The sequence below is a fragment of the Klebsiella sp. K-Nf6 genome (assembly GCF_002806655.1).
Classification (GTDB): domain Bacteria; phylum Pseudomonadota; class Gammaproteobacteria; order Enterobacterales; family Enterobacteriaceae; genus Klebsiella; species Klebsiella variicola.
In genome coordinates, this window is record NZ_PIBN01000006.1 from 169,170 (window position 1) to 226,319 (window position 57,150).

The 57,150-nt window shown below is 60.4% G+C and carries 53 protein-coding genes and 3 tRNA genes (2 of these 56 running past the window's edge); 38 read left to right on the plus strand and 18 right to left on the minus strand.

The window, feature by feature from the left end:
* The 11 genes in view from CWM61_RS12550 to cobT are tightly spaced (at most 43 nt apart) and all read left to right on the plus strand, a layout consistent with a single transcriptional unit that may run on beyond the window.
* On the plus strand, positions 1-67 hold the end of the coding sequence (locus CWM61_RS12550) for a precorrin-3B C(17)-methyltransferase (protein WP_100631327.1). 659 nt of this gene lie to the left of the window's left edge; only the last 67 of its 726 coding nucleotides appear in the window; its start codon lies beyond the left edge, outside the window; the stop codon is at positions 65-67.
* The gene (locus tag CWM61_RS12555; RefSeq protein ID WP_100631328.1) at positions 64-849 is read left to right on the plus strand and encodes a cobalt-precorrin-6A reductase; all 786 of its coding nucleotides are present in this window, start codon (positions 64-66) and stop codon (positions 847-849) included. Before CWM61_RS12550 ends, CWM61_RS12555 begins: the two co-directional genes overlap by 4 nt.
* A 10-nt stretch (positions 850-859) precedes the next feature.
* Complete coding sequence (gene cbiK, locus CWM61_RS12560) at positions 860-1,654, plus strand: sirohydrochlorin cobaltochelatase (protein ID WP_074387691.1); 795 nt, start codon at positions 860-862, stop codon at positions 1,652-1,654.
* Positions 1,651-2,364 (plus strand): cobalt-factor II C(20)-methyltransferase, encoded by a 714-nt coding sequence (locus tag CWM61_RS12565; RefSeq protein ID WP_074387692.1) that lies wholly within the window; start codon positions 1,651-1,653, stop codon positions 2,362-2,364. The genes cbiK and CWM61_RS12565 overlap by 4 nt, the downstream gene beginning before the upstream one ends.
* Entirely contained in the window at positions 2,361-3,098 is a 738-nt protein-coding gene (cbiM, locus tag CWM61_RS12570; protein WP_074387693.1) for a cobalt ECF transporter S component CbiM, read from the plus strand. The genes CWM61_RS12565 and cbiM overlap by 4 nt, the downstream gene beginning before the upstream one ends.
* Position 3,099: 1 nt before the next feature.
* Positions 3,100-3,381: an energy-coupling factor ABC transporter substrate-binding protein gene (locus tag CWM61_RS12575; RefSeq protein ID WP_012967312.1), complete on the plus strand. Its 282-nt coding sequence runs from the start codon at positions 3,100-3,102 to the stop codon at positions 3,379-3,381.
* Positions 3,368-4,045 (plus strand): energy-coupling factor ABC transporter transmembrane protein, encoded by a 678-nt coding sequence (locus CWM61_RS12580; RefSeq protein WP_100631329.1) that lies wholly within the window; start codon positions 3,368-3,370, stop codon positions 4,043-4,045. The genes CWM61_RS12575 and CWM61_RS12580 overlap by 14 nt, the downstream gene beginning before the upstream one ends.
* An 8-nt stretch (positions 4,046-4,053) precedes the next feature.
* Complete coding sequence (locus CWM61_RS12585; protein WP_100631330.1) at positions 4,054-4,878, plus strand: energy-coupling factor ABC transporter ATP-binding protein; 825 nt, start codon at positions 4,054-4,056, stop codon at positions 4,876-4,878.
* Positions 4,875-6,398: a cobyric acid synthase gene (locus CWM61_RS12590; protein WP_100631331.1), complete on the plus strand. Its 1,524-nt coding sequence runs from the start codon at positions 4,875-4,877 to the stop codon at positions 6,396-6,398. Before CWM61_RS12585 ends, CWM61_RS12590 begins: the two co-directional genes overlap by 4 nt.
* Positions 6,392-6,937: a bifunctional adenosylcobinamide kinase/adenosylcobinamide-phosphate guanylyltransferase gene (gene cobU, locus CWM61_RS12595; protein WP_016161746.1), complete on the plus strand. Its 546-nt coding sequence runs from the start codon at positions 6,392-6,394 to the stop codon at positions 6,935-6,937. The genes CWM61_RS12590 and cobU overlap by 7 nt, the downstream gene beginning before the upstream one ends.
* Positions 6,938-6,980: 43 nt before the next feature.
* Positions 6,981-8,036, plus strand: a complete 1,056-nt coding sequence (cobT, locus tag CWM61_RS12600; protein ID WP_100631332.1) for a nicotinate-nucleotide--dimethylbenzimidazole phosphoribosyltransferase — start codon at positions 6,981-6,983, stop codon at positions 8,034-8,036.
* A gap of 94 nt (positions 8,037-8,130) precedes the next feature.
* Here cobT and CWM61_RS12605 read toward each other — a convergent pair.
* The 3 genes from CWM61_RS12605 to CWM61_RS12615 all read right to left on the minus strand — a co-directional run bounded on the left by CWM61_RS12605 (position 8,131) and on the right by CWM61_RS12615 (position 8,426).
* Positions 8,131-8,207: transfer RNA gene (locus CWM61_RS12605), tRNA-Met, on the minus strand.
* 32 nt (positions 8,208-8,239) lie between these two features.
* Positions 8,240-8,316: transfer RNA gene (locus CWM61_RS12610), tRNA-Met, on the minus strand.
* A 33-nt stretch (positions 8,317-8,349) separates the two neighbouring features.
* A tRNA-Met gene (locus CWM61_RS12615) sits at positions 8,350-8,426 on the minus strand.
* 210 nt (positions 8,427-8,636) lie between these two features.
* Between CWM61_RS12615 and mltA the strand changes: the two genes are divergently transcribed.
* Together mltA and tcdA are read left to right on the plus strand one after the other, a co-directional pair.
* Positions 8,637-9,734, plus strand: a complete 1,098-nt coding sequence (gene mltA, locus CWM61_RS12620; protein ID WP_071839043.1) for a murein transglycosylase A — start codon at positions 8,637-8,639, stop codon at positions 9,732-9,734.
* Between the two features lie 88 nt (positions 9,735-9,822).
* Positions 9,823-10,632 carry a tRNA cyclic N6-threonylcarbamoyladenosine(37) synthase TcdA gene (tcdA, locus tag CWM61_RS12625; protein WP_074387715.1) on the plus strand — a complete coding sequence of 270 codons (810 nt, stop codon included), beginning with the start codon at positions 9,823-9,825 and terminating at the stop codon, positions 10,630-10,632.
* 141 nt (positions 10,633-10,773) lie between these two features.
* Here tcdA and csdE read toward each other — a convergent pair whose 3' ends face one another.
* Positions 10,774-11,211: a cysteine desulfurase sulfur acceptor subunit CsdE gene (gene csdE / locus CWM61_RS12630; RefSeq protein ID WP_074387716.1), complete on the minus strand. Its 438-nt coding sequence runs from the start codon at positions 11,209-11,211 to the stop codon at positions 10,774-10,776.
* Positions 11,211-12,416 (minus strand): cysteine desulfurase CsdA, encoded by a 1,206-nt coding sequence (gene csdA / locus CWM61_RS12635; protein ID WP_008806276.1) that lies wholly within the window; start codon positions 12,414-12,416, stop codon positions 11,211-11,213. Before csdA ends, csdE begins: the two co-directional genes overlap by 1 nt.
* 197 nt (positions 12,417-12,613) lie before the next feature.
* Between csdA and CWM61_RS12640 the strand changes: the two genes are divergently transcribed.
* The 4 genes from CWM61_RS12640 to rlmM all read left to right on the plus strand — a co-directional run bounded on the left by CWM61_RS12640 (position 12,614) and on the right by rlmM (position 15,616).
* Complete coding sequence (locus CWM61_RS12640; protein WP_002915549.1) at positions 12,614-12,838, plus strand: YgdI/YgdR family lipoprotein; 225 nt, start codon at positions 12,614-12,616, stop codon at positions 12,836-12,838.
* 352 nt (positions 12,839-13,190) lie between these two features.
* The gene (gene gcvA / locus CWM61_RS12645) at positions 13,191-14,108 is read left to right on the plus strand and encodes a glycine cleavage system transcriptional regulator GcvA (RefSeq protein WP_002915545.1); all 918 of its coding nucleotides are present in this window, start codon (positions 13,191-13,193) and stop codon (positions 14,106-14,108) included.
* Between the two features lie 19 nt (positions 14,109-14,127).
* Positions 14,128-14,523 carry a DUF423 domain-containing protein gene (locus CWM61_RS12650; RefSeq protein WP_002915543.1) on the plus strand — a complete coding sequence of 132 codons (396 nt, stop codon included), beginning with the start codon at positions 14,128-14,130 and terminating at the stop codon, positions 14,521-14,523.
* On the plus strand, positions 14,516-15,616 hold the full coding sequence (rlmM, locus tag CWM61_RS12655; RefSeq protein ID WP_100631333.1) for a 23S rRNA (cytidine(2498)-2'-O)-methyltransferase RlmM: 1,101 nt from the start codon (positions 14,516-14,518) through the stop codon (positions 15,614-15,616). Before CWM61_RS12650 ends, rlmM begins: the two co-directional genes overlap by 8 nt.
* Positions 15,617-15,664: 48 nt before the next feature.
* On the opposite strand, the gene fucR is transcribed toward rlmM, so the two are convergent.
* The 5 genes from fucR to fucP form a co-directional block, all read right to left on the minus strand.
* On the minus strand, positions 15,665-16,375 hold the full coding sequence (gene fucR, locus CWM61_RS12660; protein WP_004142883.1) for an L-fucose operon activator: 711 nt from the start codon (positions 16,373-16,375) through the stop codon (positions 15,665-15,667).
* Between the two features lie 58 nt (positions 16,376-16,433).
* Positions 16,434-16,856 (minus strand): L-fucose mutarotase, encoded by a 423-nt coding sequence (gene fucU, locus CWM61_RS12665; RefSeq protein ID WP_017899197.1) that lies wholly within the window; start codon positions 16,854-16,856, stop codon positions 16,434-16,436.
* Position 16,857: 1 nt separating this feature from the next.
* A complete protein-coding gene (fucK, locus tag CWM61_RS12670; protein ID WP_100631334.1) occupies positions 16,858-18,276 on the minus strand; it encodes an L-fuculokinase in 1,419 nt (472 codons plus the stop codon).
* Between the two features lie 107 nt (positions 18,277-18,383).
* Positions 18,384-20,159: an L-fucose isomerase gene (fucI, locus tag CWM61_RS12675; protein WP_100631335.1), complete on the minus strand. Its 1,776-nt coding sequence runs from the start codon at positions 20,157-20,159 to the stop codon at positions 18,384-18,386.
* A gap of 32 nt (positions 20,160-20,191) precedes the next feature.
* Positions 20,192-21,502 (minus strand): L-fucose:H+ symporter permease, encoded by a 1,311-nt coding sequence (gene fucP, locus CWM61_RS12680; RefSeq protein ID WP_074387721.1) that lies wholly within the window; start codon positions 21,500-21,502, stop codon positions 20,192-20,194.
* Positions 21,503-22,068: 566 nt separating this feature from the next.
* On the opposite strand from fucP, the gene fucA reads away from it, so the two are divergent.
* Both fucA and fucO read left to right on the plus strand, forming a co-directional pair.
* Positions 22,069-22,716 carry an L-fuculose-phosphate aldolase gene (gene fucA / locus CWM61_RS12685; RefSeq protein ID WP_002915470.1) on the plus strand — a complete coding sequence of 216 codons (648 nt, stop codon included), beginning with the start codon at positions 22,069-22,071 and terminating at the stop codon, positions 22,714-22,716.
* Between the two features lie 27 nt (positions 22,717-22,743).
* Entirely contained in the window at positions 22,744-23,892 is a 1,149-nt protein-coding gene (gene fucO, locus CWM61_RS12690) for a lactaldehyde reductase (RefSeq protein WP_100631336.1), read from the plus strand.
* A gap of 72 nt (positions 23,893-23,964) precedes the next feature.
* Here fucO and xni read toward each other — a convergent pair whose 3' ends face one another.
* Positions 23,965-24,720: a flap endonuclease Xni gene (gene xni / locus CWM61_RS12695; protein ID WP_004142871.1), complete on the minus strand. Its 756-nt coding sequence runs from the start codon at positions 24,718-24,720 to the stop codon at positions 23,965-23,967.
* A gap of 96 nt (positions 24,721-24,816) precedes the next feature.
* Positions 24,817-26,760, minus strand: a complete 1,944-nt coding sequence (locus CWM61_RS12700; RefSeq protein WP_074387722.1) for a sigma-54-dependent Fis family transcriptional regulator — start codon at positions 26,758-26,760, stop codon at positions 24,817-24,819.
* A gap of 77 nt (positions 26,761-26,837) precedes the next feature.
* On the opposite strand from CWM61_RS12700, the gene CWM61_RS29215 reads away from it, so the two are divergent.
* The 9 genes from CWM61_RS29215 to CWM61_RS12745 all read left to right on the plus strand — a co-directional run bounded on the left by CWM61_RS29215 (position 26,838) and on the right by CWM61_RS12745 (position 36,566).
* On the plus strand, positions 26,838-26,954 hold the full coding sequence (locus tag CWM61_RS29215; protein WP_165785268.1) for a hypothetical protein: 117 nt from the start codon (positions 26,838-26,840) through the stop codon (positions 26,952-26,954).
* A 77-nt stretch (positions 26,955-27,031) separates the two neighbouring features.
* Positions 27,032-28,204, plus strand: a complete 1,173-nt coding sequence (gene ssuD / locus CWM61_RS12705; protein ID WP_100631337.1) for an FMNH2-dependent alkanesulfonate monooxygenase — start codon at positions 27,032-27,034, stop codon at positions 28,202-28,204.
* Between the two features lie 46 nt (positions 28,205-28,250).
* Positions 28,251-29,648 carry an FAD/NAD(P)-binding protein gene (locus CWM61_RS12710; protein ID WP_100631338.1) on the plus strand — a complete coding sequence of 466 codons (1,398 nt, stop codon included), beginning with the start codon at positions 28,251-28,253 and terminating at the stop codon, positions 29,646-29,648.
* Between the two features lie 73 nt (positions 29,649-29,721).
* The gene (locus CWM61_RS12715) at positions 29,722-31,128 is read left to right on the plus strand and encodes an LLM class flavin-dependent oxidoreductase (RefSeq protein ID WP_070612707.1); all 1,407 of its coding nucleotides are present in this window, start codon (positions 29,722-29,724) and stop codon (positions 31,126-31,128) included.
* Positions 31,125-32,147, plus strand: a complete 1,023-nt coding sequence (locus CWM61_RS12720; protein WP_032733728.1) for a methionine ABC transporter ATP-binding protein — start codon at positions 31,125-31,127, stop codon at positions 32,145-32,147. Before CWM61_RS12715 ends, CWM61_RS12720 begins: the two co-directional genes overlap by 4 nt.
* Positions 32,144-32,842 (plus strand): methionine ABC transporter permease, encoded by a 699-nt coding sequence (locus CWM61_RS12725; RefSeq protein WP_008806263.1) that lies wholly within the window; start codon positions 32,144-32,146, stop codon positions 32,840-32,842. Before CWM61_RS12720 ends, CWM61_RS12725 begins: the two co-directional genes overlap by 4 nt.
* Positions 32,839-33,717 (plus strand): MetQ/NlpA family ABC transporter substrate-binding protein, encoded by an 879-nt coding sequence (locus CWM61_RS12730; protein ID WP_074387725.1) that lies wholly within the window; start codon positions 32,839-32,841, stop codon positions 33,715-33,717. The genes CWM61_RS12725 and CWM61_RS12730 overlap by 4 nt, the downstream gene beginning before the upstream one ends.
* Positions 33,718-33,910: 193 nt before the next feature.
* Positions 33,911-35,332: an MFS transporter gene (locus tag CWM61_RS12740; protein WP_074387726.1), complete on the plus strand. Its 1,422-nt coding sequence runs from the start codon at positions 33,911-33,913 to the stop codon at positions 35,330-35,332.
* Positions 35,333-35,342: 10 nt separating this feature from the next.
* Positions 35,343-36,566, plus strand: a complete 1,224-nt coding sequence (locus CWM61_RS12745; protein WP_100631339.1) for an acyl-CoA dehydrogenase family protein — start codon at positions 35,343-35,345, stop codon at positions 36,564-36,566.
* Positions 36,567-36,611: 45 nt separating this feature from the next.
* On the opposite strand, the gene CWM61_RS12750 is transcribed toward CWM61_RS12745, so the two are convergent.
* The 5 genes from CWM61_RS12750 to queF all read right to left on the minus strand — a co-directional run bounded on the left by CWM61_RS12750 (position 36,612) and on the right by queF (position 43,247).
* Entirely contained in the window at positions 36,612-37,553 is a 942-nt protein-coding gene (locus CWM61_RS12750; protein WP_002915261.1) for an aliphatic sulfonate ABC transporter substrate-binding protein, read from the minus strand.
* 138 nt (positions 37,554-37,691) lie between these two features.
* Positions 37,692-39,059, minus strand: coding sequence for an L-serine ammonia-lyase (locus CWM61_RS12755; protein WP_074387728.1), 1,368 nt, complete (start codon positions 39,057-39,059; stop codon positions 37,692-37,694).
* 65 nt (positions 39,060-39,124) lie between these two features.
* Complete coding sequence (locus CWM61_RS12760; RefSeq protein WP_008806259.1) at positions 39,125-40,414, minus strand: HAAAP family serine/threonine permease; 1,290 nt, start codon at positions 40,412-40,414, stop codon at positions 39,125-39,127.
* Positions 40,415-40,922: 508 nt separating this feature from the next.
* A complete protein-coding gene (gene ppnN, locus CWM61_RS12765) occupies positions 40,923-42,290 on the minus strand; it encodes a nucleotide 5'-monophosphate nucleosidase PpnN (RefSeq protein WP_074387729.1) in 1,368 nt (455 codons plus the stop codon).
* 111 nt (positions 42,291-42,401) lie between these two features.
* Positions 42,402-43,247, minus strand: coding sequence for an NADPH-dependent 7-cyano-7-deazaguanine reductase QueF (gene queF / locus CWM61_RS12770; RefSeq protein ID WP_061153490.1), 846 nt, complete (start codon positions 43,245-43,247; stop codon positions 42,402-42,404).
* 68 nt (positions 43,248-43,315) lie between these two features.
* Between queF and syd the strand changes: the two genes are divergently transcribed.
* The 8 genes from syd to CWM61_RS12810 all read left to right on the plus strand — a co-directional run bounded on the left by syd (position 43,316) and on the right by CWM61_RS12810 (position 51,801).
* Positions 43,316-43,861 carry a SecY-interacting protein gene (gene syd, locus CWM61_RS12775; protein ID WP_061153491.1) on the plus strand — a complete coding sequence of 182 codons (546 nt, stop codon included), beginning with the start codon at positions 43,316-43,318 and terminating at the stop codon, positions 43,859-43,861.
* Positions 43,862-44,492: 631 nt separating this feature from the next.
* Positions 44,493-44,822 (plus strand): YqcC family protein, encoded by a 330-nt coding sequence (locus CWM61_RS12780; RefSeq protein ID WP_008806255.1) that lies wholly within the window; start codon positions 44,493-44,495, stop codon positions 44,820-44,822.
* Positions 44,822-45,616, plus strand: a complete 795-nt coding sequence (truC, locus tag CWM61_RS12785) for a tRNA pseudouridine(65) synthase TruC (RefSeq protein ID WP_008806254.1) — start codon at positions 44,822-44,824, stop codon at positions 45,614-45,616. The genes CWM61_RS12780 and truC overlap by 1 nt, the downstream gene beginning before the upstream one ends.
* Positions 45,617-45,620: 4 nt before the next feature.
* Complete coding sequence (locus CWM61_RS12790) at positions 45,621-46,064, plus strand: flavodoxin (RefSeq protein ID WP_008806253.1); 444 nt, start codon at positions 45,621-45,623, stop codon at positions 46,062-46,064.
* Positions 46,065-46,535: 471 nt separating this feature from the next.
* Positions 46,536-47,894, plus strand: a complete 1,359-nt coding sequence (locus tag CWM61_RS12795) for an MFS transporter (RefSeq protein WP_061153492.1) — start codon at positions 46,536-46,538, stop codon at positions 47,892-47,894.
* The gene (locus CWM61_RS12800; protein ID WP_100631340.1) at positions 47,891-49,231 is read left to right on the plus strand and encodes an enolase C-terminal domain-like protein; all 1,341 of its coding nucleotides are present in this window, start codon (positions 47,891-47,893) and stop codon (positions 49,229-49,231) included. Before CWM61_RS12795 ends, CWM61_RS12800 begins: the two co-directional genes overlap by 4 nt.
* A 17-nt stretch (positions 49,232-49,248) precedes the next feature.
* Entirely contained in the window at positions 49,249-50,589 is a 1,341-nt protein-coding gene (gene gudD / locus CWM61_RS12805; RefSeq protein WP_074387731.1) for a glucarate dehydratase, read from the plus strand.
* 72 nt (positions 50,590-50,661) lie between these two features.
* Complete coding sequence (locus CWM61_RS12810) at positions 50,662-51,801, plus strand: glycerate kinase (RefSeq protein WP_032731169.1); 1,140 nt, start codon at positions 50,662-50,664, stop codon at positions 51,799-51,801.
* Between the two features lie 157 nt (positions 51,802-51,958).
* On the opposite strand, the gene barA is transcribed toward CWM61_RS12810, so the two are convergent.
* Complete coding sequence (gene barA / locus CWM61_RS12815) at positions 51,959-54,709, minus strand: two-component sensor histidine kinase BarA (protein WP_100631341.1); 2,751 nt, start codon at positions 54,707-54,709, stop codon at positions 51,959-51,961.
* 112 nt (positions 54,710-54,821) lie between these two features.
* Here barA and rlmD point away from each other — a divergent pair, with 112 nt between their 5' ends.
* Positions 54,822-56,126 carry a 23S rRNA (uracil(1939)-C(5))-methyltransferase RlmD gene (gene rlmD, locus CWM61_RS12820; protein WP_100631342.1) on the plus strand — a complete coding sequence of 435 codons (1,305 nt, stop codon included), beginning with the start codon at positions 54,822-54,824 and terminating at the stop codon, positions 56,124-56,126.
* 121 nt (positions 56,127-56,247) lie between these two features.
* Positions 56,248-57,150 carry the 5' portion of a GTP diphosphokinase gene (relA, locus tag CWM61_RS12825; RefSeq protein WP_061153497.1) on the plus strand. 1,335 nt of this gene lie beyond the right edge of the window, so only the first 903 of its 2,238 coding nucleotides appear in the window; it begins with the start codon at positions 56,248-56,250; its stop codon lies off the right edge, out of view.

The following is a 57,150-nucleotide window of genomic DNA, read 5'->3' on the forward strand; positions in this document are numbered from 1 at the left end:
CGTCGGCAACAAAGCGACTTACATCGACAACGGTCTGATGATCACCCCGCGAGGCTACACGCTGTGAACCACGGCGACGTGCTGGTTATCGGGGGCACCAGCGATGCGCGGGCGATCTGCCAGCAGCTGGACGCCGCTGGCGTGCGCTACACCCTGTCGGTGGCGACCCCCACCGGCGAGCGGCTGGCCGGCGATATCCGCGGGCGGATACGCTGCGGGCGCATGGAGTGGCAGCAGATGGCGGAGTGGCTGAGGGCGCAGCGCACCCGCTGGGTGATCGACGCCTCTCACCCCTACGCCGAGGTGGTCAGCCAGAATATTGTGCGCGCCTGCGCCAGCACCGGGGTCCTGCTCAGCCGTTATCAAAGACCGGAGCAACTGAGCGATCTGCACCATCCGTTACTTCACGTGGTCGGCGACCTGAATGAGGCCTGCGCGGTGGCTCGTCGCCTCGGTGAGCGGATCCTGCTGACCACCGGCAGCAAAGATCTGGCGGCCTGGCGGGCGGGACTGGCGGAGAAAACGCTGCTCGCCCGGGTGCTGCCGGTGCCAGAGGTGGTTCAGCACTGTAGCGATCTGGGGTTTGGCGTCGGGGAAATCTTTGCCCTCTGCGGGCCGTTCAGCGCCGAATTTAACGCCGCCTTTTATCGCCAGTGCCGGGCTGATGTTGTGGTCACGAAAGCCTCGGGCGCGGAAGGGGGCTATCAGGAAAAAGTACAACCCTGTCTTGATGCGGGGATCCCCTGCATCGTCATTACCCGCCCGGCGCCGCTGGTGAAGGGCGATGAATTACTGGAAAGCCAGGCCGATTTCGCTGCGCGGCTGACGCGCTGGCTGTCGGCGACTTGAGGAACAGGATATGAAAAAAGCACTTCTGGTGGTGAGCTTCGGCACCAGCTATCACGACACCCGTGAGAAGAACATTACCGCCTGCGAGCGCGATCTGGCCGCCAGCTGCCCGGACCGCACGCTGTTCCGCGCCTTCACCTCGGGGATGATTATTCGCAAACTGCGGCAGCGCGACGGTATCCATATCGATACCCCCCTGCAGGCCCTGCAAAAGCTGGCCGAGCAGGGGTATCAGGATGTGGCGATCCAGTCCCTGCACATTATCAACGGCGACGAGTACGAGAAGATCGTTCGCGAAGTGCAGAGCATGCGCCCGCGCTTTCAGCGTCTGACGCTGGGCGTGCCGCTGCTGAGCGGACATAGCGATTATGTTCAGCTGATGCAGGCCCTGCGCCAGCAGATGCCGCCGCTGGCGGCGACGGAGCGAGTGGTGTTTATGGGGCACGGCGCCAGCCACCACGCTTTCGCGGCCTACGCCTGTCTGGATCATATGATGGCGGTGCAGGGTTTTCCGGCGCGGGTGGGGGCGGTGGAAAGCTATCCCGAAGTGGACATCGTCATTAACGAACTCTCCCGCCAGGGCGTGACCGGCGTACATCTGATGCCCCTGATGCTGGTGGCCGGCGATCATGCCATTAATGATATGGCCTCCGACGAAGACGATTCGTGGAAAACCCGCTTCAATGCCGCCGGCATCCCCGCCACGCCGTGGCTGAACGGGTTAGGGGAGAATCCGGCGGTGCGGGCGATGTTTGTTGCCCATCTGCAGCAGGCGCTGAACGACGCGATGGAGAAAGCAGCATGAGCGGCAAACTCTACGCCCTGAGCACCGGGCCGGGGGCGGCCGATCTGATCACCGTGCGTGCGGCGCGGATCCTCGGCCAGCTGGATGTGCTGTATGCGCCAGCCGGCCGCAAAGGCGGCGACAGCCTGGCCCTCTCCATCGTGCGCGAGTACCTTGGCGCACACACGGAGGTCCGCTGCTGCCATTTTCCGATGAGCGCCGACAGCGCGGAAAAAGAGGCGGTGTGGAATGACGTCGCCGCGGCGCTGGCCCAGGAGGTGGCGGCGGGCAGGCAGGTCGGGTTTATCACCCTCGGCGACGCCATGTTGTTCAGCACCTGGGTCTTTCTGCTGCAGCGGATTGGCTGCCCCGACTGGCTGGAGATTGTCCCTGGCGTTACCTCCTTCGCCGCCATTGCCGCGCGGGCGAAAACCCCGCTGGCCATGGAACAGCAGTCGCTGGCGGTGATCTCCTGCACTGCACCGGAAGCGGACATTGCCGCGGCGCTGCGCCAGCATGACAGTCTGGTGCTGATGAAAGTCTACGGCCGCTTCGCCCGCATTAAGGCGCTGCTGGCGCAGGCGGGGCTGCTGGATGCGGCGCTGATGATGTCAGAGGCGACCCTGCCGGGCGAGCAGTGCTGGCGCCGTCTGCGCGAGGTCAGTGATGACCAGCCGCTGCCCTATTTCTCGACCATCCTGGTTAACAAACAGTGGGAGGACGCGCAATGAATCAGGTGAAATCGCTGAAGCAGCTTTCGTACGGGGGGTTGGCGGCCGCTATTCTGCTGATCATCGTCCCGCAGGAGGCGTTCGCCATGCATATCATGGAGGGATTTTTGCCGCCGATGTGGGCGCTGGCGTGGTGGCTGCTATTTTTACCCTGCCTGTGGTACGGCCTGGTGCGCCTGCGGCGTATCGTCCAGGAGGAGAGCAATCAGAAGGTGCTGCTGGCCCTCTGCGGGGCGTTTATTTTTGTTCTTTCGGCGCTGAAGATCCCGTCGGTGACCGGCAGCTGTTCGCACCCGACCGGCGTCGGTCTGGCGGTGATCCTCTTCGGGCCGGGCGTGGTGGCGGTGCTGGGGGCGATCGTTCTGCTGTTCCAGGCGCTGCTGCTGGCGCATGGCGGCCTGACTACCCTTGGCGCTAACGGGATGTCGATGGCGGTGATCGGCCCGATGGTCGGCTATCTGGTGTGGAAGCTGGCCTGCCGGGCGGGGATCCGTCGCGATGTCGGGGTCTTTCTCTGCGCGATGCTGGCGGATCTGATGACCTATTTTGTCACCTCCGTCCAGCTCGGGGTGGCTTTCCCCGATCCGGCCACCGGGGCAGGCGGATCGATCGTCAAGTTTATGGGGATCTTCTGCCTGACGCAGATCCCGATCGCCATCGCGGAAGGATTGCTCACCGTGATGATCTACGATCAACTGACCAAACGGCGGCTGATCGCCGCGGAGGGACATTAATATGAAAAAGACGCTGATCCTGTTAGCGATGGTAGTTGCCCTGATGATCCTGCCATTTTTTATTAACCACGGCGGCGAGTTTGGCGGCTCGGACGGTGAAGCGGAGAGCCAGATCCAGGTGGTGGCGCCAGATTATCAACCCTGGTTCCAGCCGCTGTACGAACCGGCGAGTGGCGAGATTGAGAGCCTGCTGTTTACCCTGCAGGGCTCGCTGGGCGCGGCGGTGATTTTCTACATTCTCGGGTATGCGAGGGGCAGGCAGCGCCGTGATGACCGGGTTTGACCGACTCAGCTACCAGAGCCGCTGGTTGCAGGTGGCGCCAGAGCGGAAGTTTCTGCTCTGGCTGCTGCTGATGGTGCTGGCCTTTACGCTGCCGGCGTGGGGCCAGGCGCTGACGCTGGCGCTGACCGCCGCGCTGACCTGCTGGCTGCTGCGGGTCTCATTCTGGCGCTGGTGCCGGTGGATGGCGCTGCCCTTTGGCTTTTTGCTGGTCGGCGTGCTGACCATTCTGTTTAGCATCAGCCGCGACCCGCAGATGCTGTTAGCGAGCTTTCGGCTGGGCGCTTTCTCGATAGGGATTTCCGCCCAGGGGCTGGCCGTGGCCGAGGAGACCTTCTGGCGCAGCCTGGCGGCGATGGCGGCCACGCTCTGGCTGGTGCTTAATCTGCCTTTCCCGCAGCTGATTATCTTACTCAAGCGCGGTCGCGTACCGCGACTGTTGACGGAGCAGATCCTGCTGACCTGGCGCTTCATTTTTATTCTGTTAGACGAGGCGATGGCGATTCACCGCGCGCAAACCCTGCGTTTTGGCTATGGTAGCGTGCCGCAGGGCTATCGCTCGCTGGCGATGCTGGTGGGACTGCTGTTCACCCGCGTCCTCCTGCGCTATCAGCAGATGAGCACGGCGCTGGATATCAAATTGTACCAGGGTGATTTTCACCTCTAAGGATAAGTATGCTTGCCACAACCGATCTCTGGTTTCGCTATCAGGATGAGCCGGTACTCAAAGGGCTGACGCTGGATTTTTCCCGCCACGCGGTGACCGGCCTGGTGGGGGCCAACGGCTGCGGAAAGTCGACGTTGTTTATGAACCTGAGCGGCCTGCTGCGCCCGCAGCAGGGGGCGGTGCTGTGGCAAGGAGAGGCGCTGAATTACAGCAAGCGCGGTCTGCTGGCGTTGCGCCAGCAGGTGGCGACGGTGTTTCAGGATCCGGACCAGCAAATTTTCTATACCGATATCGACAGCGATATCGCTTTTAGTCTGCGTAACCTCGGGGTGGCGGAAGAGGAGATCGCCCGCCGGGTGGATGAAGTGTTGACCCTCGTCGATGCCCAGGGGTTTCGCCAGCAGCCGATCCAGTGCCTCAGCCATGGGCAGAAAAAACGGGTGGCGATCGCCGGGGCGCTGGTGCTGCAGGCGCGCTACCTGCTGCTTGACGAGCCCACCGCGGGCCTCGATCCCCGGGGGCGGGCGCAGATGATCGCCATCATCCAGCGCATTGTCGGGCAGGGGCGGCGCGTGGTGATCTCCAGCCATGATATCGATTTGATCTATGAGGTGAGCGATGCTGTTTACGTTCTGCGTCACGGCGAAGTGCTGGCCGAGGGGGATCCCGGCGAGGTATTTGCCTGCGCGGAGACGATGGACCGGGCGGGATTGACGCAGCCGTGGCTGGTGAAACTTCATAGCGAACTGGGATTGCCGCTGTGTAAAACCGAAGCGGAGTTTTTTCAGCGGATGCACAACAACGCGATAGGCGCGATAAAGGAGGCGTCATGACGCTGGCAGTGATGTTACAGGGCACGGCTTCCGACGTCGGGAAAAGCGTGCTGGTGGCGGGACTGTGCCGCATTTTTCATCAGGATGGGCTGCGCACCGCGCCGTTTAAATCACAGAATATGGCGCTGAACTCCGGCATTACGCCGGATGGCAAAGAGATGGGCCGGGCGCAGATTTTCCAGGCCGAAGCGGCAGGGATCGCGCCGGATGTCCGCATGAACCCGATTTTGCTGAAGCCCACCAGCGACCGTCAGGCGCAGGTGGTGCTGATGGGGCAGGTGGCGACCAGCATGGACGCGGTGAGCTATCACCAGTACAAGCCGCGCCTGCGCGAGCAGATCCTCGCGGTCTACCAGAGCCTGGCCGGGGAGTATGAGGCGCTGGTGCTGGAAGGCGCCGGCAGTCCGGCGGAGATTAACCTGCGCGACCGCGATATCGTCAATATGGGCATGGCCGAGATGGCGCAATGTCCGGTGATCCTGGTGGCCGATATCGATCGCGGCGGGGTATTTGCCGCGATTTACGGCACGCTGGCGCTGCTCCAGCCCGAGGAGCGGGCGCGGGTCAAAGGGGTGATCATCAATAAATTCCGCGGCGATGTGGCGCTCCTGCGCTCCGGGATAGAGCAGATCGAGGCGTTGACCGGGGTGCCGGTGCTGGGCGTTATGCCGTGGCTTGACGTGGATCTTGAGGATGAAGACGGCGTCGCGCTGCAGGCCGGGAAATACCATCGCACCGACCGGCGCGACATCGACATCGCCGTGGTTCACCTGCCACATATCGCCAATTTTACCGACTTTAACGCCCTGGCGGCGCAGCCTGACGTCCGGGTGCGCTATGTCCGCGATCCGCAGGCGCTGGCCGATGCCGACCTGGTCATTCTCCCGGGCAGTAAAAATACCCTCGGCGATCTGTGCTGGCTGCGCGAGAGCGGCATGGCGCACGCGGTCGAGCAGGCCCGGCAGCGCAAGGTGCCGCTGCTGGGGATCTGCGGCGGCTATCAGATGCTGGGCGAAACCATTATTGATGAGGTGGAGTCTGGCCTTGGCACCCAGCCCGGACTGGGGGTGCTGAAGACCGTGACCCACTTCGCTCAGCACAAAACCACCACCCAGGTACAGGCGACCCTGGGGTCTGCGCTCCCGGATTGGCTAGCCGACGCGGCGGGTCTGCGCGTCAGTGGCTATGAAATTCATATGGGCGAGACGCGCCGCGAGGCCGGCAGCCCGCCGCTGCTGCAACTGCATAAAGCGGGACAGTCAGTGGACGACGGGGCGATAAGCGACGACGGCCTGGCATTCGGCACCTATCTCCATGGCCTGTTCGACAGCGATGCCTTTACCCGGGCGCTGCTCAACGGCCTGCGCCAGCGCAAAGGGCTGGCGCCTCTGGATAGCGTGCTGGAATATGCCCGCTATAAAACCCGGCAGTTTGATCGGCTGGCGGACGCCATGCGCGAACATATCGCCATCGATAAAATTTACGCCATCATGCGCCAACATCAGGAGCCCCTATGCTGACTCTGGTTACCGGCGGCGCGCGCAGCGGCAAAAGCCGCCATGCCGAGGCGCTGATTGCCGATGCGCCGCAGGTTTTATATATCGCCACCTCGCAAATCTTTGACGACGAGATGGCCGCAAGGATCCAGCATCATCGCGACGGCAGGCCCGCCCACTGGCGCACCGCCGAGCGCTGGCAGCAGCTTGATGAACTGATCACCCCGGATATCGCCCCAGCGGAGGCGATTTTGCTGGAATGCATCACCACCATGGTCACCAACCTGCTGTTCGCGCTCGGTGGCGACAGCGACCCCGATGGCTGGGATTACGCCGCCATGGAGCGGGCTATTGATGACGAAATTGGCGTGCTGATTGCCGCCTGTCAGCGCTGTCCGGCGCACGTCGTGCTGGTGACCAACGAGGTGGGGATGGGCATTGTGCCGGAGAATCGCCTGGCGCGGCATTTTCGCGATATTGCCGGGCGGGTCAATCAGCGCCTGGCGGCCGCGGCGGATGCAGTCTGGCTGGTGGTCTCTGGCATCGGCGTCAAAATCAAATAACTCAATCGCTGGCTGACCGGGCCAGCCCTGGCAGGGATTCTGTATGCAAAATTTAAACACGGTTCTGCGGGCGATCCCCGCGCCGGACGCCGACGCCATGGCGCGGGCACAGCAACACATCGACGGCTTACTCAAGCCCCCCGGCAGCCTGGGGCGTCTGGAGGCGCTGGCGGTGCAGCTGGCGGGAATGCCCGGCCTGGGCGGCCAGCCGCAGGTGGCGAAAAAGGCCCTGCTGGTGATGTGCGCCGACCATGGCGTGTGGGACGAAGGGGTGGCGATTTCGCCGAAAGCGGTCACCGCCATCCAGGCGGCGAATATGACCCGCGGCACCACCGGCGTCTGCGTGCTCGCCGCGCAGGCCGGGGCGAAAGTACATGTGATAGATGTCGGTATCGATAGCGAACCGCTGCCCGGCGTGGTGAATATGCGGGTGGCGCGGGGCTGCGGCAATATTGCCCGCGGCCCGGCCATGAGCCGCGAGCAGGGACAGGAGCTGTTGCTGGAGGTGATGCGCTACACCCGCGCGCTGGCGCAGGAGGGCGTTACCCTGTTTGGCGTCGGCGAGTTGGGGATGGCCAATACCACGCCGGCGGCGGCGATCGTCAGCGTTCTGACCGGCAGCGATGCGCAGGAGGTGGTCGGGATTGGCGCCAATCTGCCGTTGGCGAAGGTTGGCAACAAGGTGGAGGTGGTGCGGCGGGCTATCGCCGTCAATCAGCCCGACCCGAATGATGGTCTCGACGTGCTGAGCAAAGTCGGTGGTTTCGATCTGCTGGGGATGGCGGGGGTGATGCTGGGGGCGGCGGCCTGTGGGCTGCCGGTGGTGCTGGATGGCTTTCTTTCCTACGCGGCGGCGCTGGCGGCGTGTCAGATAGCGCCGGAGGTAAAACCGTATCTGATCCCGTCCCACTATTCGGCGGAGAAGGGGGCGCGTATCGCGCTGGCGCACCTGGGACTCGAACCGTATCTCAATATGGGCATGCGTCTGGGAGAAGGCAGCGGCGCGGCGCTGGCGATGCCGATCGTCGAGGCGGCCTGTGCGATGTACCATCGCATGGGCATGCTGTCGGCAAGCAATATTGTTTTACCGAAGGGGTAAACCTGAGAAGGGGCGGCAATAGCCGTTCCCGTTTTCGGCAGAGGTTTTGCCGGCGACAGAAACAAAAAAACACCCTTGAGGGTGTTTATGATGTTGGTTGCGGGGGCCGGATTTGAACCGACGACCTTCGGGTTATGAGCCCGACGAGCTACCAGGCTGCTCCACCCCGCGTCACCGTACTGCTTCACTTTGTCAAATTTGATTGGTTGCGGGGGCCGGATTTGAACCGACGACCTTCGGGTTATGAGCCCGACGAGCTACCAGGCTGCTCCACCCCGCGTCACCGTACTGCTTTACTTCATCAAATTTTAATTGGTTGCGGGGGCCGGATTTGAACCGACGACCTTCGGGTTATGAGCCCGACGAGCTACCAGGCTGCTCCACCCCGCGTCCGTGGAAGCGCACTATACTCCGCTAGCGAGATGTTGCAACCTTTTTTCGACCAAATCGACATTTTTGTAAGAATTGGCTTATAAAACGCCATGTTGTGGTCTTTTTTTACACAAATCTGTGCCATCGATGAGATCGCGCATTTCAATAGCCCCGGCGCTTTGTTATCTTCAACACGCACTAAGGCTTCGCAGCAAAAGATGAGACACCATGAAAGGACGTTGGGCAAAATATGTAGCGACGGGGGCAATGTTGGCCATGCTCGCCGCCTGTTCCTCAAAACCGACCGACCGCGGTCAGCAATATAGCGATGGCAAGTTCACCCAGCCGTTTTCACTGGTAAACCAGCCGGATGCCGTCGGGGCGCCGATCAACGCCGGCGACTTCTCCGAACAGGTTAATCAAATTCGTAACGCCTCGCCGCGCCTCTATAATAGCCAGAGCAACGTCTATAATGCGCTGCAGGAGTGGCTGCGCGCGGGCGGTGACACGCGTACGCTGCGCCAGTTCGGCATTGACGCCTGGCAGATGCAGGGCACCGACAACTATGGCAACGTCCAGTTTACCGGCTACTACACGCCGGTCGTGCAGGCGCGCCACACCCGTCAGGGTGAATTCCAGTACCCCATTTACCGTATGCCGCCGAAACGCGGCAAGCTGCCGTCCCGCGCCAGCATTTATGCCGGCGCGCTGAGCGACAACTATGTGCTGGCGTACAGCAATTCGCTGATGGATAACTTCATCATGGACGTGCAGGGCAGCGGCTATATCGATTTTGGCGATGGTTCGCCGCTCAACTTCTTTAGCTATGCCGGGAAAAACGGCTGGTCCTACCGCAGTATCGGCAAGGTGCTGATCGACCGTGGGGAAGTCAAGAAAGAAGATATGTCGATGCAGGCGATCCGCGAGTGGGGTGAAAAGCACAGCGAAGCGGAAGTGCGCGAGCTGCTGGAGCAGAACCCGTCGTTTGTGTTCTTTAAACCACAGTCTTTCGCGCCGGTGAAAGGCGCCAGCGCCGTGCCGCTGATCGGCCGCGCTTCGGTGGCTTCCGACCGGTCGATAATTCCGCCGGGAACTACCTTGCTGGCCGAGGTGCCACTGCTGGATAATAACGGCAAGTTTAACGGCCAGTACGAACTGCGCCTGATGGTCGCTCTCGACGTCGGCGGGGCCATCAAAGGCCAGCATTTCGACATTTATCAGGGTATTGGGCCTGACGCAGGCCACCGTGCCGGCTGGTATAACCATTACGGCCGCGTATGGGTGCTGAAAAACGCCCCGGGCGCGGGGAACGTCTTTAGCGGCTAACTCCCCTGGCCATGCCTGTTGACCTGGGCGCCCGGATGACGCCGTTTTACGGCGGCCTCCGGGCGCTGTCATTTTGTTCTGAGGTTCTATGTCTGTTGTAATCAGCGATGCCTGGCGCCAGCGTTTTGGCGGTACGGCACGTTTATATGGTGAAAAAGCGCTGCAATGTTTTGCCGACGCCCACGTCTGCGTGGTCGGGATCGGCGGGGTCGGCTCGTGGGCGGCGGAAGCGCTGGCGCGAACCGGCATCGGGGCGATTACCCTTATTGATATGGATGATGTCTGCGTCACCAACACTAATCGTCAGATCCACGCCCTGAGCGGCAACGTCGGGCTGGCGAAAGCGGAAGTGATGGCGGAACGTATTCGTCTCATCAACCCGGAGTGTCGGGTGACGGTGGTGGATGATTTCGTGACCCCGGAAAACGTGGCGGAATACCTGGGCGCCGACTTTAGCTATGTCATCGACGCGATCGATAGCGTCCGGCCGAAAGCGGCGCTTATCGCCTGGTGTCGCCGCTACAAAGTGCCGCTGGTCACCACCGGCGGAGCGGGCGGTCAGATTGACCCAACGCAGATCCAGGTCGCTGACCTGGCGAAGACCATCCAGGATCCGCTGGCGGCTAAACTGCGCGAGCGGCTGAAAAGTCAGTTTGGAGTGGTGAAAAACAGTAAAGGTAAGCTCGGCGTGGACTGCGTCTTCTCTACGGAAGCGCTGGTCTACCCGCAAGCGGACGGCAGCGTCTGCGCGATGAAGAGCACGGCGGAAGGGCCGAAGCGGATGGACTGCGCTTCCGGCTTTGGCGCGGCCACCATGGTGACCGCGACCTTTGGTTTTGTCGCGGTGTCGCATGCTCTGAAGAAGATGCTGGCGAAAGCGGAGCGGCAGACGACGTAAATTCCCGGGTCGCGGCGCAGGCGCCTTACCCGGTCTACAGGACAATTCCCCGGAGGCGGCGCTGCGCACCTGTCCGGGCGACAAAACTGCATGAGCCCGTAGCCCGGGCAAGGCGCGTCAAGCGCCGCCCCCGGGATGAGCTTAAACCTCAACCTCGCGGGCGGCGGCGAGTACCGCCTCGCTCAGGGCGCTGAGGCCCTGGCTGCGCGAGGCGCTGAGCTGGCCGCGCAGCCCCAGCTCGTCGAACAGCGCCAGCGGATCCTGCGCCAGGATCCCGGCGCGGGTTTTTCCTTCCACGGCGGTCAACAGTACCGCCAGCAGACCGCGCACAATCCGTCCTTCGCTGTCGCCAAAGAAGTGCAGCCTGCCCTCGGCGTCCTCCTCATAGCCCAGCCAGACGCGGTTTTCACACCCGGCAATCTCCCGGGCCTGCGCTTTGCGCTCATCGGTCAGCGCCGGCAGCTTTTTGCCCAATAAAATCAGCTGACGATATTTATCCTCCCACTGGTTTAGCGGGGCGAAGGTCTGGCGCAGCGTGGCGTCGGTAATGGTTGTGCCGAAGGGGTGCAGAGTTGTCATTAATCCACCAGAATTTCCAGGGCGCGATCCACCGCGTGGACCAGCGCTGCAACATCGTCTTGGGTATTGTAGGGGGCGAAAGAGGCCCGCAGCGTGCCGCTGACCCCTAAGGCCGCCAGCAGCGGCTGGGCGCAGTGTTGCCCGGCACGCAGGGCAATGCCCGACTCCGCCAGCAGCGTCACCAGATCGCTGTGATGAACACCGTCGAATTCAAAGGCGAGCAGGCTTGACTGCTGGCAGCGGAAAGAGCGGAAGCCCGGCCGTTTCGCCAGCGCCTCTTCCGCCAGACTCGCCAGACTGCGGCTCCAGTTTTCCGCCTGGCCGATATCGCTCTGCGCCAGCCACTCCAGGGCGGCGCTAAGGCCGATTACCCCGGCGACATTCGGCGTGCCGGCCTCGAGACCATAAGGGGCCGGCTGCGGCGTAAAGCCGTCAAAGCTGACCTCGGCGATCATTTTTCCGCCGCCGAGCCAGGGCGACATCGCCGCCAGCAGCTCGCTTTTGCCGTACAGGGCGCCGATCCCGGTTGGGCCATACAGCTTATGGCCGGAAAAGGCGTAAAAATCGATATCCAGCGCCTGCACGTCAGCGGGGAAATGCACCGCCCCCTGGGCGCCATCGACCATCACTACCATCCCGGCGGCGTGAGCAAGGCGGATAGCCTGCGCCAGGTCCGGGCAGCCGCCGGTGACGTTGGACATCTGACCGATGGCCAGCACCCGGCTGCGCGGGGTGATGAGCGCGCTGAGGCTGGCGATATCCGGCAGGCGGTCGGCGCCAAGCGGCAGTTTGACCACTCGGGCGCCGGTCTGCCCGGCCACCATCAGCCAGGGCACGAGGTTGGCATGATGCTCGGCTTCGCTAACGATAATTTCATCGCCAGGCTGCAGGCGCGGCCGGACGTAGCTCTGCGCCACCATATTGATGGCCTCGGTGGTTCCCCGCGTCCAGACGATATCTTTGCCGGACGGGGCGTTAAGCCACGCCGCGACGCGTTCGCGGGCCGCCTCATAGCGCTCGGTCAGCCGCTGGGCGGCGGCGAACTGGCTGCGATGGACGTTGCCGGCGCTCAGGCGATAAAACTGGTCGCTGGCGTCGATCACCGCCTGCGGTTTGAGCGCGGTCGCCGCGCTGTCGAGATAGACGCCGGCATCGGCCAGAGCCGGAAACTGCGCGCGAAAGTGCGCCGGGTTGAATGCGTTCATGGAATTCCTCGTATCAATCCCGCGATCGTCGCGCAATTTGCCGGGCGTGACAAGGCCTCTGCGCCCTGTGGAATTGTCCGAATGTGACTTCAGGTGGGTCAAAGAGGGTTATGCTGAAAAGTGTTGGGTTTGTGTTTTAACCTATTACTTAACGAGTCACGAATAGTATAAATAGCCGTAAGGAGAGAAAAATGAAAATGACTAAGGCCGCTGCGATTATCTCTGCCTGTATGCTGACTTTAGGCCTGAGCGCCTGTTCCTCTAACTATGTGATGCATACCAATGATGGGCGAACCATCGTTACCGACGGGAAACCGCAAACCGATAATGATACTGGCATGATCTCGTATAAGGACGCGTGGGGCAACAAACAGCAGATCAATCGCTCTGACGTGAAACAGCTGGGTGAGCTGGACGAGTAAGGCAGTAAAAAGGCAAAAAAAAGCACCGCGCGTTGCGGTGCTACATTAAATCACTATGGACAGACAGGGTAAATGTACAGGAAGTGAAAAGGGGGTAGCTTTGCTACCAGGGTCTGCAAAGACAGACCAATTGCAAACACAACAACACAACATCACAACCGTAAGCCAAAAGCTTGATGGAACACGCATTCCAAAAAAAGCTTCTCGTTCCGGCTCAGGAAGTGCCGCCACTATAGGTATTTGCTGGTAGAACCTCAACGGACAATTTATAATGGCTCAGATAAAAAAAACTAATAGGTTAATCATTGTTTCCTATTTGTTAAATTGAGTTAACATCTAAGCCAGAATAACCATGTCGAAGCGATTACCACCTCTGAATGCATTACGTGTTTTTGATGCAGCCGCACGTCATCTCAGCTTCACTCGGGCAGCCGATGAGCTTTTTGTGACGCAGGCCGCAGTCAGCCATCAAATCAAGTCTCTCGAGGATTTTCTGGGCCTTAAGCTGTTCCGGCGGCGCAATCGTTCGCTGCTGTTAACGGAAGAAGGGCAGAGCTATTTTCAGGATATTAAAGAGATTTTTTCGCAACTGACGGAAGCGACGCGTAAACTGCAGGCGCGCAGCGCCAAAGGGGCATTAACGGTCAGTTTATTGCCAAGTTTCGCCATTCAGTGGCTGGTGCCGAGACTGACAAGCTTTAACTCAGCTTATCCGGGAATCGACGTCAGGATCCAGGCGGTGGACCGCCAGGAGGATAAGCTGGCGGACGATGTCGATGTGGCGATTTTTTACGGCCGCGGCAACTGGCCGGGCCTGCGTGTGGAAAAATTGTACGCCGAGTATCTGCTGCCGGTCTGTTCCCCGCTCTTGCTCACCGGCGACAAGGCATTGAAAACGCCTGCCGATCTGGCGCAACATACGCTGCTTCACGATGCGTCCCGCCGCGACTGGCAAACTTATACCCGCCAGCTTGGTCTAAGCCATATTAATGTGCAACAGGGGCCGATTTTCAGCCATAGCGCGATGGTGCTGCAGGCGGCCATTCACGGGCAGGGCGTGGCGCTGGCCAACAACGTGATGGCGCAGTCCGAAATTGAAGCCGGTCGTCTGGTGTGTCCGTTTAATGATGTTCTGGTCAGTAAGAATGCGTTTTACCTTGTTTGCCATGACAGTCAGGCAGAACTGGGTAAAATAGCCGCTTTCCGGCAATGGATCCTGGCGAAAGCGGCAAGTGAGCAAGAAAAATTCCGCTTTCGTTATGAACAATAAATACTTGTAGGGTAAAAACATGACCAGCCGTTTTATGCTGATATTCGCCGCGATTAGCGGCTTTATCTTTGTGGCTCTGGGTGCCTTTGGCGCGCATGTATTAAGTCAATCGCTCGGCGCGGCGGAGATGGCCTGGATCCATACCGGCCTGGAGTATCAGGCCTTCCATACCCTGGCGATTTTTGGTCTGGCGGTGGCGATGCAGCGTCGGATCAGTATCTGGTTCTACTGGAGCAGCGTGTTTCTGGCGTTAGGGACCGTGCTGTTCAGCGGCAGCCTCTATTGTCTGGCGTTGTCTCATTTACGTCTGTGGGCGTTCGTGACCCCGGTGGGCGGCGTAAGCTTCCTCGCCGGTTGGGTTTTAATGTTAATTGGTGCAATTCGTCTGAAACGTAAGGGCGTTGTTCATGAATAAGGTTGTCCTCTATTGTCGCCCTGGGTTTGAGAAAGAGTGCGCAGCAGAAATTACCGATAAGGCCGCCCGCCTTGAGGTGTTTGGTTTTGCCCGAGTCAAAGATGACTCCGGCTATGTGATTTTTGAGTGCTATCAGGCCGATGATGGCGAAAAGCTGGTGCGCGAACTGCCGTTCAGCTCCCTGGTGTTCGCCCGCCAGATGTTTGTGGTCGGCGAACTGCTGCGCGATCTGCCGCCGGAAGACCGGATTTCCCCGATCGTCGGTATGCTGCAGGGCGTGGTGGAGAAGGGTGGCGAGCTGCGTGTGGAAGTGGCGGATACCAACGAAAGCAAAGAGCTGATGAAGTTCTGCCGCAAGTTTACGGTGCCGTTACGCGCGGCGCTGCGCGAGGCGGGCGTGCTGACCAACTATGAAACGTCAAAACGTCCGGTGGTCCATGTGTTCTTTATCGCCCCCGGTTGCTGCTACACCGGCTACTCGTTGTCTAACAACAACTCGCCGTTCTATATGGGCATTCCGCGTCTTAAATTCCCGTCCGATGCGCCGAGCCGCTCCACCCTCAAGCTGGAAGAGGCGTTCCACGTCTTTATTCCGGCGGATGAGTGGGATGAGCGTCTGGCGAACGGTATGTATGCCGTCGATCTCGGCGCCTGCCCGGGCGGCTGGACCTATCAGCTGGTGAAACGCAATATGTGGGTTTCCTCGGTGGATAACGGCCCAATGGCGCAGAGCCTGATGGATACCGGCCAGGTGACCTGGCTGCGCGAAGATGGCTTTAAGTATCGCCCCACGCGCAACAACATCTCGTGGATGGTCTGCGACATGGTAGAGAAACCAGCGAAAGTGGCGGCGCTGATGGCGCAGTGGCTGGTCAACGGCTGGTGCCGGGAGACCATCTTCAACCTCAAGCTGCCGATGAAAAAGCGCTATGAAGAGGTGTCGCAGAATCTGGCCTATATTCAGGCCCAACTGGACGAGCACGGCATCAACGCCCAGATCCAGGCGCGTCAGCTGTATCACGATCGTGAAGAGGTGACCGTTCATGTGCGTCGCCTGTGGGCCGCCGTCGGCGGACGTCGCGACGAGCGTTAATCCTTCCCCCTCAGGCCGGAGACGCGTGCGCGTCCTCCGGCCTTCCCCTTAAGGCTGCGGCGCATCCGACACAATATGCGTCACGTCATCCAGATGACCAATTCTCGCCTCACCGGAACGGTTGAACTTGCTTTTGTCGATCAGTAGCAGTGACTGCGCCGCGCGCTTAAGCAGGATCGATTTAAAGTCGGCATTGAACGCATTGGAGTCCCATAGCGCGCCCTGCGGGTCGATGCCTTCGCAGGAAAAAATAAACAGATCGATCTCCAGCGATTTCAGCTGGGAAATCAGCGCCGGGTTCACGTAGCAGCCATATTTCCGCTGCAGAGTGCCGCCGGAGCAGGTGAGCGTGATCTGGTCGCGTTTGGCCAGCTCCTGGCAGATGGGCTGGCTGTTGGTAAAGACGTGCAGCGGGCGGTCCGGCAGCTGGCGGGCGAGATACCAGCAAGTGGAGCTGGCATCGAGGGCGATCACCATCCCTTCGTCAATCCAGGCCAGCGCTTCGCGGGCGATATCGGCTTTATGCGCGTAATGGCTTTTCAGCCGCATGTGAAAAGGGTCGCCGCTGTCCTGGCTGCGCTGATGGATCACTTTGGCCCGGCCGTGGTTGCGCAGCACTTTGCCCTGCGCCTGCAGCTCGCTCAGATCGCGGCGAATGGTTTCCCTGCTGACGTTGAGCTGTTTTGACAAGGTTTCGGTGGTCAGGCTGCTGTGGGTGATCAGGAGATCGACGATCGCCTGCTGGCGGGCTGCTTTCATTTATTCTCATCCCATCATTGATTGAGCGTCTGCATCAGGCAGACGCTCCGGCATGAGATTACGGCGTGACTCCTTTTTTTAAAAGGATATTTCCGTACTTAGCGCACTCTCCTGTGATAACGATCGCAAAGGCTTTTTGCGCCCGGTCGTAGAAGGCAAAGCGGTCAATCCGCACGATATCCGGGCAGGGGGCCTGCGCCGAGAGCGCCTGCCGATAGCGCTGTTCCACCGTCGGGTCCAGCGCATCGCCTTCGACGGCGGCCATCATCACCAGCGGCGGCGCGTAGCTGTCTAACTCGAACAGCGGGATAATCGCCTGCAGCAGATCGCTGACCCGCAGGCCATCAGCGCGGATCACCTGCGGCCCCATGCTGTGCGCCGGGAAGTGGGCATCGGAAAAAATGATTTCATCCCCATGGCCCATTTCGGCCAGCACTTTCAGCAGCTCCGGCGATATCAGCGGGGAAATGGTTTTGAGCATCTCAGGTTTCCTCTGTTAATTCAGGTTCAGTTTGTGGCCAGAAATAGCGGTAGCGGTACGCGACCTGCGCTCTGGCCTGTTCCGGCGAAGAGAACTCGCCTACGCCATACCAGCCAAACATCGCCGCGCCGGCCACGGTGGTTTCGGCATCATCGAGGACTTTGACCGGTATCCCGAGTCGGTTGGCCTTGATCTGGTTCCATAGCGCGTTGCGGCTGCCGCCGCCCACCAGCAGCAGCTCTTTCGCCCTGAAGCCGCCGATGTTTTCCAGGGTTTGCAGATGCTGCGCCAGCTGGTCGCTTAACCCCTCCAGCGCGGCGCGGTAAAAATGGCCGCGGGTGGTGTTGAGCGTGACGCCCTGCCAGCCGGCGTGCTGGCTGGCGAGCAGGTCGCACTGCATCCTGACGCCCTGGGCGCCGGGCGGGATCGCCTGCGCTTCGGCAATCAGCGTCTGCCACGGCGTGTCAGCGCTCCACAACAGCTTGCGCACCCATTCGAGCACGCCGGAGGCCAGCCACTGCATTCCCGGGTTATAGCGGCCCGGCTGGCTGTCCAGCTCGCAGGTGGAGCCGCTGTAGTCGCAGAGCAGCGAAGTGTCGACCTGGGCGCTGCGCACCATCAGGATCTCCCAGGTCCCGGAGGAGAGCACCGGCTCATCCTGCCCGGCGCCGGCGCCAAACAGAGCGAACTGGGTGTCATGCCCGGCCGAGATAACCGGGATCCCGACGGGAAGGCCCAGCAGCGCAGCGGCCTCCGGCAGCAGGGCGCCGATCGGCTGGCCTGCTTCAACCAGCCGCGGGAACAGGCGGCGCGGCAGGCCGGTCGCCTGCAGGATTGGCGCGCTGAAATCGCGCTGCCGGAGATCGAGCATCTGGCTGGTGCCCGCCATGGTGAGGTCGGTGGTGAACTCCCCGGTCAGCCGATGGTTGATCAGCGACGAAATAAACAGCCAGGCATGGGCCTGCGCCAGCAGCTGCGGGTGGCACTCTTTCAGCCAGATCAGCTTATACAGGGTGTTGAACGCAAACGCGCCGACGCCGGTAATCTGCTGCAGCTGGTGTGCTGGCATATACTGGCTGATATTCTCCATCACCGCCGCGGTGCGCGGGCATTTCCAGCTGATGATCGGATACAGCAGGGCACCCTGCTCATCCACCAGCGCGCCATCGACGCCAAAGGTCGTGACGGTGATGCCGCGCACCGTGCAGGAGGCCAGCTGGTCATGGATCTGCCGACAGCAGTCGGCAAAGCGCTGCATAATGGCCTCCAGCGACCACTGGTGCCAGTCGCTGTTCTCCGCCGCGATGTCGCTGGCGTTCGCCGTTGCGGCGCGGGCGATAATGTTTCCCTGTCGGTCAACGGCCATCGCCCGCACGTTGGTGGCGCCGCAGTCGAGGACCAGGATAACGTCTTGCTTCATAGTGACTCCCGAAACAACATCGCCGGATGGCGCGGCGCTTATTCGGCCTACAGACCGCGCGCGTCTGTAGGCCAGGTAAGCCTGCGCCACCGGGCGAAACCAACCTGTTAACGCTTATACAGCGGCCCGTAGTTCTGGCAGGCGCGGTAGTCCTGGCCTTCGATGTCCATGCCATGCGCGGCCCAGGCGGAGGGGCGGTAGATTTTCGCCGCTTCCACGTTGTGCATGCAGACAGGAATGCGCAGCATGGCGGCGAGGGTAATGAAATCCGCGCCAACGTGCCCGATGGTCAGCACGCCGTGGTTGGCGCCCCAGTTGGCCATCACCGAGTACACATCGCTGAACGGACCCTTGCCGGTCAGGCGTGGGGCAAACCAGGTGGTGGGCCAGGTGGAGTTGGTACGGGCGTCGAGCTGGTCGTGCATCGCTTTGGGCAGCGCCACGCTCCAGCCTTCGGCAATTTGCAGCACCGGCCCCAGGCCTTTGATGATGTTCACCCGGGTCATGGTGAACGGCACGCCGCCTTCGGTCAGGAAGCGGGAAGAGAAGCCGCCGCCGCGGAAGTATTCGTGGATCGCCGGGCACCATTCGGTCGCCGCGAGGCAGGCATCCGCCTCGTTCTGTTCAATCTCCCAGTGAGGTTTCATCGTCGGGTTGCCCTGCGCGTCGCGTTGCTGGCAGGAGCCGTCCAGCGCCGCAGAGCCGGAGTTAATCAGGTGAATAATGCCGTGCTCCGCCCGCCCGGTGAGCGGCTGCCCGGTGACCCGCTCAACGGCGTCCGGCGACCAGTAGGTGCGCACGTCGGCAAACACCTGGGCGGTGCCGGTGAGCTGATGACCCATCAGCATGGCCACGCCGTTGAGGCTGTCGTTTTCGGTGGCGACGACAAACGGCTCGCGCACCCCGTTCCAGTCAAAAGAGCTGTTGAGCAGCGCTTCAGCGGTATCGCCATTGGGGTATTGATCGGTCCAGTGGCGCTGACCCTGGAAACCGGCGGCGATGGCGTTGTAGCCCAGCGACTCCTCCACCAGCCCTTTTTCCGCCAGTTTCGGGTTGCCCTGCATCATGTCGCGGATGCACATCGCCATCAGCAGGCTCTCTTTCAGCACCGCGCGGCTCTGTGTTTCATTGCGCTTATACTGCTCGGCGTTCTGATCTTCGCCGTAGCGGAAGTGTTTATCCGCCCACGCCAGCGCCATCTCCAGCTCGGTTTCATCATAGATTTTGTGATCGATTCGCCGGCGCAGCTCCGTCATGTCGACAGCCTGCACCTTCATGCCGAGCCAGGACTCAAAAAAGTTATGATCGACGATGGAGCCGGCGATGCCCATTGAGACGCCGCCCAGCGACAGATAGCTTTTCCCTTTCATACTGGCGACCGCCAGGCCGGCGCGCGCGAAGCGCAACAGCTTCTCTTCGACGTCCGCCGGGATCGAGGTGTCATCGGCATCCTGCACGTCATGCCCGTAGATGGAGAACGCCGGGATCCCTTTCTGGCTATGGGCCGCCAGCGCGGCGGCCAGATAGACCGCCCCTGGACGCTCGGTGCCGTTAAAGCCCCAGATGGCCTTCGGGCGCAGCGGATCCATGTCGATGGTTTCGCTGCCGTAGCACCAGCAGGGGGTGACGGTGATGGTCACGCCGACGTTCTGGCTGCTGAATTTCTCTTCACAGGCGGCCGACTCGGCCATGCCGGCGATGCAGGTATCGGCAATCACGCACTCCACCTGGGCGCCGCAGGCGTGGCGCAGTTTCTCGCTGATAAGCGCGGCGGTGGCTTTCGCCATGTTCATGGTTTGCGCTTCCAGCGACTCGCGGACCCCCATGCGACGACCATCGATTACCGGGCGGATACCGATCTTCGGTAAGCTCATTTTTTTCATTACAGATCCCTCAGGTTATGCGGATAACAGGTTTAGTTCGTCGCCGCTTGTGAACGGAAACGGGCAAAAATAAAGATGATGGCGAAGCACAGCGCCGGGACCAGTTCGGCGGTCGGGATATTGCCGGCGGCGTCGCTGACAAAACCCATCACCGGGGTGACGATCCCGCCGCCGATAATGGTCATGACGATAAATGACGAGCCATATTTGGTGTCCTGGCCCAGATGCTTAATCCCCAGCGAGAAGATGGTCGGGTACTGAATGGACATAAAGGCGCTGCACAGGGTCAGGGCCAGCAGACCGACGTGGCCGCCGCTGAAGGCGGAGAGCAAACAGAGCAGCATGGCGATAAACGCATAGATAGCGAGCACGTTATGCGGCGCGAAGCGGCGGATAAGCCAGGTGCCGGTAAAACGGCCAATAAAGAAGCAGACCATGGTGCCGGTCAGGTAGTTGGCGGCGAAACCGGCCGTCATGCCCGGGATCTCTTCGATAGCGTAGCGAATCAGGTAGCTCCAGCAGGCGGTTTGCGCGCCGACGTAGCAGAACTGGGCCAGCACCGCCCAGCGCCAGTGACGGATGCGCATCAGGCGCGTCAGCGAGGCGAGGAAGGTGCTCTGCGCGCTGTCGCTGTGGTCATCGCTCTGCAGGGAGGGGAAGCGGGTGCAGACGATCAGCAGGGCGACCAGCAGGACGATGGCCACGATAATCATATAGGGGGTTTGTACCGACAGGACCAGGCTGTGCTTCCAGGCGCCGAGCTGTTCCGGCGTCATTTTATCCAGCACCTCCTGCGGCTGATGCGGGACGTTAGACAAAATAAGACTCTGGCCAAATACCACGGCAATAATGGCGCCAAAGGAGTTAAAGGTCTGGGCCAGATTAAGGCGGAAGTGACCACCGCTTTCCGGACCGAGGACGGTCACAAACGGGTTGGCCGCGGTTTCCAGACAGCCAAGCCCGGCGGCGATAATAAATAATCCAATCAGGAATAAGGTGTAATTCATCACTTCGGCGGCAGGCCAGAACAGCGCGGCGCCGCAGGCATATAAAAACAGGCCAGTAAGAATACCTGCTTTATAGCTGAATTTTTTCATCAGCATCCCGGCGGGGATGGGAATAACAAAATAGCCAAAATAAAAAGCCGACTGGATTAATCCGGCTTGAAAATTAGTCAGGGTAAAGGCCTGTTGAAATTGCGGTAATAAAATATCATTCAGATTATTGGCCACGGCCCACAGAAAAAAGAGGGAGCACAGCAGAGCAAAAGGAATAATGTAGCTCTTACTCTGCCCGCTCTCCATGGCGCGGTAACTTTGCGTTGGTATCGTTGTGTTTCCCATAGCGTCCTCATCGGTTCAGAAGCATTTACAACAGCGTTCAGGGCGCAGTCTGGTGCTGCAGCAGACCGCAAAATTAAGTGAGCTCAGGTGACGCGCCGGTGAGTGAAATGAAAGTCACGGCGGAACTCATGGCTTCATTTTCAAATAAAAACCGCCTGTTAATATGATGATGGTCACACTTAACGTTCTGCGGGCCATTTTATGTGATAATTGTCACTTTAATTTTTCAAAAACGCTGACCGTTTGAGAAAATAAATTCACAAAACCACAATGCTAATGACCGAATGAATGTATATCGTGGAAAACGGGCAAATGTTACAAGAAAATAAAATGCCCGCTTGATTAAATATTATTAAGAACGGGCATTTTAAACGCGCTCTTAACGGACGTAATTCATCTTTTCATGGCGGAATTATTGACGCGGTTCACAAAATATAGTCATGAAAATTCCCCTTTGATTATTCAGGTTGATGATGAAGACCATTATTCACCCTATCCCACGGTAGCCGACGATATTTCCGTTGCCCTACCGTTGACGGATGATGAGTCACCAAAAGAGGAACGCAATGGAAAGAAACAGACTGGCCCGGCAGATTATCGATACCTGCCTGGAAATGACCCGCCTGGGGTTAAATCAGGGGACCGCCGGCAATGTCAGCGTGCGCTATCAGGGAGGAATGCTGATCACCCCCACCGGTATCCCGTATGAAAAGCTGACGGAAGACAAGATCGTCTTTATTGATGCCGACGGCCAGCATGAGCAGGGAAAACTGCCCTCCAGCGAATGGCGTTTTCATCAGGCGGCCTACCAGACGCGGCCCGATGCCCAGGCGGTGGTCCACAATCATGCCGTTCATTGTACGGCGGTGTCGATCCTCAACCGGCCCATCCCGGCCATCCACTATATGATTGCCGCGGCCGGCGGGAATTCGATCCCCTGCGCGCCCTATGCCACCTTCGGCACCCGCGAGCTGTCTGAACATGTCGCGGTGGCGCTGAAGCACCGCAAGGCGACGCTGCTGCAACATCATGGCCTGATCGCCTGCGAGGCCAGCCTGGAGAAAGCGCTCTGGCTGGCGCATGAAGTGGAAGTTCTGGCCCAACTCTATCTCAGCACCCTGGCGATTACCGACCCGGTACCGGTGCTGGATGACGAGGCGATCGCCATCGTGCTGGAGAAGTTCAAAACCTACGGATTACGCATTGAAGAGTGATGCCGCAATGCTAACAGGAGAGACGCGATGGCAAACAGAATGATCCTCAACGAAACGGCGTGGTTTGGCCGGGGAGCGATAAACGCATTAACCGATGAAGTGGCGCGGCGCGATTATCGCAAAGCATTGATCGTGACCGACAGCACGCTCGCCCGGTGCGGTGTGGCGGCGAAAGTCACCGACAAACTGGATGCCGCCGGGCTGGCATGGGATATGTTCAGCGACGTGATCCCTAACCCGACCATTGCCGTGGTCCAGCAGGGACTGCAGGCCTTTCAGCGCAGCGGGGCGGATTACCTGATCGCCATCGGCGGCGGTTCGCCGCAGGATACCTGTAAAGCGATCGGTATTATTCAGCGTAACCCGGAATTCGCCGATGTCCGTAGCCTTGAGGGGCTGTCGCCCACCCGTCAGCCCAGCGTGCCGATCTTCGCGGTGCCGACCACCGCGGGTACCGCGGCGGAGGTGACGATTAACTATGTCATCACCGATGAAGAACAGCGGCGCAAGTTCGTCTGCGTCGATCCGCATGATATTCCGCAGGTGGCCTTTATCGATGCCGATATGATGGACGCCATGCCGCCGGCGCTGAAGGCGGCTACCGGCGTGGACGCCCTGACGCACGCTATCGAAGGGTATCTCACTCGCGGCGCCTGGGCGTTGACCGAGGCGCTGCACCTCAAGGCCATCGAGATCATTGCCGGGGCGCTGCGCGGCTCAGTTGCCGGGGACGCCGGCGCGGGCGAAGCCATGGCGCTGGGCCAGTATGTCGCGGGGATGGGGTTTTCCAACGTCGGGCTCGGGCTGGTGCACGGCATGGCGCATCCGCTCGGCGCTTTTTACAACACGCCGCACGGCGTGGCGAATGCCATCCTTTTGCCGCACGTGATGCGCTTTAATGCTGAGGCGACCGGGGAAAAATATCGCGATATCGCCAGGGCGATGGGCGTCAGGGTGGAAGCGTTAAGCCTGACTGCCGCGCGCCAGGCGGCAGTGGAGGCGGTCTGCCAGCTAAACCGCGATGTCGGTATTCCCGGCCATCTACGCGAGGTGGGCGTCAGGAAAGAAGATATTCCGGCGCTGGCGCAGGCGGCGCTGGAGGATGTGTGTACCGGTGGTAACCCACGCGAGGCGCGCCTGGCCGATATCGTCGGGTTATATCAGGCAGCCTGGTGATTGCCAGGCCCGGGGGGGAAGCCGTCGGTGCCGGGAGCCGTTACCCTGCACCGGCACCTCTCTTAACGATGGTCAGCGCGTCAGCCGCAGCTGCTGCAGATTACCGTCCAGCTGGAGGTCGGTCTGCAGGCGGGCCACTTCCCGGCAGGTGAAGGCCATCTCCTGATGCGCGGCCAGTTTTTTGCGCCACTTCTCCGGGACCTCGGCCAGACGGGCGTACAGCCCCTCCAGGTCCTGAAACTCGTTCAACAGCTGGGCGGCGCTTTTGGGACCAATGCCCGCTACGCCCGGCACCTTCGAGCTGCTGATCCCCGCCAGCCCCCAGTAATCCGCCAGTTGCTCCGGAGTGACACCGAACTCGCTGGCGATAAAGGGCGCGTCCAGCCAGCGCTTCTGAAAGTAGTCGCGGATGCGGATGGTGGGTGACAGCAACTGACAGTAGCCTTTGTCAGTGGAGACGATGGTGGCCTGATGACCCGCCTGAGCTACCTTCACCGCCAGAGTGGCGGCGAGGTCGTCCGCTTCGCTGCCCGGCGAGGCCCAGCAGCGGATCCCCCGCTGTTCGAAGGCGGCCCGCAGCGCTGGCATCTCGGCCACCAGCGTTTCCGGCATCGGCGCGCGGCCGGCTTTGTACTCCGGCAGGCGCTGGTGGCGCCAGCCATGGGCGCGATCTTCATCATCAAACACCGCCACCGCGTGGGTGGGCTGACTGTGGACGATCAGCTGCTCCAGCGCATGCAGGCAGGTATCGACGCAGGGCGAACCCTGCACCGCATGGATGCGGCGGATCAGATTTAACGCGTCGACGATTAACAGATGAACAGCCACAGATACCCCCTTATTCTCAGCGTCTTTAGGGTAACATCGCCATCGGATCGAGGCTATCTGCGCCTGAACAATCAGGAAGATAACGCGCAAATTTCGCTAACTGACCGCCATCATCGGACTGACGATACCGGGCGCGGGTTCGCCGTACCACACCGCTTCGCGCACCGAAACCGGTTTGGCGATAAGCCCAAGGGCGTAAAAGCGATCGGCAATAGTCTGCTGGGCGCGGATCACTGACAGATCCATCGGCCTTGGGCGATGGCTGCGGCGGGCGAGAGCCATGCTCAGTGACCGGGCGTCAATCCCCAGCTCTGCCGAGAGTAAGCGGGCCGCTTCGCCACGATGTGAGTCGATAAACTGCCCGGTGTGGGTCAGCTCCGTCAGCAGACGGCGCATGATATCGCCATGCTGAGCGAGGTAGTCCCGTCGCGAAAGATAAAACTGATGGTTGTTGACCCGTCCTTCGCCGCTGGCGACCACCCGCAGCTCGCCGGTGTGCTCGGCGTCGCTGAGCAGCGGGTCCCACATCATCCAGGCGTCAACCGCCAGGTAGTCGCTGGCGGTCAGCGGGTATTTCGGCGGGGTATAGACCACCCGCACGTCGTTCAGCCCCAGCCCGGCGTCTTCGAGGATCTGCAGCAGCAGCCAGTGGACATTCGACCCCTTATTGAGGGCGATGCGTTTGCCGCGCAGATCGCTGAGCTGGCGAATGTCGCTCTCCTGCGGGACGACCATCGCCACGCTGCGCGGCGCCGGCGGCTCCCATGCGACGTACATCAGTTCGCTATTGCTGGCCTGGGCAAACACCGGCGGCGCTTCCCCGGTGGTGCCGAAGTCGATCTCGTTGCAGGCGAGGGCGTGGAGGAGCTGCGGTCCGGCAGGAAACTCACTCCACAGCACGTTGACGCCGAGGCTGGCGAAGGCGGTTTCCAGACTCTGGCGGGCTTTCAGGATCCCAAGGCTGCCGAAGCGCTGGTAGCCAATGCGCAGTTCGCGATCGGCCCCGACCTCGCTGGCGAACGCCCGCGGCGGCGCAGGCGGGCGGCGGCGGCTTTTGATCAGCCCGAGGTTGGCAAGCTGGGTGCGCAAGGTATGCCGACTGATCCCCAACAGCGCGGCCGCCTGGCTCTGGTTATCATCGCAATGCACCATGGCGTGGCGAATCAGGGCGCTGGTGACTCGCTGCCACAGCGGCTCGCCGGGAAGCGCCAGCTGGTGGCGAATAAAGTCATCCAGTTCATGGTCGTTCGCTGGCGACGGGGCGTCGTTGAGCGTCGCCAGGCGCAGCTGGGCAGGACTGATCTCCTCTTCTTTACTGAGCAGTACTGCGTTATGCAGGGTGTTTTCCAGCTCGCGAATATTGCCCGGCCACGAATAGTCCATCAGCCGGGCCAGTGATTCCGGCGCCAGACGCAGGGTTGGCCGCCCGAGGCGCCGGGCGTAGAGTGATAAAAAGTGGTGCGCTAGCAGCGGGATATCCTGCCGACGCTGGCGCAGCGGCGGCAGCGGCACCACCGCGATATTCAGCCGATAGTAGAGATCCTCGCGAAAGCGGCGCTCACGGATCGCCTGGGCCAGGTCAACGTGGGTGGCGGCAATCACCCGGACATTCACTTTAATCGCTTTGCGTGAGCCGACGCGGGTAATTTCACGCTCCTGCAGCACCCGCAGCAGCTTGACCTGCAGCGGCAAGCTTAATTCGCCGATCTCGTCCAGCAGCAGCGTCCCCCCTTCCGCGGCTTCAAACCAGCCGGGCTGCCCCTGCTGTGCGCCGGTGAAGGCGCCTTTCTCATGGCCGAACAGCTCGGCTTCGGCGAGGCTCTCGGTCAGCGCGCCGCAGTTGACCGCCAGAAACGGTTGCTGGCGACGGGCGCTGTGATGATGGAGATAGCGCGCCACCACCTCCTTGCCGGTGCCGGTTTCGCCCACGATCAGCACGGTCGCCTCCGTTGGCGCGAGCTTGTCCAGCAGGCTCTGGAAAGCCTTCGACGCCGGGTCGATCAGCGCAGGAGCGGTGGAAGGGGATTCTGGGTTCAGCATAGCGGGCCTCCGATCATTGACGCTCTGAACTTATCCTGCGGCGGCAGCGGAAACCAGAGGGGGAAGGCCAGCGGCTGTTGCAAATGCGCCAGCGGATGCGCGGCGGCTGCGTGATTTGCAACAGTGTGGCGCGGCGAAGCTGTTTTCAGTGCATTGATTTTAAAAGATTAATTTTTCATTCACCATTGGCATGATTATCGCTAACACTCATATAACCAAATTAAAACATCTCTTCGATAAATATCGGATATGGTTATATAGGAAATAGATAATGACGCAGCAAACTCCCGACAAGATCAATGTCTTCTGGTTCTTACCTACTCATGGCGATGGCCGCTATCTGGGTACCACCGAGGGTGGACGCCCGGTCGATTTACCTTATCTGCAGCAGGTGGCGCTGGCGGCCGACAGCCTGGGCTACTACGGCGTGCTGATCCCCACCGGTAAAAGCTGTGAAGATTCGTGGCTGGTGGCCTCGGCGCTGGCGCCGTTGACCCGCCGTCTGCGCTATCTGGTGGCGGTCAGGCCGGGCCTGCAGCCGCCAACCCTGGCGGCGCGGATGGCGGCCACTCTCGACCGTTTATCGGAAGGTCGGCTGCTGATCAACGTCGTCACCGGCGGCGACCCGGTGGAAAACAAAGGCGACGGTATCTTCCTCAGCCACAGCGAGCGCTATCAGGTGACCCGCGAATTTCTTGATGTTTACACTCGCCTGCTGCGCGGGGAAAAAGTGGATTATCACGGCGAGCATATTCACGTGGAAGGCGCTGAAGTGCTGTTCCCGCCGGTGCAGGAGAATGGCCCGCCGCTCTATTTCGGCGGCTCTTCTGATGCGGCCATTGATGTGGCGGCCGAGCAGATCGACAGCTATCTGACGTGGGGTGAACCCCCGGAACTGGTGGCGGAGAAGCTGGCGGTGGTGCGCGAGCGCGCCGCGGCCCGCGGACGCACCCTGCAGTATGGCATTCGTCTGCACGTCATTGTGCGCGAAACGGAAGAAGAGGCATGGGCCGCCGCCGACCGGCTGATCGCCCATCTTGACGACGATACCATCGCCCAGGCGCAAAAGATCTTCGCCCGCATGGACTCGGCCGGCCAGGCGCGGATGAGCGCCCTGCATCAGGGATCGCGCGATAATTTGCGCATTGCGCCCAATTTGTGGGCCGGCGTCGGGCTGGTGCGCGGTGGCGCGGGTACCGCGCTGGTGGGTAATCCACAGCAGGTGGCGGAACGCATCCGCGAATATCAGGCGCTCGGCATCAGTAACTTTATCTTTTCCGGCTACCCGCATCTGGAAGAAGCGCACCGCTTTGCTGAGCTGGTGATGCCTCTGTTGCCGCTGGAAAACGCGGCCTCGTCGAAGGCGCGTAGCGTGAACACCGGTCCGTTTGGCGAAACCATCGGCGGCGATAAGCGCCCGGTGCGCCAGGTCAGCGCCAGCTAATGGCCCGGAGCGCGACCATGAGACAGCATACCGGAGGAGGGCAGCGATGAGCGCAGAACCGCATATCGTGATTATCGGCGGCGGCTTTAGCGGCGCGGCGGTGGCGATTGAGCTGCTGCGCCTGGCGCCGAACGGGGTGCGCGTGACGCTGCTGGAGCCGCGCCAGTCCCCCGGGGCCGGGGTGGCCTACTCCACTGCGGAGCCGACGCACCGGATTAACGTCCCGGCCGCTCGCATGCAGCTGGCCGGCGACGAAGAGGGTGCCTTCGATCATTGGTACCGCCATCAGCCTGCCTTTGCCGTCGATGTGCAGGCGCTGCGCCCGGACGGTTCTGTCTACCCTCAGCGCGGCCAGTTTGGTCGCTATGTGGCACAGCGTTTTGCCGACGCCGCGGTAGCCAGCGGCGGACGGCTTCGCCACCTGCGCGACCGGGCGCTCGCTTTTCATCAGGGGACGGTGACCACCGACGGCGGCCTGCAGCTTAAGGCCGATCTGCTGGTGCTGGCGATCAGTCATCCACCGCCTTCGCTGCCGCCGCAGGTCGAAGCCTGGCGTCATCATCCGGCGCTGATTGCCAACCCGTGGCAGCCCGGCGCGCTCGATGCCATCGCCCCGCACGCCCGGGTGGCGGTGATGGGCACCGGATTAACCATGGCCGATACGGTGGCGACGCTGGACCGGCTGGGCCACCGCGGCAGTATCGTCGCCTTTTCGCGCCATGGCCTGCTGTCGCGCGGCAACCTTAGCGGCGGGGGGGCAACCTGGCCTGGCGACTATCAGCAGGGCAGCCTGCGTCAGCGCCTGCGCCAGATCCGCCTCGACGTCGCCTATGCGGCGCAGCAGGGCCTGAGCTGGCAGGTGGTGCTGGATGCGGTTCGTCAGCAGGGGCAGCGGATCTGGCAGGCGCTCAGCGTCGCCGATCGCCAGCGTTTTCTGCGCCATCTGCGCCATTACTGGGATGTCCACCGCTACCGCGTGGCGCCGCAGGTCGCCGAGGTACTGGAGGCGCGCCAGCACACGGGCAGTCTGCAGGTGCAGGCGGCCAGGCTACTGTCGATGAGCGGTGAAGGCGAGACGTTACGTCTGACGCTGTCACGGCGCGGCGGCGGCGTGCAGACGCTGAGCGTCGATCACCTGATCCTGACCACCGGACCCGCACACCGCGCCCTGACCGACAGCCAGCCATTTTTACAGGACCTCGCCCGCCGCGGCCTGATTCGCGCCGATGCCCTCGGCATGGGCCTGGAGGTAGACAGCCGTTCCCGGGCAGTGGCTGAGCCGCACGTTGAGGCGCTGCCAGTGCTGGTGGCCGGTCCGGCCGCCCGCGGGCGTTTTGGCGAACTGATGGGCCTGCCGCAGGTAGCCGACCATGCCGCTGACGTGGCGGCGCAAGCGTTACTCACGCTCGGGATCCCGCAGGACTCCCGATGTCCTGCGTACTGAATACCTCCCTTTATTTTCCCTGATTCATTTTGATGCGTGCGCCCTGGCGACGGGCCGCGCTATGGAGATTGCTATGTCATCACAACGTGAAATTCGTCTTAACGCTTTCGATATGAACTGCGTCGGCCATCAGTCGCCGGGCCTGTGGGCGCATCCCCGGGATCGCTCCTGGCAGTATAAAGATCTGGAGTACTGGGTGGATCTGGCGCGGCTGCTGGAGCGCGGCAAGTTCGACGGGCTGTTTATCGCCGACGTGCTGGGGATCTATGACGTGCTGGACGGCAGCGGCGACGCGGCGATCCGCCAGGCGACGCAGGTCCCGGTCAACGATCCGCTGGCTCTGATCACCCCGATGGCGCTGGTGACGGAGCATCTGGGCTTCGGCCTGACCGCCTCGTTGTCGTTTGAGCACCCTTACCCTTTCGCTCGTCGTCTGTCGACGCTCGACCATCTGACCAAAGGGCGGGTGGGCTGGAATATCGTCACCTCCTATCTGGAGAGCGGGGCGCGCAATATCGGCCAGCAAACCCAGACCGACCATGACACCCGCTATGACTATGCCGATGAGTATTTGCAGGTGATCTACAAACTGCTGGAGGGAAGCTGGGAGGACGGGGCGGTGCTGCGCGACAGAGAGCGTAAGATCTTCAGCGATCCGCGGAAAATCCATCCCATTAACCATCAGGGACAGTTCTTTTCCGTGCCGGGGATCCACCTCTGCGAGCCATCCCCGCAGCGCACGCCGGTGCTGTATCAGGCGGGGGCGTCCAGCCGCGGCAAACAGTTCGCCGCCGGCCATGCCGAATGCGTCTTCGTCGCTGCGCCGTCGAAGGTGCTGCTGAAGAAGACGGTGGCGGATATTCGCCGCCGGGCGGCTGAGGCGGGGCGCGATCCGCACAGCATCCTGATCTTCAACCTGCAGACGGTGATTGTCGGCGACACCGACCGCGAGGCGCAGGCGAAGTGGCAGGAATATAAGCAGTACGTCAGCTATGAAGGCGCGCTGGCGCTGCTCTCCGGCTGGACGGGGATCGATTTCGGCCAGTATCAGCCGGATCAGGTGCTGAAGTATCTGCACACCAACGCCATTCAGTCGGCGGTGGAGGCCTTTTCGACCGCTGATCCGAACCGCCAGTGGACGGTGCAGGCTCTGGCCGATTGGGCGGGGATCGGCGGCTTCGGTCCGCTGGTGGTCGGCAGCGCGCAAACCGTGGCGGACGAACTGCAGTCCTGGGTCGAAGAGACGGACGTCGATGGCTTTAACCTCGCCTATGCCGTCACTCACGAAACCTTCCGCGACGTCGTCGAGCTGCTGGTGCCTGAGCTGCAAAAGCGCGGCGTCTTTAAGCAGGAGTACCGCGAGGGGACCCTGCGCGAAAAACTGTTCGGCGCCGGCCCGCGTCTGGCCGCGCCTCACCCGGGCGCCAGCTACCGCCGCGATGCGCGCACGGCGGCATCGGTAGAGGAGAAGGTGACATGATCGCTATCGATGACCTGCATAAAAGTTATCGCACGGCGGATGGTCGGCTCAGCGCGGTGCTGAAAGGGCTGTCGCTGCAGGTACCTGAGCGCTCCATCACCGCGGTGGTGGGGCCGAGCGGCGCCGGTAAATCAACCCTGGCGCGCTGCATCAGCCTGCTGGAGCAACCGGACAGCGGCAGCATTCGTATCAATGGCCAGGATCTGTCGGCGCTGTCCGGCGAGGCGCTGCGCCGGGAGCGGCGGGCGATTGGCACCGTTTTCCAGTCTTCGGCGCTGCTGAGCCGCAGGACCGCCTGGGAGAATGTCGCCCTGCCGCTGGCGTGGCTGGGTGTGGTGGAGCGCGATATCAAGGCGCGGGTTGGCGAGCTGCTGGAGAGCGTCGGTCTGAGCCACAAAGCGGATGCCTGGCCGGCCCAGCTCTCAGGCGGCCAGCGCCAGCGGATCGGCATTGCCCGCGCGCTGGCGCTGCGCCCGTCCGTTCTGCTGGCGGATGAAGCCACCTCCGGCCTCGATCCTCAGGCCACGGCCTCGGTGCTGGCTTTGCTCAAGCGGCTGCGTGACGAGTACCAGCTGGCGATCGTCCTGATCACCCATGAAATGGACGCGGTGCGCACGGCGGCGGATGCGGTGGCGGAGATCCGCGACGGGACGATCGTCCAGTACGGGCGGATCGAAGATCTGCTGGCGCGTCCCGATTCTCTGCTCGGCCAGCAGCTGTTGCCGCTGACGCCGGCGGCAGCGGCCCACAGCGATCTGCTGTTGCGTCTGAGTTACCGCTGGGATGTGCCGGTGGCCACCGACTGGATCAGCCGCCTGAGCCAGCAGTGGGCGCTGCAGATCGATCTCCTTGGCGGTCACGTCGAGGTGATCAATGGTCGGCTGGCCGGTCGCCTGCAGGCCGGAGTGCGCTTTCAGGGCGAACGCCTGTCGCCCGCGCGACTGCAGGGCCTGCTGGCGCAGCTCGGCATTACGGCGGAGATCCTCGACAGCGCGCCATTGCTCAGGGAGGCGGTATGAAACCGACAGTCATCAGCCAGGATACCCCCTGGGGCGAAATTCCTTCGCTGCTGCTCCCCGCTTATGGCGAAACCTGGCTGATGGTGGCCATTGTGATGCTGTTTGTCGTCACGCTGGGAGGGCTGGTGGGGGTGGTGTTGTTTAACGCCTCGCCGCGGGGGTTATTTCCGCACGCGCTGCTGTACCGGCTGCTGAACTGGGTGGTCAATATGGGACGTTCGCTGCCATTTCTGGTGCTGATGGCCGCCATTATCCCGTTCACATACTGGCTGACCGGCACCACGATTGGCATCCCCGCCGCGGTGGTGCCGATGATCGCCGCCGGCGTCCCGTTCTTTGGCCGTCTGGTGGAGAACGCGCTGCGCGAGTTGCCGGCGGAGGTCACCGCAGTAGGCGTCGTCTGCGGCGGGTCGCGCTGGCAAATCATTGCCAGCGCGCAGCTCAGTGAAGCCTTGCCCGCGCTGGTGGCGGCGGTGACGCTAAACCTGGTCTCGATGATTGAGTATTCGGCTATCGCCGGGACCATCGGCGCTGGCGGCATCGGCTACCTGGCCGTGGTGTACGGCTATCAGCGCTTCGACAACCACATCATGATCGCGACGATCGTTGCCCTGATCGCCACGATCCAGTTGATTCAATTTTTGGGTGACCGTCTGGTCAACCGTTTACGCCACACGCAGGGGAACCTTGTATGACAACAGAGCAATTTGAGTTACGTAAAGCGCGGCGCTGGCCCTGGCTGGCGGCGCTGGCGGTGATTATCCTGCTCGCCATCGCCTTCTGGTGGTGGCGGGGACATTCCCAAAGCCAGCAGGTGGTCTTCGGCAGCACGTTAAAAATTCACTACGAGCCGGCGATGGCTGGAGAGCAGCGGATCATTGAGTATATTAATCAGCATATTGCGCCCGATTACGGTCTGAAACTGGAGGCGGTGGGAGTGCAGGATCCGGTCCAGGCTGACCGCGCGGTAGCGGAAGGACAGTATGCCGGGACGATCTATCAGCATCAGTGGTGGCTTAAACAGGTGGTGGACGCTAACGGCTTTGCGCTGTCGACCACGGTGCCGGTGTTCCAGTGGGCGTTCGGCATCTATTCCGACCGCTACTCGTCGGTACAGGCGTTACCCAACGGCGCGACCATCGTCGTGCCTGACGATGGCGCCAATCAGGGGCAGGCTCTGTGGCTGCTCCAGCGCATTGGGTTGATCTCGCTCGACCCGGCGGTGGAGCCGCGCACGGCGAAGCTGAAAAATATTGTCGGTAACCCGCATCAGTTTGTCTTTAAAGAGCTGGATCTGCTGACCATGCCGCGGGCGTTAAATTCGGTGGATGCCGCCATCGGCTATGTCTCGCAATTTGACGCCGGGAAAGTCCCGCGGGAGAAAGGCATATTATTCCCGCCGGCGCCGCGCACCTTTGCTTCGCAATTAGTGATTGGTACGCCGTATTTATCGCAGGAAAATATCGTCAAATTAAAACAGGCTTTTTCTGACCCACGGATCCAGACGTGGTTAAAAACCACCGATGACCCGCTGGTAAAAGACGTATTAGTTCCGGTGTCCGCGGAATAAGCATCCTGCACGACGTCTATTTTCGTTGTTATTTATTTCCCTTGAGGATGCGCGAAAGCGCGTCCTTTTTGTGCTGGTAATATTTATTAACTTATTGATTATATTGATTTTTATATAATGATTTGTTGTTTTGATTCTCGCCGCGCGCGGTCTATAACCGCTAATGACCTGCACAAAATAATAAGGTGAAAAAATGAGTACATTTCCAGTGGATAATCCCGGTATCGCTTCGGTACCGGTCAGTAGCGTCGGGGATGTGGCGCGGCTAATTAATTCCGGCAAGGAACAAGCGAAATATGCGCGGATGATTGTCTTCCTCGCGCTGGGGGGCGTCTTTCTCGACGCGTATGACTTAACCACGCTCTCCTACGGTATTGATGACGTTGTGCGTGAATTCCAGCTCTCACCGCTGCTGACCGGCCTGGTGACCTCTTCCATTATGGTCGGGACCATCGTCGGCAATATTATCGGCGGCTGGCTGACCGATAAATATGGTCGCTATTCGGTCTTTATGGCCGATATGTTCTTTTTCGTGATTTCGGCTATCGCCGCCGGGCTGGCGCCGAACGTCTGGGTGTTGATTGGCGCCCGCTTCCTGATGGGCATCGGCGTCGGCATCGACCTGCCGGTGGCGATGTCCTATCTGGCTGAGTTTTCCCGCTTTGCCGGCAAAGGCAACAAAGCGGCTCGCCTCGCGGCGTGGTGCCCGATGTGGTACGCCGCCTCAACCGTCTGCTTTCTCATTATCTTCGGCCTCTATTTCCTGCTGCCGCAGGAGCATCTTGACTGGCTGTGGCGCGCCTCCCTGCTGTTCGGCGCCGTGCCGGCACTGTTGATTATTGCCGTCCGCAGTCGGTTTATGAACGAATCCCCGCTGTGGGCGGCGAACCAGGGCGATCTGACCTCTGCGGTGCGTATTTTACGCGATTCCTGGGGGATCCATGCCCATGAGGTCCCGGCGGCGAAGCCCGCGCCAGCGCCGAAAGTGAGCTTCCGCGTGCTGTTCGAAAAACCCTACCGTGAGCGGACTATCGTCGCCGGGGTGATGAATATCTGTATCTCCTTCGAGTACACGGCGATTGCCTTTTTCCTGCCGTCAATTCTTGCCCAGTTCCTCGGGGCTGGCGTCTTCGAAACTATTTCGGCATCGCTGGGGCTGAACGCCCTGTTTGCTTTTACCGGCGGGCTGCTCGGTATGCATCTGGCGTGGAAATATCCTTCGCGTCATGTGGCGATAGCCGGCTTCGCCCTGCAGTTTGTGGCGCTGATTGTGCTGGCGCTGGTGGGGCAACCGCACGCGACGGCAGGCATCGTGCTGGCCATCGCGATGCTGGGGCTGTGGCTGTTCGCCGAAGGGTTTGGCCCGGGTGCGCAGCTGATGATCTACCCGGCGCTCTCCTATCCTACTGCCATTCGCGCCACCGGGGTCGGTTTCAGCCGGGCGCTCTCCGGGATCGGCAGCGCGCTGGCGCTGTTTATTCTGCCGCTGCTGCAGGCCTCGCTCGGCACGCAGATGTTCTGGGTGGTCTCGCTTGCCGCCATTATTCCCATTTTCTTCCTGCTGGCGGTCCGTCATGAACCGACGCGAGAAGATATCGACGCAATCCATGAATAAGGAACTGACAATGACCTTGCTCTCCACAGGCACCGATTATGACGCACTGGCGGCCACCTTCCGCCCGATATTCACCCGTATCGCCCAGGGCGCCGCGGAGCGCGAACAGCAGCGCACTCTGCCCGATGAGCCGATCCGCTGGCTGAAGGAAGCGGGCTTCGGCACGCTGCGTATCCCGCGCGAGAAGGGCGGCTGGGGCGCTTCGCTGCCGCAGCTCAGCGCGCTACTGATCGAGCTGGCGCAAGCGGACTCTAACCTGCCGCAGGCCCTGCGCGCGCACTTTGCCTTTGTGGAAGATCAACTGAATCAGCCGGATTCCGCCGGGCGCGACCGCTGGTTTCGTCGCTTCCTCGACGGTGAGCTGGTGGGCAGCGGCTGGACCGAGATCGGCGCGGTGAAGCTGGGAGAGGTGAACACCAGGGTGACGCCGACAGAGGGCGGCTGGCGACTCGACGGCGAGAAGTTTTACAGCACCGGCGCGTTATACGCCGACTGGATCGATGTGTTTGCCCGGCGCAGTGATACCGCCGGCGACGTGATTGCCCTGGTCAGTACCCAGCAGACCGGCGTGGCGCGGGAAGATGACTGGGATGGCTTTGGCCAGCGGTTGACCGGCAGCGGAACCACCCGCTTTACCGGCGCCAGGGTTGAAACCGAACATGTTTATGATTTTGCCCAGCGCTTTCGCTATCAGACCGCTTTCTACCAGCATGTGCTGCTGGCGACCCTCGCGGGTATTGGCCTGGCGGTTGAGCGGGATGCCGCGCAGGGCGTCAAACACCGCTCCCGGATGTACAGCCACGGTAACGCCGCCGTGCCGCGCGATGACGCCCAGGTTCTGCAGGTCGTTGGGCAGATCAGCAGCTGGGCATGGGCGACCCGGGCCGCGGTCCTGCAGGCCGCGGAATCGCTGCAACAGGCCTATGTGGTGCACGCCAGCGACGACGACGCGTTGATTGCCCAGCGTAACCAGCTGGCGGAAGTGGAAGCGGCGCAGGCGCAGGTGATCGCCAGCGACTGGATCCCACGGGCGGCGACGGAGCTGTTTAATGCCCTCGGGGCGTCGGATACGCGAACCCGTCTGGCGCTGGATCGCCACTGGCGCAATGCGCGGACGGTCGCCTCGCATAATCCAGTGATTTATAAGGCACGTAATATCGGTAACTGGCTGGTGAACGGTGAAGCGCCCACCTTTATCTGGCAGATAGGCAATGGTGAGAAAACGGCGGGGTAAGCCTGTCGGCGACGGGAGGCGCAGTGCTTCCCGTCGTCAGGAAAATCAAGGTTTATCCAGCGACCAGGTGGCGCTGCGCACGTCGACTTTCACCGGCAGCAGGCCAATGCGCGTAAAGGTATCCGCCAGCGCCTGCTGTTCGTTATACACCGCCGGCGTCATGCGTTCGGCACCGTAGGGCAGGCGGGCCAGGGTCTTCAGCCAGATGGCTTTATCCAGTCCGGTTGAGGTCGACAGCAGCCCGGCGGCCTCGTCCTGATGGCTGTTCGCCCACGCGCTGAGTTTGCCTAGCTCATCGACCACCTGCTTTGCCGTCTCCGGATAGGTATCCGCAAACTTACGGCTGGCGAGATAGAAGGTGTAGTGCGGCACCAGCCCCTCGGCATTGCGGATCTGTCGGGCTTTCGCGTTGGTTTCCACTTCTGCGAGGAACGGATCCCAGATCACCCACGCATCAATCGCCCCGCGCTGGAAAGCGGCGCGGGCGTCCGCCGGCGGCAGATAGACCGGGGTGATGTCTTTATAGCTGAGGCCCGCTTTTTCCAGTGCGGCAACCAGCAGGTAGTTGACGTCAGACCCCTTGTTCAATCCCACGCGCTTGCCTTTCAGATCGGCCACGCTGTGGATTGCCGACTGTTCAGGCACCACAATCGCTTCCGTTTTCGGGTTAGCGGGGGAGTGGGCAAGGTAGACCAGATCGGCTTGCGCCGCTTGGGCAAAGGCCGGAGGCGCATCGCCGGTCGCGGCCAGATCGATGCTACCGACGTTCAGCCCCTCCAGCATTTGCGGTCCGGCGGGGAATTCGACCCAGCGTACGGCAATGCCCTGTTTTTTCAGGCTCTCATCCAGCGTGCCGCGATACTTCAGCAGCGCGAAGATATTCGCTTTTTGATAACCGATGTTGACGGTTTCCGGCGCTTTGGCCAGCGCGGAGGTAGAGAGGGCGGCGAGGACCAGCAGCCATGCGGGGCGGAATCGGTTGGACATTGTCTGTTCTCCTTAGCGGTTTTGCGTAAGGTAACAAACAGCGCTTATAACCATTAAATAACTAAAATTTTATTGATATAACAAAAAGAGTTATTCAGGACGATGACCCGACACGCCGAGGCGTGCCGGGTCTGGGGATTAATCGCAGGAGACGATCTTCATTGCCAGGCCACCGCGAGAGGTTTCCCGGTACTTGGCGTTCATGTCTTTACCGGTTTCGTACATGGTCTCGATCACTTTATCGAGGCAGACGCGCGGCTCGCTGGTCCGGCGCAGCGCCATTCGCGCGGCGTTGACCGCTTTCACGGCGGCGATAGCGTTGCGTTCGATACACGGCACCTGCACCTGGCCGGCAACCGGGTCGCAGGTCAGGCCGAGGTTATGCTCCATGGCGATTTCTGCCGCGATGCACACCTGACCCGGGCTGCCGCCCAGCAGTTCTGCCAGACCGGCTGCCGCCATCGAGCAGGCGACGCCCACTTCGCCCTGGCAGCCGACTTCAGCGCCGGAGATGGAGGCGTTCATCTTATACAGCGAACCAATCGCGCTGGCGACCAGCATATAGCGGGCCAGGGAGTTGCTGTTCACCTTGCGGATAAACTTGTCGTAGTAGGCCAGCACCGCCGGGACGATACCGCAGGCGCCGTTGGTTGGCGCGGTAACGACCCGGCCGCCGGCGGCGTTCTCTTCGTTCACCGCCAGGGCGAACATATTAATCCAGTCCACCACCGCCATCGGATCGCTGTTGGTGGTGTCCTGGCTCACCAGCATGCGGCGCAGCGCGGCGGCCCGGCGCGGGACGCGCAGTTTGCCCGGCAGGACGCCTTCGGTGGTGATGCCGCGCTCGATACCGGCGCTCATCACTTCCCACACCGCGGCAAAGTGTTGCTCCAGCGCTTCTTTACTGTGCAGCGCCAGTTCGTTCTGCATCATCAGGCCGGAGAGCGACAGCCCGGTTTCACGGCAGTGACGCTGCAGGTCGGCCGCGTTTTTATAGGGGTAAGGGACGGCAACCGGCGCGTCGGTGGTCTGGCCGAAGTGCGCTTCATCAACGATGAAGCCGCCGCCGATGGAGTAATACGTCTGGCTGTAGAGCACCTTGTCACCGGCCAGGGCGGTGATGCGCATACCGTTTTCATGCAGCGACAGATTGTCGGCATGGAAATTCATGCACTGATCGACCGGGAAGTCCACTTCGTGCTGACCGTTGGCCAGCATCAGGCGGCCGTGAGTGTTAACGTCCTGAATAAAGCCTGCAATGGCGTCGATGTCGACGGTATCCGGCAGGTTGCCGGCGAGGCCCATGATAATCGCGATATCGGTATGGTGGCCTTTACCGGTCAGGGAGAGGGAGCCATAGACGTCGACGACGACTTTGCTGACGTCGGCCAGCAGGCCGCGTGCAATCAGGTCGTCTGTAAATTGTTTGCCCGCTTTCATCGGTCCAACGGTATGGGAGCTGGAAGGGCCAATGCCGATTTTAAAGATATCGAATACGCTGATCATATGTATTCCCGTGCTGTCGGAAAGCGCGCCGCCGTTAAGCGGCGCGGGGGGAGGTATTGACTGAATTAGCTGAACAGCGAGTAGAAGATCGCGGAGATGGCAATCAGACCCATAATCACCACGAAGACGTTGCTGATATGGCCGCTGTATTTACGCATCGCCGGCACTTTCTGAATCGCGTACATCGGCATCAGGAACAGGATCATCGCGATAATCGGGCCGCCAAGGGTCTCGATCATCCCGAGGATGCTCGGGTTCAGCGTCGCCACAATCCAGGTGGTCACCAGCATGAACAGCGCGGTCAGCTTGTTCAGTTTGTTGACTTCGATAGATTTGCCTTTACTGCGCAGGGATTTAATCACCATGCCGTTAAAGCCTTCGCGGGCGCCCAGATAGTGGCCGAGGAAGGATTTGGTGATGGCGATCATCGCGATGATCGGTGCCATCCAGGCGATAACCGGCGCGTTAAAGTGGTTTGCCAGGTAAGACAGAATCGAGATGTTCTGCTCTTTCGCCGCCGCCAGGTCCGCCGGAGAGAGGCTCAGGACGCAGCTGAAGACGAAGAACATCACGGTCAGCACCATCATAATGTGAGCGCGGGCCAGGATGCTGGAGCATTTCTTCTCGGCGCCTGCGCCGTACTCTTCACGCTTGGCCACCGCGAAGGAGGAGATGATCGGCGAGTGGTTGAAGGAGAAGACCATCACCGGGATCGCCAGCCACAGGGTCATCAGCAGGCCATTGCCGGTTGCGGAGGCGCTGCTCAGGGAGAGCGTCTCCAGCGCCGCGCCGTTCCACTGCGGGATCAGGTACAGCGCCAGAATCATCAGGGCGATAACGAACGGGAACACCAGGATGCTCATCGCTTTCACAATCATCTGCTCACCGAAACGCACGATGGTCATCATGCCGACGATCAGGATCAGCGACAGAATGGCGCGCGGCGGCGGCGTCATGTGCAGTTGGTGCGCCATGAAGGTTTCGACGGTGTTAGTGATCGCCACGCTGTACACCAGCAGGATCGGGTAGATAGCGAAGAAGTAGAGCAGGGTAATCAGCTTCCCTGCGCCTACGCCAAAGTGTTCTTCAACCACTTCGGTGATGTCTTCGCCCGGATTTTTCCCGGAGAGGACGAAGCGAGTCATACCGCGGTGAGCGAAGAAGGTCATCGGGAAGGCCAGAATCGCCATGATAATCAGGGGGATCATGCCGCCGACGCCGGCGTTGATCGGCAGGAACAAGACGCCCGCGCCGATCGCTGTACCGTACAGGCCCAGCATCCACATGGTGTCGGTTTTACGCCATCCGCTGCGGGTTTCGCCCGAAACGATGGTGCTGGTTTGAGTGGTTTCCATCTGTATCTCCTGGAGGAATCAACAAAATCTAATGAACAAATACAATTACGTAACATGAAATTCGTTTGATTACGGTTTTTTAGAAATTTTCTCCGTAATAATTGGGCCGGAAAGATACATTTATATGGTTAATGCATCAGTGATCGCGATCTCAAATGCAATAATCCACTTTCAATGTGCGTATTTTTAGTCCAACAGCCTGTTTCTGGTGATCAGCCAGCGATTTGTGGCGCGCAGGCTACCATTTGCAGCATATGAGATAAAAGCGGAGCGGCGTAATAACGAGGGATTTACTGTAAAAAAGAGAAGTAGTCGACGTTTTTGCGCTTAAAACCATTTTTTGCAGTGATAATTGTCGCAGTTTTTACAAACGCAAACGATTGGCTATGTAGAAATGATTCAGGTGACTGAATAATAACAGAAAGGTTTTTAGCGCGTTCTGGAAGTCAGAGGAAGAGAGCCCGCCGGGGGCAGGCTGCAGAAGATACCCCGGCGGGAGAGCGAGAAATCAGGCGATGATTTCGTAGCAAGGAATGTAGGCGGTGCCGCCCGGCAGTTTCATACGATGCTGGGCGACGAAGCCCTGCAGCAGATCGTCCATGCGGCGCATCATCTCCGGGTCGCCATGCAGCTTGTAAGGACCGTACTGCTCAATGGCCTGGATGCCCACCTCTTTGACGTTACCCGCGACAATCCCGGAGAAGGCGCGACGCAGGTCGGCGGCCAGCACTTCTACTGGCTGGTCCGGGGAGAGCTTGAGATTGGCCATGTTGTCATGGGTCGGTTCGAACGGCATCTGCAGGTCCGGCGAGATGCGAATCGACCAGTTGAAACTGTAGGCATCATCGGTTTCGCGGCGGCTCTCTTTCACCAGCGGCATCGCTTTTTTCATCTGCCGCGCCACTTCCGCCGGATCGTCGATGATGATCCGATAGTGACGACGGGCGGACTCGCCCAGAGTATGGGTGATAAACTCGTCCAGCACGCGGAAGTAGTCGGCGCTCTCTTTCGGTCCGGTGAGGATCAGCGGCAGCACCTGCGCTTTGTTCTCCGGATGCATCAGAATACCCAGCAGGTAGAGCAGCTCTTCGGCAGTACCGACGCCGCCCGGGAAGATAATGATCCCGTGGGCGATACGCACGAAGGCTTCCAGACGCTTTTCGATATCCGGCATGATGATCAGTTCGTTGACCAGCGGGTTCGGCGGTTCTGCGGCAATGATGGACGGTTCGGTCATGCCGATAAAGCGGCTGTCTTTGTAGCGCTGCTGCGCGTGGCCGACGGCGGCGCCTTTCATCGGGGCCTCCATCGCGCCAGGCCCGCAGCCGGTGCAGATGTTCAGTTCGCGCAGTCCCAACTGGGTACCGACGCGGCGGGCGTAGAGATATTCGTTTTCATTGATGGAGTGGCCGCCCCAGCAGACGATCATGTTCGGCGCTTCGCCGACGTGCAGCGCGCGGGCGTTGCGCAGGATCGAAAACACCAGGTTGGTGATATGGACCGAACTTTCAAGATCGAGGTTCGGGAAGCGAACGGTATTGTGGATCTGGCCGTAAACGAACAGGATATCGCGCAGCACGGCAAACAGGTTGGCCTGCAGGGAACGGATAATGCGCCCGTCAACGAAAGCTTCTTCCGGCGGGTTGATCAGTTCCAGCTTCACGCCACGTTCGCGACGCAGCACGTTAATATCGAAGTTTTCAAAACGGGAGAGCAGCTCCTTGCTGTTATCGGTCAGGCTCCCCGAGTTGAGCACAGCAAGCGAGCAGTTGCGAAAGAGTTGATACAGGTCACTGCTGGCGGTGCGCTTAAGCATATCCACTTCCAGCTGCGACAGCATATCCATTGAACCAAGCGGGCTAACATGTGTAATCAAGTGAACTCCTTACAGGACGCTTATGGTCTTCCTGTGATTACAATAGCCCTGCGAGCGGCGTTTCCACAACCTTGCGCGCGCCTAAACGCACGCAAATTGTGAAATTATTTATTATTGTCGGGCGAGGCGGCCAGTGGCGGGGGAAAAGTCGCCGTTGCTGCGCCAGGGGTTGATATCCAGACCGCCGCGTCGCGTATAGCGGGCGTAAACGGAAAGCGATTCCGGCTGGCAGAAACGGAGAATATCGTTAAAGATGCGCTCGACGCACTGCTCATGGAATTCGTTATGGTGGCGGAATGAGACCAGATAGCGCAGGAGCTGCTCACGGTCGATTTTCGCCCCCCGATACTGGATCTGCACCGAGCCCCAGTCCGGCTGGTGGGTGATCAGGCAGTTGGATTTCAGCAGATGGCTGACCAGCGTCTCTTCCACGATTTTGCCGCTGGCGGCGCCCTGCAGATAGTCGGCGCTGAACTGATAGTTATCGATCTCGATATCCTGATCGTCGATGCAGGCGCCGTGCAGATGGGCGATCGGCTGGCCTTCCAGTTCATCCAGCCGATACAGCGACACCTTGACCTCGCCCTGCGCGCAGGCGCTGAGATCGCGAGTCAGCGTCTCTGCAACGTCCTGCCAGCTGGCGAAACGCGTCTGGTTAAAGCTGTTGAGGTACAGCTTAAAGCTTTTCGACTCCACCAGATTGACGCTGGTATCGGGTAGCTCGACGTGGCCGACAGCGACCTGCGGCAGACCTTTGGCGTTCAGCCAGGAGAGTTCGTACAGCGTCCAGATATCGGCGCCGTGAAACGGCAGGTTATCGGCATGCAGGCCCAGCGGATCGCGGTTAAGGCTGCGCGGAACGCCCTGCAGTAGCGAGGCGTCATAAGTATCGCGGTAATCGGTTGATTTACCGAGCGTCAGGCCGGCCAGCGCCTGATGATTATCGTAAGAAGACATGTTTCACCATAGTAAAGCGGGTACACTATCTCTCCAGTGTATCCTGTCTAACGTGAAGAGAGAAACCGGTGGACCATCAGACCGCAGAAGCGCTGCGCGCTTTTACCCAACGTTATTGCGCCGCCTGGCAGCAGCAGCGTAACAGCCTGCCGCGTAGTGAAGAGCTTTACGGCGTCCCGTCGCCTTGCGTCGTTGATACCCAGGGTGAGGCCGTATTCTGGCAGCCGCAGCCGTTTTCGCTGGCGCAAAATATTAGCGCGGTTGAACGCGCCCTGGATATTGTGGTACAACAGCCGCTTCATTCTTATTATACCACTCAGTTTGCCGGCGACATGACCGGCCGGTTTGACGGCGAAACGCTGACGCTGCTGCAGACCTGGAGTGAAGAGGATTTCCAGCGGGTGCAGGAAAACTTAATCGGGCACCTGGTGGTACAGAAGCGCTTGAAGCTGGCTCCGACGCTGTTTATCGCCACCCTCGAGAGTGAACGGGATGTTATTTCCGTCTGTAATCTCAGCGGCGAGGTGATCAAAGAGACCCTCGGTACCGCCAAACGCATCACGCTTTCCCCCTCGCTTGCGAGTTTCCTTAGCCACCTTGAGCCGGTTCTGTAATCCAGTCTACCTGGTCGTTTGTGAGAGATCTCTTACAAAACCTGTAAGAGATCGTCATCATTTAAGGCAAATTTAATCCCTTCATTTTTTTATAACTCATTGGTATTAAATCAGATCTTAATTTATTCGTCCTTTTGAGTGGGGACTAATCTTAAGAGATTGTCTCAAGAAGGGTTGTAAGACGAGGCAGAATCAGTGATCCTATGTCTGTCGACAGGGAGTCGCGAAATGAAGCGAACATCAGGATGATGGCGCTTCTGCAGGACCCGCCAGGATGGCGTTGCAAGGACAGGCTTCAGGATGAAGCAAGGATAACGCAGGATCGCGTAATGGACACCTCCAGGATGGAGAACGAGAGCCGCTCAGGATGAACGGTGGATCAGGAAGATCGGGACAAACTTATGGATAAGTCATTTCACATCGGGGTGGTGTGAAAGCAGGATGCACGAGTTTATGGATGAACATTGGTCAGGAGACCTCAGGAAAAGTTTTCAAGGACGAGCAGGGAGCACCAATGTAGCGGGAATGCTGCAAAACGAACCGGGAGCACTGTTTTTACAGTGCTCCCTTTTTTTATTTCTTTTGCGGATTTGCTATCCTGCGCCCGGTTTTTAACTCATCGAGGTTTCCCATGACTCTTCACGATAGCGTGCGCGATCGCCTGCGCGCCATTGAAGCCCTGCTGCGCGAAACAGAGCACTGGCAGGCGACGGCGCCGGACAGCAGCGCCTTCGCCAGCGATAAGCCGTTTTGCCTGGATACCCTGGAGCCGCTGGAGTGGCTGCAATGGGTGCTGATCCCGCGTATGCATCAGCTGCTGGAGAGCGGTCAGCCGCTGCCGCAAAATTTTGCCGTCGCGCCTTATTACGAGATGGCCCTGGATCAGGCCCACCCGGTTCGCGAATCCATGCTGGCGGAACTTCTGCTGTTAGATGCGCTGTTTGCCGGTGAGCAGGCCTGATGCTGGAGATTATCTACCAGGACGACTGGCTGGTGGCGGTCAACAAACCCTCGGGCTGGCTGGTACATCGCAGCTGGCTCGATCGCGACGAGAAAGTGGTGGTGATGCAGACCGTGCGCGATCAGATTGGCCAGCATGTCTTTACCGCCCATCGTCTCGACCGGCCCACCTCCGGCGTCCTGCTGATGGGGTTGTCGAGCGAAGCGGGCCGGCTGCTGGCGCAGCAATTTGAACAGCATCAGATCCAGAAGCGCTATCATGCGATCGTTCGCGGCTGGCTGATGGACGAAGCGCTGCTGGATTACCCGCTGGTGGAAGAGCTGGATAAAATCGCCGATAAATTTGCTCGTGAGGACAAAGATCCGCAGCCGGCGGTGACCCACTACCGCGGCCTGGCGACGGTGGAGATGCCGGTGGCAACCGGGCGTTATCCCACTACGCGCTACGGGCTGGTGGAACTGGAGCCGAAAACCGGCCGTAAGCACCAGCTGCGCCGCCATCTTGCCCATCTGCGTCATCCGATCCTTGGCGACAGCAAGCACGGCGATTTGCGGCAAAACCGCAGCGCCGCGGAACATTTTGGCTGTCACCGCCTGATGCTGCACGCCAGCGAGCTGTCGCTAACCCATCCGTTTACCGGCGAGCCGCTGACTCTGCGCGCCGGTTTTGACGAGGTCTGGATGCGCGCCCTGTCGCAGTTTGGCTGGCGCGGGCTTCTCCCGCTAAATGAAAGGGTTGAGTTTGCCGACGACTGCGGTCAGGATGAAGGGAATAAGGTCAATCCAGGGAGATAATAGCATGGCGGAAGTCGGAATTTTTGTCGGCACCATGTACGGCAACTCGCTGCTGGTCGCGGAAGAAGCGGAAGCGATCCTCAGCGGACTGGGACACAAGGCAACCGTGTATGAGGATCCGCAGGTCAACGACTGGGAATCCTATACTGGTAAATATGTGCTGGTGGTCACCTCCACCACCGGGCAGGGCGATCTGCCGGACAGCATTGTCCCGCTGTATGAGGGGATGAAAGATATGTATCAGCCCCATCTGCGCTACGGCATTATCGCGCTCGGCGACAGCACCTATGCTAACTTTTGCGGCGGTGGGCTGAAGTTCGACCAGCTGCTGCAGGAGCAGGGCGCGAAGCGCATCGGCGAGATGCTGAAGATTGACGCCAGCGAAGACCCGGAGCCGGAGAGCGTCTCCAATCCGTGGGTTGAGCAGTGGGCCACCCTGCTCGAATAAAAGCGCTGCCCTCTCCCTACGCAGAGGGCGCTCTTTCAATACGTCGCGGCCAGATATGCGGACGTCACAATGGTAGCGCGTTCCTGGCGCCACGCCTTTAGGCAAACGCCACAATATCCTTAGCAATATCATGGCTTAAGCCAGCCAGTTTCACCGGGTCAAGTGAGGTATTTCACACTCCGGCTCTTTTTGCTGCGCTTTGCGGCTCCAGCGGCGCTGGTTTTTCATTTCCGTGAACTTCCCCCCATTCTTTCAGGCATTCGCCACAAACCACCTGTAATAGCGGCGTAAAAGCTGTGTAGATGCACGGTGAGCCGCGGTGTGCCTCTTCATATACTGCTCCAGCCAGTGATAAATGCAGTGCCAGATATAACGACAACTATCAAAACACGACCACGTCATTCTGATTACCCTACAGGTTGTGCTGTTCAGAATGAACGTAGCTAAACGCTATGATTCAGGAGTACAACAATGAGTTCATTAAGTCAGGCGGCGACGGCGGCTGAAAAGCGCACCAACGCCCGCTACTGGATAGTGGTGATGCTGTTTATCGTCACTTCTTTTAACTATGGTGACCGGGCGACGCTGTCGATCGCCGGTTCGGAAATGGCCAAAGATATCGGCCTCGATCCTGTTGGCATGGGGTATGTGTTCTCCGCGTTCTCATGGGCTTATGTCATCGGCCAGATCCCGGGCGGCTGGCTGCTCGACCGCTTCGGTTCGAAGCGCGTCTATTTCTGGTCGATCTTCATTTGGTCGATGTTTACCCTGCTGCAGGGCTTCGTCGATATCTTCAGCGGCTTTGGCATTATCATCGCGCTGTTCACTTTGCGTTTCCTCGTCGGCCTTGCCGAGTCGCCGTCATTCCCCGGCAACAGCCGTATCGTCGCCGCCTGGTTCCCTGCGCAGGAGAGGGGGACGGCGGTATCGATTTTTAACTCCGCCCAGTACTTTGCCACCGTTATCTTCGCGCCGATCATGGGCTGGCTGACGCATGAGGTGGGTTGGTCGCACGTGTTCTTCTTTATGGGCGGCCTGGGGATCGTGATCAGCTTTGTATGGCTGAAAGTGATCCACGATCCGAACAACCATCCGGGCGTGAACCAGAAAGAGCTGGACTATATCGCCGAAGGCGGGGCGCTGATCAACATGGATCAGAAGAGCAGCGCACAGAAAGTGCCGTTTAGCGTCAAAATGGGGCAGATCAAACAGCTGATCGGATCGCGGATGATGATCGGCATCTATATCGGTCAGTACTGCATCAACGCCTTAACCTACTTCTTTATCACCTGGTTCCCGGTATATCTGGTGCAGGCGCGCGGTATGTCGATCCTCAAAGCCGGCTTTGTCGCGTCGATTCCGGCGGTGTGCGGCTTTGTCGGCGGGGTGCTGGGCGGGGTGATTTCCGACTGGTTAATGCGCCGCACCGGCTCGCTGAACATCGCGCGCAAAACGCCGATCGTGCTGGGGATGCTGCTCTCCATGACCATGCTGATGTGTAACTATGTCAATGTGGAGTGGATGGTGATCGGCTTTATGGCAATGGCCTTCTTCGGCAAAGGGATTGGGGCGCTCGGCTGGGCGGTGATGGCGGATACCGCGCCGAAAGAAATTAGCGGTCTCTCCGGCGGTCTGTTCAACATGTTCGGCAATATCTCCGGTATCGTCACTCCCATCGCCATCGGCTATATCGTTGGCACCACCGGCTCGTTCAACGGCGCGCTGATCTACGTCGGCATCCATGCCCTGGTGGCGGTGCTGAGCTACCTGGTGCTGGTGGGCGATATCAAACGCATCGAACTGAAACCTGTGGTGGGGCGCTCATCATGACGACCCAATCCAGCCCGATTATCACAGAGATGAAGGTCATTCCGGTGGCCGGGCACGACAGCATGCTGCTGAACATCGGCGGGGCGCACAACGCCTGGTTTACCCGCAATATCGTGGTATTGACCGATAACGCCGGCCACACCGGCGTTGGCGAAGCGCCCGGTGGGGAGGTTATCTACCAGACGCTGCTGGCGGCGATCCCGCAGGTGGTGGGCCAGGAGGTCGCCCGGCTCAATCGCGTGGTGCAGCAGGTGCATAAAGGCAATCAGGCGGCGGATTTCGATACCTTTGGCAAAGGGGCGTGGACCTTCGAACTGAAGGTTAACGCGGTGGCGGCGCTGGAAGCGGCGCTGCTCGACCTGCTCGGCCAGGTGCTGAAGGTGCCGGTCTGCGAGCTGCTGGGGCCGGGTAAGCAGCGTGATGCCGTCACCGTGCTGGGCTACCTGTTTTATATTGGCGATCGGCAGAAAACCGACCTTGGCTATCTGGACCATACGCCGGGCGATCATGAATGGTACCGCCTGCGTCATCAGCAGGCGTTGAGCAGCGAGGCGGTAGTGCGTCTGGCGGAAGCCGCCCAGGATCGCTACGGTTTCAAAGACTTTAAGCTGAAAGGCGGCGTGCTGCCCGGCGAGCAGGAGATCGACACCGCCCGGGCGCTGAAAAAGCGTTTCCCGGATGCGCGCATCACCGTCGACCCGAACGGCGCCTGGCTGCTGGATGAGGCCATCGCGCTGTGCAAAGGGCTGCAGGATGTCCTGACCTATGCCGAAGATCCGTGCGGCGCCGAGCAAGGCTTCTCCGGCCGGGAGGTGATGGCCGAGTTCCGTCGTGCCACCGGGCTGCCGGTCGCCACCAATATGATCGCCACCAACTGGCGCGAAATGGGTCATGCGGTGATGCTCAACGCCGTCGACATCCCGCTGGCGGACCCGCATTTCTGGACGCTCTCCGGCGCAGTACGGGTGGCGCAACTGTGTGACGACTGGGGGCTCACCTGGGGCTGCCATTCCAACAATCACTTTGATATTTCCCTGGCGATGTTTACCCACGTCGGCGCCGCCGCGCCGGGCAACCCCACCGCCATTGACACCCACTGGATCTGGCAGGAGGGCGACGCGCGCCTGACCAAAAATCCGCTGCAGATTATTCACGGCAAGATTGCCGTGCCAGACGCGCCGGGACTCGGCGTGGAACTTGACTGGGAGCAGGTGCGCAAAGCCCATGAGGCCTATAAAGCGCTGCCGGGCGGCGCGCGCAACGACGCAGGCCCGATGCAGTACCTGATCCCCGGCTGGACATTCGACCGCAAACGTCCCGTTTTCGGCCGCCACTAATTAAAAAGGATGATGCTATGACGACTTTCACTTCAACGCCCGTTGTTACGACCATGCAGGTGATCCCGGTTGCCGGCCATGACAGCATGCTGATGAACCTGAGCGGCGCGCACGCCCCGTACTTCACCCGCAATATTGTGATTATCAAAGATAACGCCGGGCATACCGGCGTCGGCGAAATCCCCGGTGGCGAAAAAATCCGCCAGACCCTGGAAGATGCCGCGCCGCTGGTGGTGGGCAAAACGCTGGGCGAGTACAAGAATGTGCTGGGCGCGGTGCGCAACCAGTTTGCCGACCGTGACGCCGGGGGCCGCGGCCTGCAGACCTTCGACCTGCGTACCACCATTCACGTGGTCACCGGGATTGAAGCGGCGCTGCTGGACCTGCTGGGCCAGCACCTTGGCGTCAATGTCGCTTCTCTGCTTGGCGATGGCCAGCAGCGCAGCGAAGTCGAAATGCTGGGCTATCTGTTTTTTGTCGGCAACCGCCACGCCACGCCGCTGGCCTATCAGAGCCAGCTGGATGAGCAGTGCGAATGGTATCGCCTGCGCCATGAAGAGGCGATGACGCCGGATGCGGTGGTCCGCCTGGCGGAAGCGGCGTATGAAAAATATGGCTTCAACGACTTTAAGCTGAAGGGCGGCGTGCTGGCCGGTTTTGAAGAAGCTGAGGCGATCAGCGCCCTGGCGAAACGCTTCCCGAATGCCCGCGTCACTCTCGACCCGAACGGCGCCTGGCTGCTGGAGGAAGCCATCCAGATTGGTAAACAGCTGAAGGGCGTGCTGGCCTATGCGGAAGACCCATGCGGCGCCGAACAAGGTTTCTCTGGCCGCGAAGTGATGGCCGAGTTCCGCCGCGCGACGGGCCTGCCGACCGCGACCAATATGATCGCCACCGACTGGCGACAGATGGGCCATACCTTGTCCCTGCAGTCGGTGGATATCCCGCTGGCGGACCCGCACTTCTGGACCATGCAGGGGTCGGTGCGTGTGGCGCAGATGTGCCATGAGTTCGGCCTGACCTGGGGATCGCACTCCAATAACCACTTCGACGTGTCGCTGGCGATGTTCACCCACGTCGCGGCAGCGGCGCCGGGCAAAATCACCGCGATTGATACCCACTGGATTTGGCAGGAGGGCAACCAGCGTCTGACCAAACAACCTTTTGAAATCAAAGGCGGTATGGTGCAGGTACCGAGTACCCCGGGCCTGGGGGTTGAGCTGGATATGGACCGCGTGATGCAGGCAAATGAGCTATATAAGAAACATGGTCTTGGCGCCCGCGACGATGCGATGGCGATGCAGTATCTGATCCCGGGCTGGACCTTTGACAACAAGCGTCCATGCATGGTGCGCTAAAAGGCCGCCGGCCTCTGCGGGGGCCGGCATTGCGCGACAGCGCCAGGGGTTGGCTCAGAGTAAGGACAGCACATGAAAATAGTGATCGCACCGGATTCCTGGAAGGAGAGTCTGAGCGCGCTGGAAGTGGCCACGGCGATAGAGCAAGGCTTTCGCGAGATTTATCCTGACGCGGAGTACGTCAAGCTGCCGGTTGCCGACGGTGGTGAAGGGACGGTGGAAGCCATGGTGGCGGCGACCGGCGGGCATCAGGTTCCGCTGACGGTCACCGGGCCGCTGGGTGAACCGGTTGAGGCATTTTATGGGCTGTCCGGCGATCGCCAGTGCGCCTTTATCGAAATGGCGGCAGCCAGCGGGCTGGAGAGTGTCCCGCCGGCGCAGCGTAATCCGCTGCTGACCACCTCCTGGGGGACCGGGGAGCTGATCCGCCACGCGCTGGACGCCGGCGTGCGGCAGATCATTATTGGCATTGGCGGCAGTGCGACCAATGACGGCGGCGCCGGGATGGCGCAGGCGCTGGGGGCGAAACTGTTGACCGCCGACGGCCAGCAAATCGCCTCCGGGGGCGGCGCGCTGGAGACGCTGGCGCGTATCGACCTTAGCGAACTCGATCCGCGGCTGGCAGATTGCCGGATTGAGGTTGCCTGCGACGTCACCAACCCGCTAACCGGCCCGCAGGGGGCCAGCGCGGTGTTCGGCCCACAAAAAGGGGCGACGACGCAGATGATCGACCGCCTCGACAGCGGCCTGCTGCACTATGCCCGGATTATCGCCCGCGATTTAGATATCGATGTGCTGAGCCTGGAGGGCGGTGGCGCGGCGGGCGGCATGGGGGCGGCGCTGTATGCGTTTTGTGGCGCAACGCTGCGCCCGGGCATTGAGATCGTCACCGATGCGTTGCAGCTGGCGACGCGGGTGGCGGATGCCGATTTAGTGATCACCGGCGAAGGGCGAATCGATAGCCAGACGATCCACGGCAAGGTGCCGGTGGGGGTAGCGAAGGTGGCGAAGCGTTTTAACGTCCCGGTGATTGGGATTGCCGGCAGCCTTACCGCCGATGTCGGGGTGGTGCATCAGCACGGACTGGATGCGGTATTCAGCGTGTTATATACCATCTGTACCCTGGATGAAGCGCTGGCCAATGCCGCCGCCAACCTGCGGATGACGGCGCGTAACGTCGCCGCGGTTTTGCAGATGGGCGGTAAGCGGTAACCCGGCTGGCGCAGTGGTATTTGTAGCCCGGATAAGGTGCGTAGCACCGCGATCCGGGAACCGTCCCCGGTGGCGCTTACGCTTACCGGGGCTACCAACCGAGTACTGGACCGTAGGGCGTAGCCCGGATGAGGCGCGTAGCGCCGCTATCCGGGGTTTACACTCCCATCCGGCACGCTTCGCGGGCCACATTATCCATCTCGTCTAACAGCTCGAGCAGCTCCGGCTCCAGATCCTCGGCGGCGGTACCCGCCCGCAGCTGACTCTCCAGGGTATGACAGAGCTTTTTCAGCCGCGGCACGCCGCTGTAGCTGCAGCTGCCGTGCAGTTTGTGGATCAGATCCACCAGCCCTTCCGGCTGCTCGCCGACCAGCTGCTCTTCCACTTTATTACGCACCTCCGGCATAAAGGCGATCAGCATCTGCAACATTTCCCGCGCCAGATCCGGCTTCATGGCGGCCTGACGCAGCGCCAGCTGCCAGTCAAGCGTCAGGTTATGGTCGATGACCGGCTCTGCGGGCGGTAGCGCCGCCGGAGCGACGCTGTGCAGGCCGGGCTGATAGCGCAGCAGCAGGGCGTACAGTTTCTCTTCTTCAATCGGCTTCGCCAGATAATCGTTCATGCCGGCGCTCAACAGCTTCTCCCGCTGGCCCTCCAGGGCGTGCGCGGTGACTGCAATCACCGGGGTCTGCTGATGATGTGACAGATGATGAATCAGCTCGCAGGCGCGGATGCCGTCCATATCCGGCATCTGAATATCCATCAGGATCAGATCCATCTGCAGCCGCTTGGCCTGGTCCACGGCCTGCTGGCCGCTGTCGCAGAGGATCACCTGCTGCACAAGGTCGTCCAGCAGGGCGCCAATCAGCTTCAGGTTAGCCGGATTGTCGTCGACGGCCATCACGGTCATCGGCAGCTTATGGCTGTCGGCCTGCGTCAACGGCGCGGAAGCCGGCGCATGATTGGTGGCCACCAGCGCCGGCAGCAGACGGGTGGTAGTGAGCGGTTTCAACAGGCAGGCCGCGACGCCGTCGCGCTTCAGGGCTTCGGCGCTGACCTGGGCATGACATGGCAGAGCGAGCAGCACGTTGTCAGACATCGCACGGGCTTTGACTAATTTTTCCCGGTGCGGCGACAAATCGCGCATTGAGACCGGGATGCCGACCAGCAGAATGTCGTACTGCGCTTCCGCCAGCGAGGAGAAGGTAGGGCTGTAGATCACCTCCAGCGGCGTGGCGGCCAGCATCTCCAGCGTACATTGCGCCGCCGTCGCGTTGGCTTCCACATAGGCCAGACGTTTGCCCGTCAGCCCGTCGGTGTTCAGCATATCCGGAATGGCGTTTGGGTTGAGATCAAGGCTGATATGGAACCAGAAGGTGGAGCCGCGGTTCGGCTGACTGTGGAACGAAATATCGCCGCCCATCTCTTTGACCAGACGCTGGGTGATCACCAGCCCAAGCCCGGTGCCGCCGTGCCGGCGTGAAATGCTGGCATCGGCCTGACGGAAGGCCTGGAACAGTCGGGACTGGTCGCGCTCGGGGATGCCGATGCCGGTATCGTGGATCTGAATTTCGATCTGTACCCGCGAGTTGCTGATGGCCCGCTGCTCCACCAGCACGTCGATATTGCCGTGCTCGGTGAATTTAATCGCATTGCCCACGAGGTTGGTCACAATCTGCTGCAGACGCAGCGGGTCGCCAATGACGTTATCCGGCACATTGTTCTTAATGTTCAGCGTCAGCTCCAGCCCTTTATCGTGCGCGGAATGCGCCAGCAGGGTGACCACTTCATCAAGCGAGGTGCGCAGCAGGAACGGAATACTCTCCAGAATCAGCTTCCCGGCTTCCAGCTTGGAAAAGTCGAGCACGTCATTGATGATCGCCAGCAGATTATTGGCCGAACGTTCGATGGTGGTCAGGTGGTCGCGCTGCGTGGCGTTGAGATCGGTTTTCAGCGTCAAGCGGGTAAAGCCGATCACCCCATTGAGCGGGGTGCGCAGTTCGTGGGACATATTGGCCAGGAACTCAGACTTAATGCGCGCCGCCTCCTGGGCGCGCTTTTTCGCCAGGTCCAGCTCAACGTTCTGGATCTCCATCTGCTCAAGGGTTTCCCGCAGATCGGAGGTCGCCTGGTCGACGTTGTGCTGCATCTCCTCATGGTAGGCCGCCAGCGACATGGCCATCGAGTTAATGCCGTTTTTCAACATATCCAGTTCGCCGAGCATAAAACCCTCGACCCGGCTGTCCAGTTGTCCGCGGCGGATGCGGTCGACGGTGTTGACCATATTGCGGATAGGCCCGGTGACGTCGCGCATCAGGCGCCAGCCGAAGATTAGCGCGATGCCAATGCAGAACAGCATCATCACACTGGAGATGAAAATCTCTTTGTACTGCTGGAGGCGGACTGATTTCAGATCCAGCTCCAGCGCGACGTAGCCCAGCATATTGCCCGGCATTTTGGCGTCAGATTCGGGGGACTCATCAGGCGAATAGCTTTCCGAGACGATCGGCGTGCGCAGGATCATGATGTCACCGTCGCGGATGACGCTGAGATGGCGGGGAAATGCCTCGCCTTTGGGGATCTGCAGTTCGCTGGGGTTGAGCTGGTAATTGGAGGTGACAAACAGCCGGTTATGCGAATCATATACCGAGATGGCCCGCACGATCTCCGAATGACGCCGATGCAGGACGCTGATCAGCTGGCCGATGGATTCGCGGTTTTGCAAATTCATGCCATATTCGCTGGAGACCGCCAGCGGCTCAATAATGCTGGCGCCGGCGTCCTCCAGCTGGCGTTGCAGGTCGTTATAACGATGAGCAACAAAGAAAATACTGAGCAACAGCCCAATCAGGACGGTTGGCGCCAGTATCAGAATCATCATGCGAGCACGCAGGCTGTAGTTGGTCATGCGGTTCCATTATGGGAGAATATAGACATCATCGTTCTGTGCGCGTCGGTGCGCTTCGCGGCACTGCCGCCCTGAACGAGCTCGTTTTATTTGATTGAGACAACTCTCTACGATGGCGCAATTCTACTCTGCAAAACGGCGTGTGACGACGCGCCAGATCATAACCGTTACAGTCAATGACCTCGATCCCTTTGGTCAGGGCGTTGCCCGCCACCAGGGAAAGGCGCTGTTCGTGAGCGGTGTGCTGCCGCAGGAGCAGGCCGAGGTGGTGCTGGTGGAAGACAAAAAACAGTATGCCCGCGCCCAGGTGAAACGCCGTCTAACCGACAGCCCGCAGCGCCAGGCGCCGCGCTGCCCGCATTTTGGCGTCTGCGGCGGTTGCCAACAACAGCATGCCAGCGTCGTGCTTCAGCAGCAAAGTAAACGCGCCGCGCTGGCGCGGCTGATGAAGCGTGAGGTGGATGAGGTCATCGCCGGCGTGCCGTGGGGCTACCGCCGTCGCGCGCGCTTAAGCTTGAATTATCAGCCAAAGACCCAACAATTGCAGATGGGTTTTCGCCAGGCCAACGCCAAAGCGATCGTCGACGTGGTGCAATGCCCTGTTTTGGCGCCCCAACTTGAGGCATTGCTGCCTGCCGTGCGCGAGTGCTTAAGCGCGCTGAGCGCATTACGCCACCTCGGCCATGTCGAGCTGGTGCAGGCGGACAACGGCCCGCTGATGGTGCTGCGCCATACCGCTGCCCTGCCAGCGGGCGACAGGGAAAAACTGGAACGCTTTTCGCAAACTCACGGTCTTTCCCTGTACCTCGCGCCGCAAAGCGAGATACTGGAACATATTCATGGCGAAGCACCATGGTATACCTCAGACGGACTACGCTTAGTGTTCAGTCCGCGGGATTTTATCCAGGTCAACGACGGCGTGAATCAGCAGATGGTGCGTACTGCGCTGGAATGGCTGGATCTGCAGCCAGAGGACCGGGTACTGGATCTGTTCTGCGGAATGGGCAATTTTACCCTGCCGCTGGCGACTCGCGCCGCCCACGTGGTGGGGGTGGAAGGGGTGCCTGCGCTGGTAGAAAAGGGGCGGGAAAACGCCGCCCTCAATGGTTTATCAAATGTCACTTTCTTCCATGAAAATCTGGAAGAGGATGTCACCCGTCAGGCCTGGGCGAAGCACGGCTTTGATAAAGTGCTGCTGGACCCGGCCCGCGCCGGCGCGCCGGGCGTGATGCCGCATATTATAAAACTGGCACCGCGGCGGGTGGTGTATGTTTCCTGCAACCCGGCGACGCTGGCGCGAGACAGCGAAACCCTGTTGCAGGCTGGATATCAGATTCAACGCCTGGCGATGCTGGATATGTTCCCGCATACCGGTCATCTGGAATCAATGGTGTTGTTTGAGCGCAGGCTTACATAAGGTCATTCACAACGTCGCAGAAGAGCCACCCTGGCCGTCAATGCTGACGCGACCTGCAGGATGACATGTAGAAAGTTGAGGCTTGCCGACTTCGGCAGGCCGGTCCCTTAAGGAGAGGACAATGGTTGCGGTAAGAAGTGCACATCTTAATAAAGCTGGTGAATTTGACCCGAAGAAATGGATCGCGAGTCTGGGGATTTCCAGCCAGCAGTCGTGTGAGCGCTTAGCCGAAACCTGGGATTATTGTCGCGAAAAAACGCAAGGACACCCGCAGGCAGACCTGCTGCTGTGGCGTGGCGTCGAAATGGTGGAGATTCTGTCCACCCTGAGTATGGATCTCGATACGCTGCGCGCGGCGCTGTTGTTCCCACTGGCGGACGGTGAAGTCGTCAGTGAAGAGGTCATGCAGGAGAGTGTGGGTAAATCGGTCGTGACCCTGATTCACGGGGTGCGGGACATGGCCGCTATCCGCCAGCTAAAAGCCACCCATACCGACTCGGTATCTTCCGAGCAGGTGGATAACATTCGCCGCATGCTGCTGGCGATGGTTGACGATTTCCGCTGCGTGGTCATCAAGCTTGCTGAGCGTATCGCGCATCTGCGCGAAGTCAAAGACGCGCCGGAAGATGAACGCGTGCTGGCGGCGAAAGAGTGCACCAATATCTATGCGCCGCTGGCGAACCGCTTAGGTATCGGCCAGCTGAAGTGGGAGCTGGAAGATTACTGCTTCCGTTATCTGCATCCGGCAGAATACAAGCGTATAGCTAAACTGCTCCACGAACGTCGTATCGACCGTGAGCATTACATCGACGAGTTCGTCGGCCACCTGCGCTCGGAGATGAAAGCTGAAGGCGTCAAGGCGGAAGTCTATGGCCGGCCGAAACACATCTACAGCATCTGGCGCAAAATGCAGAAAAAACACCTCGCGTTTGACGAGCTGTTTGACGTTCGCGCGGTGCGTATTGTGGCTGAGCGTTTGCAGGATTGTTACGCCGCGCTAGGGATCGTCCATACCCACTATCGT

Coding starts and splice junctions, on each gene's coding strand:
- cbiK (WP_074387691.1), top strand. CDS start 860: ATGAAAAAAGCACTTCTGGTGGTGAGCTTCGGCACCAGCTATCACGAC.
- CWM61_RS12565 (WP_074387692.1), top strand. CDS start 1,651: ATGAGCGGCAAACTCTACGCCCTGAGCACCGGGCCGGGGGCGGCCGAT.
- cbiM (WP_074387693.1), top strand. CDS start 2,361: ATGAATCAGGTGAAATCGCTGAAGCAGCTTTCGTACGGGGGGTTGGCG.
- CWM61_RS12575 (WP_012967312.1), top strand. CDS start 3,100: ATGAAAAAGACGCTGATCCTGTTAGCGATGGTAGTTGCCCTGATGATC.
- CWM61_RS12580 (WP_100631329.1), top strand. CDS start 3,368: ATGACCGGGTTTGACCGACTCAGCTACCAGAGCCGCTGGTTGCAGGTG.
- CWM61_RS12585 (WP_100631330.1), top strand. CDS start 4,054: ATGCTTGCCACAACCGATCTCTGGTTTCGCTATCAGGATGAGCCGGTA.
- CWM61_RS12590 (WP_100631331.1), top strand. CDS start 4,875: ATGACGCTGGCAGTGATGTTACAGGGCACGGCTTCCGACGTCGGGAAA.
- cobU (WP_016161746.1), top strand. CDS start 6,392: ATGCTGACTCTGGTTACCGGCGGCGCGCGCAGCGGCAAAAGCCGCCAT.
- cobT (WP_100631332.1), top strand. CDS start 6,981: ATGCAAAATTTAAACACGGTTCTGCGGGCGATCCCCGCGCCGGACGCC.
- mltA (WP_071839043.1), top strand. CDS start 8,637: ATGAAAGGACGTTGGGCAAAATATGTAGCGACGGGGGCAATGTTGGCC.
- tcdA (WP_074387715.1), top strand. CDS start 9,823: ATGTCTGTTGTAATCAGCGATGCCTGGCGCCAGCGTTTTGGCGGTACG.
- csdE (WP_074387716.1), bottom strand. CDS start 11,211: ATGACAACTCTGCACCCCTTCGGCACAACCATTACCGACGCCACGCTG.
- csdA (WP_008806276.1), bottom strand. CDS start 12,416: ATGAACGCATTCAACCCGGCGCACTTTCGCGCGCAGTTTCCGGCTCTG.
- CWM61_RS12640 (WP_002915549.1), top strand. CDS start 12,614: ATGACTAAGGCCGCTGCGATTATCTCTGCCTGTATGCTGACTTTAGGC.
- gcvA (WP_002915545.1), top strand. CDS start 13,191: ATGTCGAAGCGATTACCACCTCTGAATGCATTACGTGTTTTTGATGCA.
- CWM61_RS12650 (WP_002915543.1), top strand. CDS start 14,128: ATGACCAGCCGTTTTATGCTGATATTCGCCGCGATTAGCGGCTTTATC.
- rlmM (WP_100631333.1), top strand. CDS start 14,516: ATGAATAAGGTTGTCCTCTATTGTCGCCCTGGGTTTGAGAAAGAGTGC.
- fucR (WP_004142883.1), bottom strand. CDS start 16,375: ATGAAAGCAGCCCGCCAGCAGGCGATCGTCGATCTCCTGATCACCCAC.
- fucU (WP_017899197.1), bottom strand. CDS start 16,856: ATGCTCAAAACCATTTCCCCGCTGATATCGCCGGAGCTGCTGAAAGTG.
- fucK (WP_100631334.1), bottom strand. CDS start 18,276: ATGAAGCAAGACGTTATCCTGGTCCTCGACTGCGGCGCCACCAACGTG.
- fucI (WP_100631335.1), bottom strand. CDS start 20,159: ATGAAAAAAATGAGCTTACCGAAGATCGGTATCCGCCCGGTAATCGAT.
- fucP (WP_074387721.1), bottom strand. CDS start 21,502: ATGGGAAACACAACGATACCAACGCAAAGTTACCGCGCCATGGAGAGC.
- fucA (WP_002915470.1), top strand. CDS start 22,069: ATGGAAAGAAACAGACTGGCCCGGCAGATTATCGATACCTGCCTGGAA.
- fucO (WP_100631336.1), top strand. CDS start 22,744: ATGGCAAACAGAATGATCCTCAACGAAACGGCGTGGTTTGGCCGGGGA.
- CWM61_RS12700 (WP_074387722.1), bottom strand. CDS start 26,760: ATGCTGAACCCAGAATCCCCTTCCACCGCTCCTGCGCTGATCGACCCG.
- ssuD (WP_100631337.1), top strand. CDS start 27,032: ATGACGCAGCAAACTCCCGACAAGATCAATGTCTTCTGGTTCTTACCT.
- CWM61_RS12710 (WP_100631338.1), top strand. CDS start 28,251: ATGAGCGCAGAACCGCATATCGTGATTATCGGCGGCGGCTTTAGCGGC.
- CWM61_RS12715 (WP_070612707.1), top strand. CDS start 29,722: ATGTCATCACAACGTGAAATTCGTCTTAACGCTTTCGATATGAACTGC.
- CWM61_RS12720 (WP_032733728.1), top strand. CDS start 31,125: ATGATCGCTATCGATGACCTGCATAAAAGTTATCGCACGGCGGATGGT.
- CWM61_RS12725 (WP_008806263.1), top strand. CDS start 32,144: ATGAAACCGACAGTCATCAGCCAGGATACCCCCTGGGGCGAAATTCCT.
- CWM61_RS12730 (WP_074387725.1), top strand. CDS start 32,839: ATGACAACAGAGCAATTTGAGTTACGTAAAGCGCGGCGCTGGCCCTGG.
- CWM61_RS12740 (WP_074387726.1), top strand. CDS start 33,911: ATGAGTACATTTCCAGTGGATAATCCCGGTATCGCTTCGGTACCGGTC.
- CWM61_RS12745 (WP_100631339.1), top strand. CDS start 35,343: ATGACCTTGCTCTCCACAGGCACCGATTATGACGCACTGGCGGCCACC.
- CWM61_RS12750 (WP_002915261.1), bottom strand. CDS start 37,553: ATGTCCAACCGATTCCGCCCCGCATGGCTGCTGGTCCTCGCCGCCCTC.
- CWM61_RS12755 (WP_074387728.1), bottom strand. CDS start 39,059: ATGATCAGCGTATTCGATATCTTTAAAATCGGCATTGGCCCTTCCAGC.
- CWM61_RS12760 (WP_008806259.1), bottom strand. CDS start 40,414: ATGGAAACCACTCAAACCAGCACCATCGTTTCGGGCGAAACCCGCAGC.
- queF (WP_061153490.1), bottom strand. CDS start 43,247: ATGTCTTCTTACGATAATCATCAGGCGCTGGCCGGCCTGACGCTCGGT.
- CWM61_RS12780 (WP_008806255.1), top strand. CDS start 44,493: ATGACTCTTCACGATAGCGTGCGCGATCGCCTGCGCGCCATTGAAGCC.
- truC (WP_008806254.1), top strand. CDS start 44,822: ATGCTGGAGATTATCTACCAGGACGACTGGCTGGTGGCGGTCAACAAA.
- CWM61_RS12790 (WP_008806253.1), top strand. CDS start 45,621: ATGGCGGAAGTCGGAATTTTTGTCGGCACCATGTACGGCAACTCGCTG.
- CWM61_RS12795 (WP_061153492.1), top strand. CDS start 46,536: ATGAGTTCATTAAGTCAGGCGGCGACGGCGGCTGAAAAGCGCACCAAC.
- CWM61_RS12800 (WP_100631340.1), top strand. CDS start 47,891: ATGACGACCCAATCCAGCCCGATTATCACAGAGATGAAGGTCATTCCG.
- gudD (WP_074387731.1), top strand. CDS start 49,249: ATGACGACTTTCACTTCAACGCCCGTTGTTACGACCATGCAGGTGATC.
- CWM61_RS12810 (WP_032731169.1), top strand. CDS start 50,662: ATGAAAATAGTGATCGCACCGGATTCCTGGAAGGAGAGTCTGAGCGCG.
- barA (WP_100631341.1), bottom strand. CDS start 54,709: ATGACCAACTACAGCCTGCGTGCTCGCATGATGATTCTGATACTGGCG.
- rlmD (WP_100631342.1), top strand. CDS start 54,822: ATGGCGCAATTCTACTCTGCAAAACGGCGTGTGACGACGCGCCAGATC.